The sequence below is a fragment of the Bacillus cereus group sp. MYBK14-1 genome (assembly GCF_051916885.1).
In the GTDB taxonomy this organism is placed as follows: Bacteria; Bacillota; Bacilli; order Bacillales; family Bacillaceae_G; genus Bacillus_A; species Bacillus_A cereus.
The window spans coordinates 863,156-920,826 of sequence record NZ_JBQAHM010000001.1; the positions used below are offsets into that span (position 1 = coordinate 863,156).

The window sequence follows — 57,671 nt, forward strand, 5'->3', positions numbered from 1 at the left end:
GCTTCTATTTGCTCTACTGCTAACGAAAAGACATCCTCTTGCATCTCTTCTAAATACTGAAATATATCCACACTAAATACTCCTCACTCTTTACGCACTCCAATGCGATGGACGAGACAATAATTTCGGTAATTTCGTATGTTTGTCCCCTCTAGCAGCATTAACTTGAACTTGCGTCAGAAAAATACTATTAGTAAAATCAGCCCCGCGAATATCTGCATCTCGCAAATCTGCTCCGATGAGATCTGCTCCTCTTAAATCTGCACCATTTAAGTTAGCCGCAATTAAGTAAGCTCCTCTTAAATTTGCACCTTGTAAATTTTTCTTTTTCAGATTCGCTCCCATAAGGTCTGCTCCGCGGTGAATGATTCGTTTCTTACGCGCAGTATTCATTTCCTTCCATACTAATTCGCTCGTTTCTAAAAGAAGAATGTTCACCTCTGCCCTATGCATTGGAACATTTATTTTCATTAACTCATCTGGATTTAAATTCGAAAGTCGCTCTGTCTCCTCAATTGCGGTCTCCAGCTCTTTATGAATTGGCTGTGTTGCCTTTAAAAGAATCGCTTCATTCAAATACCAAAGCATTTCATGAAGTTGATGCATAACCGGAAAAGCATCGTACATTTTTCTTGCATGCTTTGCATCTTTCCTCCAATCAATCCCTTTAAACGTACCCTGAGAAATCTTCTGCCCAGCACCGAAACATTCAAATACTGTACAACCTTTATAACCTTTTCCTCTAAGATTTTTATGTATACTACATTTAAAATCTGATTGTAAGTTGGAACATGGTTTACCACCATCTTTATTCACTGCAAAATCTACCGATGCTGCAAACGGTAATGCAACGCAACATAGACCGAAGCATTTTTCGCAGTTTGCTTTTAAATGATCGTTATGATTAGTCAAAATCTATACCCCCTGTTGTCTTTTGACTATTTCATAATATTCCAACTGTAATAAATAATCAATTTTAAAATAAACCAGCATCTTCCGTTTCAATTCATAACTTTATCATTCGATTTCCTTTCAATTGAAAAGGACTATTTCTATTTAATGAATTATAATTAAATTATAAATTTTCTAACTAAAAAGGAGACTTATTATGGCACTAGAAATGAAAACAAACTGTCAAATTTGCGATCAATCGCTCGAACAAGATTCTGAAGCATACATTTGTGTATATGAATGTACATTTTGCGCACCATGTACAGAAGAAAGGCATAACGTTTGTCCAAACTGCGGCGGCGAATTAGTACGTAGGCCGAAAAAGAAACAATAAAAAGCAAAGCGATATCGCTTTGCTTTTGTTTAGGCATCTGAAATTATATATTTAAAAACTTCACACAAACAGGCTCTGGCACAACAACATCAGATTGTAAAAGTGTTAACTTACCTGTAGATTCATCTCTTGAAAATAACACAAGATTATGTGACTTTTCATTTGTAGCAACAAGGAACTTTTCAGTAGGATCTAATACAAAGTCTCTTGGCCAATTTCCTTCTGTAGATGTATGTTCAACAAATGTAAGCTGACCTGAATTTTGATCTACGCTATAAACAGCGATACTATTATGACCACGATTACCTGCATATACAAAACAGCCGTCAGAAGAAATATGAATCGCACTTCCTTGATTATTTTCATCAAACTCTTCTGGAACAGTAGAAATATACTGTAATTCTGTAAAGGATCCTTCTGCAGGATTATAGGTTAACACAATAACCTCTGAACTAAGCTCCGTCATCACATATGCATACTTTCCATTCGGATGAAAAGTAATATGTCTTGGACCACTTCCTGGATTTACAGATAAACGATTCACTTCTGTTAATGTACTATCTTTTACTTCATACGTAATTATTTTATCTATCCCTAAATCAACGCCCACTACATATTTTTCATCAGGAGTGTACCCCGCGTAATGTGCATGTGGTTTTTCTTGTCTTTCTTTATTCGGACCTGAACCTTCATGTTCCATAATAGATGAAGCAGGATTTACAGTTCCATTTTCTTCATTTATTTCAAAAGACTCAATCGTTCCTTTATGGTAATTCGCTGTAACTACTGTATGATTTCCACTATCAACACTAATATGACAAGGAGAAGCACCTTCTACTACTTGTCTATTTTTCGCTTTTAGTTCTCCAGTATGACTATCAATGGAATACGCAGCTACACCGCCAGATTCGCCTTCCTTAACAACGGAATAGAGATATTCATTATTTCGGTTAATCGTTACATATGTAGGGTTATCCAGCTTAGCGGCAAGTGTTACATTACTAATTTTTTTTGCTTCTACATCTAGCGTAAATTTATATATTCCTTCGCTATTTTCTTTCGTGTAAGTTCCAACATATCCAATAAACTCTTTGTTATCCTTCATTTTCATAACCCTCTCTCCCTATATTTTTCGTCCATCATGCTTCTTAAAATATTTTATGTTGAAAGAGTATCCTAAAAAATCGGAGTACCTCTTTATACGTTACCATATTTTCTTGGTAAATAGCTTTTAAACCCACTTTTTTTGATACGCTGCTATACTTTCATATTCTTCTTCCAATTGACGGGACAGACGGATATAGATTGGCGTTAAATCTTTATATTTTTCCACACTTTCCATGTTTGGCTCATGATGGAAATCTGCACCTACCATTTCAGAAACTACAGATAATGTATCTATTTCACCTAAACTATATAAACCGAGGATTGCAGCTCCTAAGCAAGAGCTTTCGAAACTTTCCGGAACATATACGTCTTGATGGAAGATGTCCGCCATCATCTGTCTCCAAAGCTCCGACCTTGCAAAGCCGCCTGTCGCTTGAATTTTTTTCGGTTCGCCAATTAACTCTTTTAAAGCGAGAAGAACCGTATATAAATTATAAATTACTCCTTCTAAAACAGCACGGATAAGATGTTCTTTCTTATGATGCAATCCGAGTCCAAAGAAAGATCCTCGTGCATTTGCATTCCATAAAGGAGCTCTTTCTCCTGCTAAATACGGGTGAAACAATAAACCGTCAGATCCAGGATTCACTTTTGCTGCTATTTCAGTAAGCACTTCATATGGATCTTTTCCTAAACGCTTCGCAAGCTCAATCTCTGAAGTGCCTAATTGATCACGAGCCCATCTGAAAATCATACCACCGTTATTAACAGGTCCACCAATTACCCAATGCTCTTCAGTTAAGGCGTAACAAAAAATTCTACCTTTTGGATCTGTTACAGGACGATTTGTTACAGCACGTATCGCACCGCTTGTACCAATTGTAACAGCCACAACACCAGGATCAATTGCATTTACACCTAAATTGGATAGGACTCCATCACTCGCTCCTACTACAAAAGGCGTAGAAACAAGTACATTCATCTCTTTGGCAAGCTCTTCATCTAATCCTGTTAAACTGTGCGTTGTTGGAACAAGCTTTGAAAGCTTTTCATCTGTAATTCCCGCAACATGTAAAGCCTCGTCATCCCATTTTAAAGATTTCAAATTAAACATCCCTGTTGCTGACGCTATAGAATAATCAATTACATACTCTTTATATAACTTGTAAAAAACATATTCTTTAATAGAAATGAATTTATAACTTTTTGCGAATAACTCTGCCTGCTCATTCTGTAGCCAAACTAATTTCGAAAGTGGTGACATCGGATGAATTGGTGTCCCAGTACGAAGGTAAATTTCATGACCATTCATATCATTCTTTATTTTCTCCGCCCAGCTTGCACTTCTATTATCTGCCCAAGTAATACATCCCGTTAATGGATTCCCCTTTTCATCTACAGCAATGAGACTATGCATTGCCGAGCTAAAAGAGACACAAAGAATATCACTTGGCTGTACACTACTTGATTGTATAGTTTCTTTAATCGTATTTATTACTGCACGAAAAATTTCTTCTGGGTCTTGTTCTGCTATTTCAGGTGTAGGAGAATATAAAGGATATTCAATTCCATGACTTGCAATAACAGATCCATCAGTAGAAAATAGAACTGATTTTGTACTAGTTGTCCCAATGTCTACACCAATCATATATTTTGAGCTCACCATTTCTTCCTCCTAACAAAAAATTGTTACAGTATCCCACCATAAAAATACATTCCTTTTATCTATTGATAACGTTGTATGCCACAATTATCTAAATAGAAACATCTTTATCTTAAACAAACATATCGAGTAGTAAAACTCCTCCAAAAGCGATAAATGAAAGTAACGTTTCTAATACTGTCCATGTTTTAAATGTTTCTTTCACTGTTAAACCTAGGTATTCTTTTACCATCCAAAAACCAGCATCGTTTACGTGTGAAAACATTAATGCTCCTGCACCTGTTGCAATAACGAGTAACTCTAAGTTCACACCTGTTGTATTTTCAACGATTGGCGAAACGATACCCGCTGCTGTTGTTAAAGCGACTGTCGCTGACCCTGTTGCAATTCGAATTAATCCTGCTACTATAAATGCTAATACAATTGGGGATAGAGCTAAATGCTCAGACATTTGAGCAATAGCATTGCCTACACCACTATCGATAAGAATTTGCTTAAATCCCCCGCCGGCACCAATAATCGCAACAATTGAACCGATTGGTAATAAGCTATCTTCTGTTACCTTCTTAATAGCCTTTTTATCGATACCTTGGCGAAATCCAAGAAAATAAAACGCTGCAAAACATGCAATCAATAGTGCAATGATAGGACTACCGATTAATGTGACAGTCTTCATCAAAGTAGTAGAAAGAGGCACATAAGGAGCTGCTGCAGCTAAAACCATTAACATAACAGGTAACAATATAACTAAAAATGAAACTCCTATTCCTGGTAATTTCGTTGATTTTGTATTTACACGAATCAATTCTGGCTCATTTTCAGGAATTACACGTTTGTGAATCCATTTCGCAAATATAGGACCTGCAATAATCGCTGCAAAAAATGTAATAATGAGTGAATACATTAGTACCTTCCCAAGATTCGCTTTATAAATACCAATTGCTACAATTGCCCCTGGATGCGGAGGAACAAGGCCGTGTACGACAGATAGCCCAGCAATTGCTGGTAATGCTATCAATAAAATATTTTGTTTCGTTGTTTTATGAATTGAAATTACTAACGGTAGTAATATTAAAATACCTACTTCAAAAAACACCGGGATTCCAATAATAAAACCTGCAATTAACATAGCCCATGGTAAGTTTTTTATCCCAAAGGATTTTATAAAGAACTCTGCCACCTGCATTCCAGCACCTGACTCTGCCATCATTTTCCCTAAAATTGTACCTAATACTAAAATACCTACTAAATGCCCGAGAACACTTCCAACTCCCGTTTCATAAGCACTCACTATTTTATCCATTGGCATTCCAGACATAATTGCTAAAAACAAACTTGCAACCGTTAAACTAATAAACGCATGCCATCTCCACCACGATACCCCTAAAATAACAATTACAATTGATAATAATGTAATAATTAAAAGGTACATATTCATACTCAATCCCCCTTTATGTAAACCCTTTCATAATTACTATATAATGAAAAGAACCTATATAGTTCTTACTTGAGTAAAAGATACCTTTACATATTGCTATACGTTTAAAAGCATCTTCACATTATAATGATTTATATAAAAAGAATCTCCCTTATTAGAGATACACTATAACTCATCTCTCTAATAAGGGGATTTCTCTTTCATAATTATAATGTTATTGTGATAAACGCTTCGCGCGATCAATTTTTCCTTTTTTAAAAGTGAATGACACTTTCATCTCTGCTTTTTTCACGTAGTAAGACTACAAAATCAGGATCCAGTTTAAACGATGAAGTTACTTAGGATTTGTCCTCTCATGAAAAGCAATTTTCGGAAAGCACCTTCACTTTCATGCATTATAATTTAGGAGCTTTCGCCCAATCCGCAGCAAATTTCTCAATACCTTGGTCTGTTAATGGGTGCATAGCAAGTTGCTCGATTACTTTATAAGGGATTGTTGCAATGTGAGCACCTGCCATCGCTACACGAGTTACATGATCTGGATGTCTGACAGAAGCCGCAATAATTTGTGTATCTAATTGATGAACATCGAATAATTCAGCAATTTTAGCAACTAATAGTACACCATCTTCAGAAATATCATCTAAACGTCCTAAAAATGGAGAAACGTACGTTGCACCTGCTCGAGCAGCTAAAAGTGCTTGGTTCACAGTGAAAATAAGTGTAACGTTCGTTTTCACACCTTTTTCAGTAAGATAGCGACAAGCTTCTAATCCTGCTAGCGTCATTGGAAGTTTTATCGTGACGTTTTTATCGCCACCGTTAATTTTAATTAATTCTTCTGCTTGAGCAATCATTTCTTCAGCTGTAACAGCATCTGGCGTTACTTCTGCCGAAACAGACTCAACTTTAGGTACTGCCTGACAAATTTCTGCGATACGGTCTTCAAACTTAACGCCCTCTTTTGCTACTAAAGAAGGATTCGTTGTAACACCAGCTAAAACTCCAAGTTTATATGCTTTTTTTATGTCCTCAAGATTTGCAGTATCAATAAAAAATTTCATGATCAATTCCCTCCAGTTTTTAAACGTTGATGAGTTACATGTTTAATATGCTTATCCCGTAAAAGCCCGATTGATGTGGAATAAAGCCCCTACTTATTAAAGTTTCACTTTATTTCTTTTCTACTGCATGTCCGCCAAATTCATTACGCAGAGCTGCTACAACTTTTCCTGTAAATGTATCATTGTCTAATGAGCGGTAGCGCATTAATAGAGACATTGCGATAACAGGCGTTGCTGTTTGAAGGTCTAATGCTGTTTCTACTGTCCATTTTCCTTCACCAGAAGAATGCATAACCCCCTTAATTTCATCCAGTTTTGCATCTTTAGAAAATGCATTTTCTGTTAATTCCATTAACCAAGAACGAATGACTGAACCGTTGTTCCATACTCTTGATACTTTTTCATAATCGTAGTCAAATTCACTTTTCTCTAGAATCTCAAATCCTTCACCAATAGCAGCCATCATACCGTATTCAATTCCGTTATGAACCATTTTTAAGAAGTGACCACTACCAGCTTTTCCAGCATATAAGAATCCATTTTCTACAGCAGTATCCCGGAAGATAGGTTCAACGATGTCCCAAGCTTCTTGATCTCCTCCGATCATGTAACAAGCACCATTACGAGCGCCTTCCATTCCGCCAGAAGTTCCTGCATCCATAAAGTGAATGCCATCTTTCTTTAATTGCTCATATCGGCGGATAGACTCTTTATAATGTGAATTACCAGCTTCAATTAAAATATCTCCTTTTGATAAAAGTGGTGTAACCTCATCAATAACAGAATCAACAACAGCGTGTGGTACCATTACCCAAAGAATTCTTGGTGATTGTAATGACTGAACAAGTTCACTTAAACTAGATGTACCCGTTGCCCCGTACTCTTTCATTTCTTCTACTGCGCTCGTATTTAAATCAAATGCTACTACTTCATGTTTATGATCCATTAAATTTTTCCCTAAATTTAATCCCATTTTACCTAACCCAATTAATCCTACTTGCATAATATAATTCCTCCTCAAATCATCTTTTATTAAAAATCCATATCACTACAATCTGGAATACCTTTCAGCACTGAAATGTTAGTATGTACAGAAAGGTATTCACAGTCATAGCTTAAGAATTCAACACATTTTTTGTAATTTGAACAACATTTTCTGTCGTAAATCCAAATAGATTCATGACTTCAGCTCCAGTTCCTGAAGCTCCAAATGTTTCAATTGATAGTACTTTTCCTTCTTGTCCTACATAACGTTCCCAACCTAGAGATACACCCATTTCAAGAGATACTCGTTTCGTTATAGAAGACGGAAGAACGGATTCTTTATATTCGTTCGATTGGCGATCGAATAACTCCCAGCTCGGCATTGCAACGATGCGAACAGAAACTTGATCTTCTTCTAATTTTGCTTTCGCACTAGTAGCTAAGGATACTTCAGAACCTGTCGCAATTAAAATTACATCCGGATTTTCATTCGTTTGTGTTAATACGTAAGCTCCTTTAGAGAGATTCTCTATGTTCGCTTTCGTTTCATTAAACACCGGTAAATTTTGACGGCTCAGTACTAAAACGACTGGACCATCCGTTTGCTGTAAAGCATACGCCCAAGCACTTGCTGTTTCATTTGCATCTGACGGACGGATAACTGTTAGACCAGGAATTGCTCGAAGCGCTGCCAATTGTTCAATTGGTTCATGCGTTGGACCATCTTCTCCTACAGCAATCGAATCATGTGTAAATACGTAAGTAACAGGTAAATTTTGCAGTGCAGCCAGTCGAATCGATGGACGAAGGTAATCATTAAATACAAAGAATGTACTTACGAAAGGTTTTACTCCTCCATGGAGAGCCAGTCCATTCGCTGCCGCGCCCATTGCGTGTTCACGTACACCGAAGTATATATTTCGTCCAGCATACGATTCTACCGCGTACACAGCTTCACCTTTTATATCTGTCATAGTGGAATGAGAAAGATCTGCACTTCCACCGAAAATAGAAGGAATCGATTTCACATAATGATTAATAGCTTCCCCACTTGCAACACGAGTGGAAATCGTTTTTTCAATATCAAAGGATAGAATGTCTTTCGCTTCAATTAAAACCTCACCTGTAATCGCTTTTTCTAATTCATCTGCTAGTGCAGGGTTCGACTCTCTGTATGAATTGAACTGCTCATTCCAGTCATTTTCTTTTTCAATACCTTTTTGTTTTAGTTCATTAAAATGAGCTGTTACTTCTTCAGGCACAAAGAAGTCTTCCTCATAGTGCCAACCATACACTTGTTTTGTCGCTGTCGCTTCTTCTACTCCAAGCGGATTACCATGTGCTTTGTTCGTTCCAGCAACTTTTGGACTTCCATAACCTATAATGGTTCTAATTTCTATAAGAGTAGGTTGATCCGTATTTTCTTTCGCTAATGTAATGGCTTTTGTAATAGCATCGACATCGTTTCCATCTTCAACTCTTACATATTGCCAATGTACAGATTCTGCCCTTTTCTGAATATCTTCAGAGAAAGCAATGCCTAATTCACCATCAAGTGAAATTTCATTTGAATCATACAGTACAATTAACTTGCCAAGTTTCATATGTCCTGCCATTGACATCGCTTCATAAGCGACACCCTCCATTAAGTCACCATCTCCGACTAAAGCATACGTATTGTGATCTATAATAGAGTGACCATCCTTATTAAACTTCGCTGCTAAATGAGCTTCTGCCATTGCCATTCCGACAGCATTAGCAATCCCTTGTCCTAACGGGCCTGTAGTCGCTTCAACTCCAGGAGTATGACCAAACTCAGGATGTCCTGGTGTTTTACTATTTAACTTTCTGAAGTTTTTCAAGTCATCAATTGAAACGTCATATCCAGCTAAATGAAGTAGGCTATATAACAGACTAGATCCATGTCCCGCCGATAAAACGAAACGATCACGGTTAAACCATTCTGGGTGATTAGGATTGTAATTTAAATGATTCGCCCATAATGCATAAGCCATTGGTGCTGCTCCCATCGGAAGACCTGGATGACCTGAGTTTGCCGCATTAATAGCATCAATCGATAACGTACGAAGTGTATTCACTGCTAATTGATTTATGTTTTGTGTCATAGTAATCGTCCCCCTAAATGCTTTCATGAAAGAAAGTACTTATTTTTCCGTCTCTTGATCTAACCACCATTTAAATCCACTTTCTTGCAACAGTTCATTAGACGCTTCTGGACCATATGAACCAGACTCATATTCATGAAGCGGTAATAAGTTTTCCTCGAACGCTTCAAGAATTGGTTGTACCCATTCCCATGACAATTCAACTTCTCTCCAATGTGCAAAGAATGTAGCGTCTCCACTCACCGCATCATGAATGAGTCTTTCATACGCTTCAGGTACTCCCACATCCACTTGCTCGCAAGTAAAGTTAATACGCATCGGTTCAATCTCTCCATTTTTCAATGGATTTTTACTATTTAACTGTAATGAAACATTCTCACCTGGGCTAATTTCAATTATTAATAAGTTAGGTGCTGCATTTGGATTATTATCTTGATATTGCTGTTTTAACGTATTTTTAAACTCGATTACAATACGAGTGGACTTTTCTTTCATTCGTTTTCCTGTTCGTATATAGAAGGGAACGCCAGTCCAAAATGGATTATCGATCCACAAACGAGCAGCAACAAATGTGTCTATGTTAGAAGAAGGATTTACTCCTGGCTCCTCTTTATACGCTACAACTTGCCCGCCTTTTATCTCTCCTGAAGAGTATTGACCTCGAATGATATGGCTTTGAACGTCTTCTTTTTTCACTTTACGAAGCGTCTCCATTACCTTTCGTTTTTCCTCTCGAATTTCACATGCATTAACCTTTTCCGGCAGATTCATAGCAGTCATCATTAATATTTGTAACATATGATTTTGAACCATATCTCGAATGGCTCCTGCATGATCATAATATCCGGCTCTTTCTTCAACCCCAACTGTTTCACTAGCTGTAATTTGTACATTTGCTATATGTTCTTTGTTCCAAATCGATTGGAGAACAGGATTTGCAAATTCTAGTGCTTCAAGGTTTTGAATCATCGGTTTACCTAAATAGTGATCAATACGGTATATCTCGTCTTCTTCAAACGTGCGACTAAGCTTATCATTAAGCTCACGAGCAGATGTAAGGTCGTGCCCAAACGGTTTCTCAATCATCAGGCGTTTCCATCCATCTGTTTTATCAAGTCCGCTTTCCTTAATATTTAAAGCAATCGTCTCGAAAAATTCAGGAGCAACTGAAAGATAGAACATTCTATTACCTTTTATATGTAGTTCCTCTTCCCTTTCACGAACGACTTGTAATAACCTCTCATAGTCTTCCGGTTTACTCACATCTAATGGACAATAGCGAAAATTATCTAAAAAACCTTCGAGTTCCGGAGTACCTTCTTCCCTCTGACGAGAAAACGTCTCTATTGATTCTTTTATTCTTTCTTGAAAATCTTCATGAGATACTTGACGTCTTCCAAGCCCGATAACAGATATCTGCTTTGGAAGCTTTTGATCTCTATATAAGTTATATAGCGCGGGGTAAATTTTGCGTTTCGCTAAGTCCCCTGTCGCTCCAAATAAAACAAAGGTCATTGATTCCAATTTCAGTCCCCCTCTTGTTGTATAATCCTCGTCAATATACTAAAAATGAATTGTACAGAAGCTCATACTCTTATACTTCCTGTTTTTATAAAAAACAAAGAGTTATCTAATTCCAATTCTTTTTATACCTTTCGCTCTCTCATTGTCCCCAATATTAATAGTGGCAATTCAAAGCATTTCTACTGCAACTTACTTATTTATAGAACTTAACGAAATATTTTATATCTAATTACTTTTAGTAATTAAGTAATCTTATGTCTAATATATTAACCACATAAATTATTATCGTCAATAAAAATGTCTTGAATTAAATACTATTTATTTCATAATACTTTTCTAAGTGTATTCCTAGTTACCATTCATTTTCAAAGATAATGATCAATATAATAAATATCAGTTTCATCGAAATCTTCAATTAATTTTCCGTTAAACTCGCGAGCAGACGTTACATTATAATCAAAAGGCTTCTCTATAATAAGACGGTTTAATCCTTTTGTAGCCCACAATCCACTCTCTTTAATATTTAAAGCAATCACATCAAATACTTCTGGTATAACAGATAGATAAAACATACGGTTTTCAGGAATGTTTAATTCTGTTTCACGCTTTTTTACAAGGCTCAGTAAATCTTGATAGCCCACTATATTCGCTGTATCTAATTGACAATAACGAAATGTGCTAATAAATTCTTCTACTCCTGATTCGTCATCAGAAGATATTCTAGAAAATGTAGCAAGGGATTGTTCTACCTTTGTTTGAAATTCCAAATCTGACATTGCCCTTCTGCCAATACCGATAATCGAAATAGATTGTGGTATATTTTGATTACTAAATAGTTTATATAAAGCAGGGTAAATTTTGCGTTTCGCTAAATCCCCTGTCGCTCCGAATAAAGTGAAACTTTAATCAGCCCTCACCAATCGGGCTTTTACGAGCAGCCCAACTCCCACCTAACTTCTTTGCTTTCGCTGAATTTTGAGGCGGGGGTCTTACTGCCTGTTAATGCGGGATAAACGTAATGAATAAATCATGCTGCAAAAATAACATCTACCCTTTCTTCAAAAAGCTTTACAGTAGTTTTTAGAAGTACGTTACATTATTTCATTTCATGCACTTTCCTCTTCTTTATATAAAATTCTCACTAACCAAATTCAAAATATTATACTTATTTTTCGTACTTTGCTATGCTATAACCACAAACAGGAGGTATAAACTATGAAAGCACAAATTATCCATTCTTTTGGGGATTCATCTGTATTTCAATTAGAAGAAGTTTCAAAACCAAAACTTTTACCAGGTCATGTTCTAATCGATGTAAAAGCAACAAGTGTAAATCCAATCGATACAAAAATGCGTAGTGGTGCCGTTTCAGCAGTCGCTCCTGAGTTTCCAGCTATATTACACGGCGATGTAGCTGGTATTGTTATTGAAGTAGGAGAAGGTGTTTCGAAATTTAAATGTGGGGATGAAGTATACGGATGTGCCGGAGGTTTTAAAGAAACTGGAGGTGCACTTGCAGAATTTATGCTTGCTGATGCGCGATTAATTGCTCACAAACCTAAAAATTTAACAATGGAAGAAGCAGCTGCTCTACCATTAGTGGCAATTACAGCTTGGGAATCTTTATTTGATCGTGCAAATATTAAACCTGGTCAAAATGTTCTCATTCATGGAGCTACTGGTGGCGTAGGACACGTAGCCATTCAACTAGCTAAATGGGCAGGTGCTAAAGTTTTTACAACCGCTTCTCAGCAAAGCAAAATAGAAATAGCCCATCGTTTAGGAGCCGATATAGCTATTAATTATAAAGAAGAATCTGTTCAAGAATATGTACAAAAACATACGAACGGAAACGGATTTGAAGTTATATTTGATACAGTAGGCGGCAAGAATCTTGATCATTCTTTTGAAGCTGCCGCAGTTAATGGAACTGTCGTAACAATTGCAGCTCGTTCAACCCATGACCTCTCTCCTTTACACGCAAAAGGACTTACTCTGCACGTTACTTTTATGGCGTTAAAAATATTACATACCGATAAACGTGACGCTTGCGGGGAAATTTTGACTAAACTAACTCAAATAGTAGAAGAAGGAAAACTTCGTCCATTGCTAGATTCGAAAACTTTCACGTTTGATGAAGTTGCACAAGCACACAAGTATTTGGAGTCGAATAATGCAATAGGTAAAATAGTGTTGAAAAATGTTTGGTAACTATAACTAGATAATATACATAATAATTCATGCTGTTTAGCTTATTAAGCGTAATGCGTAGATTAATTGTACAAATGTCAAACAAGGCGATCAAAAATGATCGCCTTGTTCTTTTTAAAAATATAATAGTATTTTTCCGATTTCATCAATAGCATAGTCCTATCCCGAAAAAGAGCGAATAACTCTACTATAACTAAATCGTATTATTACATTTGAATATTACTTATGAAATTTCACACGTTCTTCAAGCGGTTGGAATTCTTTTTCACCTGGAGTAGCAGTTGGATTACCAAATGGCATTTGTGCAATTAGTTTCCAATTAGCAGGGACATTCCATTCTTGTTTTACCTCATCGTCAATTAATGGATTATAATGTTGTAAAGATGCCCCTAATCCCTCTGCTTCTAAACCTGTCCACACGACTAATTGGTGCATACCTGATGCTTGGTGTGACCAAATTGGGAAGTTTTCAGCATATGCAGCAAATTTTTCTTGAAGCGATTTAACGATAGCCTCATCTTCAAAGAATAGTACTGTTCCATAACCAGCTTTAAAAGAATCCATTTTTTGTTGCGTTCCTGAGAAATCTCCATCTCCAACTACTTTTCTTAATGTTTCAGTTGTAATATCCCATAATTTATCATGAGCTTCACCAAATAATACAACTAATCGCGCAGTTTGAGAATTGAAAGCTGATGGAGTATATTTCACAGCAAACTCCACGATTTCTTTAATTTTTTCATCCGATACTTGTACCTCTTTGTTAATTCCATAGTAAGTACGTCTTTCTTTCAGTGCAGTATAGAAATCTTTTGTCATAATTCATTTCCTCCTAAGTTTTAATATTCTTCAAAAGGATACATCTCAAAGATAATATGCGTTTAAATGAGTTCATTTTTGAATCATTGAACTTCCTAACACCCATTGCCAGTCATTCTAAATCTAAACACATCACTTCCTTCAATTTCCCTAAAAAAGACTTATAACATCATTCATAAAATCTAGTGATCATTCGGTACTATTTTACCCATTCTCTATTCATGTATCCTGCGTGTTTCATATTTACACAAACATGAAAATAAACTTAAATTGATAGTTAAAAAGCCAGGTAGCATGAATAATGCATTACCTGGCTTTTTACATTTTAAATTTAACTAAATATTACTAATGAACTGTAGTAGAAACCATACTGGTCACTTATTTAATAATTAACATCTCATAAGGATTTACATATTAGTAATTGCTTATAATACTCCATTATCTAATATGAAAGTATAAAAATACTTTCATTACTGATTTAACTGATTTTTCACCGCTCTTATAACCAATTCATGATCTTCTTCTGGTGGTAATCCTGAAACTGTTATCATTCCAATAACCCCTACGTTTTTTATTCTGATAGGAAAGCATCCACCAAACGCAGCATATTCCGAAGTATCTAAAAGATATTTTTCATTATATGAAATTCCAGTTATTTCACTTTGTATCTGCATATAATACGAGCTACGATCATGCAGGGAAACGACTCGTTTTTTACGCTCAATCCATTTCGTATTTTCCTCATTTGTCCCTGTCATCTTGAAATGAAATAATTGCACACCATTTTTCGTTATATCAACAGCAATCAATTTCCCTTCTTGCTTCGCTGTTTCAACGATAAATAAACCTAGTTGCAAGGCATCTTCATTTGTAAAAGAGGAAAATTGAAGTGTTTCCTCCTCTTTTAAAATTTGTTTACTTATTTCATTCAAATTTGAAGTACTCATATCTTTAACCTCCATAATTGTTTTATGCCACACCGACATTTTTTCGAAATTATTAGGCCATATAGTACAACCTTTCAATCAATCTGATTCCAAATAAACTGCTGTAACATCGTTGGTAACTAGTACCGTAAAGCTTGTTTTCTTCTTACTGATGCTATTATGAATGATATTCAAAGTTATAAAAAGTACTATTCTACTTATCCCTATCTTACAGAGACTATTATGAAATATATTTAACATCTTAAAAATGTATGTACTAAAGAATAATATTTTTAATCACTAACTTTTTTGATCAATCGTTATAATCCAATTTCATCAAAATTTTTATCAATTATTACACTATCCAACAATAGGAGGAAACATAGATGGATGAACATATATCCAAAAGCTAAAAAGCAATTGAGTCCCTTGAGGGAATAGTTATAATTCACTACTTATAGAAATAGACATACAAAAACGCCATCCTTTCCTATAATTCTAAAGAAAGAATAGCGTATTCTTTTCAAAAATGAGTTCTTTTATTGAGAAACTTTGATTCTATATCATACATAAAAGGGCAACCATTGCTAAAACAGCTGGAAGTCCTTGTTTCACAATAATTGATTTATTAGATGTGAAACCTCCGAAAATAGCTGCTACCACCACACAAATCACAAAAAATAATTGGACCATATAACCAATTGGATTGAGTCCAAGTACAAGTCCCCAAATGAGACCAGCCGCTAAAAATCCATTATATAAACCTTGGTTTGCAAACATAATGGCTACGTTTCGATCTCCTTCTAAATGCTTCGGTAATTTGAAAACACGTTTCGCTACTTTTGAATCAATAAAAAACATTTCAAGGATCATGATAAACAAATGTTCTAATGCTACGATCCCGACTAAAATAGCTACGATTATTTCCACACTATTCTGCCCCCTACACTCTCTATTCTTTAATATTCCCTACATTTTTTTGCATCTGTAATAGAACATGAATAAGTATTTTGCGTTCTTCTCCACTGATATTTACGAACATTCCCTTCATGAAACGTTCCTTTTCTTTCTTGTCAAAACATTAATTGATATATCAATTATTGATACATCAATTAATATACATCTCTCTTTTTATTTTTGCAAGTTTTTTTGCTCAATTGGTTTTATTTTGTTCCAGCAACTTTAAACCAATTCAAAACATCAGTTCGCATTTCTAGAAATCATAATTACTTTAAGTTCATTCTGACAATCATATTTAACTAAATATATAAAAGAATTAAGTTATATCTCCATCAATTTATAAAAATTAATTTTTTTCTAAAAACAGATACTTTACGTTTTTTATAGTAATAAAAATCATTTTTTTGTTTCAGAGGCAATCCATTTTGTTAGCCTGATGTGCATAAGATAGCACCCATATGGAGAACCAATTATCTTTCAAGAAAACGGCTTGAAATCTGGATTTGGTACAAGAGTTGCCTACTTCCGTGATCCAGATGGTACTAATTTAGAGCTAATTGCTCCAAAAGGTCCATTTAGACGTGAATAATAAATTAATACCGAAACAGCCACCTTATCTGAAAGGTGGCTGTTTGTTAATAGATTGAATAAAAAGGACAAACTCTCCAACTTGAGAAGTTTGTCCAAAAATAGATATTTCATATTCCACTACTTTGACACTAAAATCAACAATAGTGAATTAGAATAATGACTTAATACTTGCTAAAACTGTAAGTACACCTACAATAATAACAAATACGTTGCTCATTTTCCCTTTGTATTTAGCTAGTACTGGCACTTTTTGAATCGCATACATCGGTAATAGACATAAGATAGCAGCAACTAAAGGACCGCTTAGAGAATCAATAAGTCCAAGAATACTTGGATTTGTATAAGCAACAAACCAGCATGATAATACAACAAAAGTAAGAATTATTGTCTTAATTGTTTTTTCTTCAATATCTTTTCCACGTGATTTACCAAACTTAATAATCATGTCACGCATTACTTCAAATGCTCCTATATAATGGCCTAGGAAAGACTTTGTAATAGCCACAAAAGCAATAATTGGAGCTGCAATAGTGATTACAGGCGAATTAAGCTCATTAGCAAGATATGAAAGAATTGATAAGTTTTGTTCTTTTGCCATTTTTATATCATCTGGAGTCAAGCTCAATGCGCTACTCCAAACGAAGAACATAACAACAGCGAATGTCATGATATAACAAACCTTTTGTATTTGCGCACATTTAGCATCAGTGGCTTCGATTCCATACGTAGCTCTCTGTTTCACAACAAATGATGAAATCATAGGTGAATGATTAAATGAGAATACGATGATTGGTAGAATCATCAATATCGTCCCAAAATAGCCTGTTCCTGTTGAAGCAGTTGAAACAGCTGAAAAACTAAGCATTGACGTATTCCACTGTGGAATTAAAGATATTGCGATAAACAGTAGAGAAACTATGAAAGGATACACTAACATACTCATTACCTTTACAGTAATATCTTGACCAAAATTCAGTATAGCGATAAGACCAAGAACTAATACAAGTGATAAAATAGCTCTTGGAGGTTCTGGCATGTGCAATTGATGCACGATAAAACTACTTGCAGTGTTTGTAAGCGCAACCGAATACATTAGTACGATTGTATAAATTGAACCGAAATATACGATGTTAAAAATGATACTCGCTTTATTTCCGAAATACTCTCTAATTGTACCTGTGATCCCCTCATCAGCAGAATTAGAAGCGTATATCATTTTAGCAAGTGCCCTATGTGAGTAGTACATAACTGGATATGCAAGCAATGTAATTAGTAGTAAAGATAATAAACCACCTGAACCTGCATTAATCGGTAAAAAGAGCACCCCTGCTCCAATTGCAGTTCCAAATAGACTGAGTGCCCATGTAGTATCCTGCTTATGCCACTTTTTCGGATCTGCATATTGCTCATTTTTTAGTGCGGTATTTTCAGCTTGAACTTCTATTTTCTTTGCAGTATTCCCGTTCATATAATAACTCCCCCTTGTATCTATTCCTGCATCTCTCTTTGCACCTAACAAATATTCCCTTTTCGGAAAATGAATTCCTTACAAGTTGCCCCACATTGTATGTCCTTCATCATAATGAATCCAAATTGAAACATTCGCTAATTAGCGTCCTAATATAATTGTTAGCGTTCACAAAAAAGTTTACTCGTAATATCCGCTCTTTATATAAAGAACCCTTAAGAGAACAATATAGAATAGACTTCATAAATACGTTGCAACATTTCTAATAACAGTGTATTACTTTAATGGTTTCTCTTTTTTACTTTTAACAGTAATTTTAGCTAAACCGGCCTCTCTTCATTTGCGAGGCATTTCTTTCTCAATTCTATACATTACTTTCATAACTTCGGTAGCACTGATGATATTGCTCACACAAGCCACTGAAGCACATTACATACATTTCGCCTCTAATCACACACCTTTCTTACTAATAATCGCATTTTTTATATTTTCTCCAGAGATAATAAAATTTCTCTCGACGCCCTCATTATAACGTGTATATTTATAAAATTAATATTTTTATATTTTCAGAAATATTAAAGAGGAATAATTTTATATGGATAATATTTTACAGTTAGCATGTAGCCATTGTTTTTATCGCTTAAAGCTGAATTAGTTAGTAAAAAAATACAATAATACATTGTTTTTCTAGGTGACTTATTATAAAAATACTTATATCCCCTTTTATCAAAAAATTTTATTTTAAACATAAAAGATATTCTAATAAATAATTAATGTAGGTAAAAAGAAAAAAATCCCAAAATACAAAAACCAAATTTTAGGATATATATTATTAATATTGAATTCATATACAATTTAAAAAGCTACACTGAGCAAAAAACAAAAAAGCTGCCCCATATGGACAGCTCATTTACATAATTATCGTTATCAGGAATACACAAACAAATCACTTCAATATCATCTTAATTGTAGTTTGTTCGGCTCTTCTTCAGGGATATCTCTATATTAGTAATGAATCGTTTTTACATCATTTCCTTTTATGCGAAAAGTAATTGTGTCCCATAAGGCGGATTGTGTTCACCCTCAAAAGTTTAAATTTTAAAATCCCTCATTAACTAGCTCTTTTATCGAGTTTAATTTTGAAGAAAGCTCGATAAACCATTCTTCATCCCCTGTTAATAATGCAAGATCTATAAGATAAAGGATTTGTTCCTTATTTATTACCTTTGATTCAGGGAGTTTGTTAACGTGTTTACTAAAGAGTAAAATCGCTTCGTTTATTGTGTACTGGCCGTCACGTTTCACAATACTAACTGTAACTATATCCTCTACATCATCAAGTGATACAATATAACCAACTATTAATTCACCTTCATTTGATATTCCACGAACCCAATCTCCTACTTTTAAAACATGATTATTATTTGACATCATACCGTTTCACCTTCCTATAAATATTTTTTGTGACGATAAAAAAGATATAAAAACAAATTATACTGTAATATTTTTCATTACATTTAAGTGTTAAGAACTCACGGCTATATAATAATTAAGCCGCTTAACGCTCTTGATTGATAAGGTCAACAACTTCTTTCATTGTATAATTCTTTAAGTATTCACCTAGATGCTCTTCAGCACCTAAGAAAATAGCGAAAAGAACTTTTCGCATGTTCGAACCTACAACACACTGATTGTTTGATTCTGGACACTTCGGCTGCAAAGCACCTTCAGAGGTTATCTGATAAATATGCCAAAGATTAATTTCATCTAAATCGCGAGCGAAAATAAAACCGCCACCAGTCCCCTCTTTCGATTGTATAAACTTATGTTTTTTTAACAAACTTAGTACTTTGCGAATGCGTACTGGATGAACACCTGCACTTTCTGAAATAGCATTACTTGTTGACATCCGGTCTGGCTGTAAAGCTAAATAAGTTAAACTGTGTATGGCCAAGGTAAAGTCGCTGTTCATGATTTTCCTCCTACGATTAAAAATATTGTTTCTCATATATTAACATACTGTAGCCATAAATATTACAGATTGGTTAGAACGTTAAAACATGTGGAATGCTTCTTGCCATAAAAAATTAATTCCCTTATATTCTATCCCGTCCCACCTATATCTGATAACTTCATTTAGCTTTTTAAGTTAAAAAGAAAATTAAACACTCCACTGTTTCTTCACTTGTTCTTCTGCCAACTGTTCAATTTTTGTCCAAATCGTATCTTTACTTACAATAACATTTGTTTGATAATTTCTATCTTTATAATTAACTGTAACACATACTTCAATCATCTTCTGCTTCCTCCTTTCAAGAAAATTTCTTATTTATATTTAATACCTGAAAAATTTTGAATTTAGTTATAATCTCTAGCATATAACTTCATTTTTTTAAATAATTAAGTTTAAAAACCCCACTGTTTCTTCACTTGTTCTTCTGCCAACTGTTCAATTTTTGTCCAAATCGTATCTTTGTTCACAATGACATTTGTTTGATAGTTTCTATCTTTATAATTAACTGTAACGCATACTTCTATCACCTTCAGTTTCCTCCTTTCAAAAAATTTCTCTTTCATACTATTACTTATTAATTAGCCAACTTTTGCAGTTCAATGTTTAAAAATGTTCGGACACTACGTGGTAAAAATTTGCGAATTTCTTTTTCGTTAAAACCAATTTGCAATCTTTTTTCGTCCAGCATAATCGGGCGACGCAACATTAGTGGATGCTCAATTATTAATGTATAAAATTCATTTAGCGAGAGCTCATCAATATTTATATTTAAGTCCTGAAAAGTTTTGGATCTAGTTGAAATAATTTCAGTAGCCCCCTCTTCAGTTAAACGAAGAATCGATTTAAGCTCATCAACTGTCATAGAATTTGATACGATGTTTTTTTCAATATAATCAATTTGATGCTCTTCAAGCCATGCTTTCGCTTTTCGGCATGAAGCACAGCTTGCTGTTGTATATAGAATTACCATATTTAACTCACTCCTTTAATGTTATTAAACGTACATTTTAAATATCGCTTATTGAAATGTATTAAAAAAAATTACAGTTTAGAATCAAATTCACATAATGTTAATTATTCAGCAATGTTTCATTTATCTCTATTATTCATGCTACATTTTACAGACGTTAACAACTCACTTTTAAAAATCTTACTGTAATTTTAAACTTTACAGTTCAATTAATCAACTGTTAAGTCTTGGATTAATTTTAATAACACAACAAATTATTCTCATGTAAAATTCCCCATAGCATGATGGCTCCTTCAAAGCACATTTCACGCATTTCTTGCTTACAAGTGCTATTATGGATTATATTCATCCTAATAAAAAGTACGTACTTTAAAGTGTTATAGGTACTAAAAAGTAACATATGCATTTTCAAGTGCCGTTCTGCTTATTTCTCTCTTACATCGGTTATTATGACCGATATTTAGCACAATAAATAGTACGCACTTTAAAGTGTTATAGGTACTAAAAAGAAATAATTTTAGTATTGCAACGGATGTAGGCTCACAACTGTAATCTAAATTCATCAAAGGAGTTTTTTTTATGAAGACATACAATATTCCTGTAGAAGCGACTTTAGAAGTTATTGGCGGAAAGTGGAAAGTTGTTATCCTTTGTCATTTAAAAAAAGGAACAAAAAGAACGAGTGAATTAAAACGTTTAATGCCTGGTATTACGCAAAAAATGTTAACGCAACAATTACGTGAACTAGAAGAAGATGGTGTAATCCAAAGGAAAGTATATGACCAAGTACCACCAAAAGTAGAGTATTCTTTAACGGATTACGGTTCGTCTTTAGGAGCTATACTCGATTCCCTCTGTTCCTGGGGAGAAGTTCATCTTGAAAAAACCGGGAACACATCCATGCTGATTACAGCAGATGAATCATAACTGTAGAAGACATAAAATAGGTTGAGACAATGCTTGCCTCAACCTATTTTATGTCTCTTTATAATTTTTTTGCCGTAATGACTGTTTCAAACTCAAAGGTTTCCGGTAGATGATCTGCATAAGAATATTCAAAAGTTCGTCCATCCGTTAAGTAAGCTACTTGCTCAACTCGCATTAGGAAATCCTGATTTGTTAAGTTCATAAACTGCTTTTCCCTATCATCTGGGCGAATCCCTTTAACCCTGACAACAGATGTCCCTACTTCAAGACCAAGTTTATTTTGAATATGTGAGTATATCGACTCCTCTAAAACAGAAGCTTCAACACCTGGGATAACCGAAATTGGCATCCATGTATGCTCCATAATCGTCGGAATGCTGTGAATGATGCGGAGGCGAATGATTTTATAGACGAAATCACCAATTGAAACTCCCAATTTCTCAGCAACTACTTCATCAGCACCTACAATCGCAAACTCGATAATTTTACTTTCTACCTCACTACCGTAAACAGCTTTCGTACCTGTTAAAGTTTGAATCATTCGTGCCTTTTCCTGCTGATGCCAATCTTGTACCACTGTTCCACTTCCGCGCCGACGGATAATGTAGCCGTCTCTTACTAATAGATCCAGCGCTTTTTTAATCGTAAGTGCTGAAACATCGAATTCTTCAGCAAGGACGGAGCTACTCGGAATTTTTTCGTTGATTTTATATTCACCGTCTAAAATTTGCTGTTTAATCTTTTGATAAATGCCGAGGTATTTTACTTGTGTTGATCCGCTTGCCATTTCCATACCTCCTTTATACTGCAAACTCTCTTCTATTCATTCAAATGTAAAGCCTCAAGTTTGTAAACTGAAGGTGATGGGGCAGCAAATCCGTTTTCCAAGATTTCAATATTCGTTACTGCTTCTTCATCTTTCACAAGTTTTGGTGCACCATTTACAATTGTGTCATACGCTGCATCATAGAAACGACCGTAATCACCAAGCGGCGTTTTAATTTGTTTTTCAATCCAGTCACCATTTGCATTACGATACTTAGCAATTCCATAATACATCGGCGAATCTTCACCAAATCCTGCACTCTCAGGCATAATACCCGCTTTCAAATCATTTTCCTGCTGATCTTCACCGTATTTAATAAATGAGCCATTTGTTCCATGAACGATAAAGCGTGGATAATCTTTTGCTACGATATGGTTCGTTTTCAGCTTAATCTTCAACTGATTTCCATAATGTAGACCAACATCGAAATAGTTATCAACCGCACCTTCCACTTCATTATTACGAATATCGTATGTCACTGTATTTGGACGGCCGAATAGTGAAATCATGCGGTCCATCGTATGAATACCTAAACTGTAAAATGAACCTTCTTCTTTTGGAGCTTCATGAGTGATTGAACCAGGACGGAAATAATCAATATGTGATTCAATCTCAATAATATCACCAAGGAATCCTTGTTCAACTACTTGCTTTACAGCTAAAAAATCACCATCAAAACGACGGTTTTGATAAGGCATAACGATTACACCTTTCTCTCGTCCTAAAGCTAATAATTCTTTCGCATGTACTACTGTATCGCAAAATGGTTTTTCAACGATAACTGATTTTCCGGCTAGTATAACTTTTTTTGCTAATTCATAATGCGTATGTGCTGGCGTACAGATCGTCACGACTTGAATTTCTTTGTCATTCAACAATTCGTCCAAATCAGTAGTGAAGTAAACACCTCTTTCCTCATATGGAGCCGCTAATTCTTCATTTATTTGACGTACAAAAATCGTTTTTACTTTTATATTATTACGTGTCTTTAGATAAGGTAGGTGATAACGGTTAGCTGATTTTCCAAATCCAATAAAGCCCATTGTTAATGTCATGTTCTTCAACTTCCTTGCTCATAAATTTTCGTTTCTACATTTATTATATATTTTTTCTTTAAAAGTATATAGTTTTAATTTTAAAATTATATACTAAAAAGTCGAGATAGAAATCATTTTCTGATTCCCATCTCGACTTTACGTTATGGACTTATATCCTATCATCATTTTATTTATACTCAATGACTTGAGAGCTACTTGGTTACATGCTCTTATTCATACATATACGAACGTGTCATCGGAATTGTATCATTAATCCCTTTTGTAAATACAAATTGATGTAAATCAATATTACCTGTAAAGAACGAAGCTGCACATGCATTTAAATATAAACGCCACATGCGGATAAATCGCTCATCTTTCGTTTTACGAACTTCCTCTAGTACGTTTTCAAAATTTCGAGCCCAATGTTGTAATGTTTTTCCGTAATGTCTACGTAAGCTTTCTACATCCACAATAAAAAATTGTTCGTTTGTCATGTTCGTGATTAATTCGTTCACAGCAGGAACATACCCACCAGGGAATATATATTTTTCAATCCAACCATTCGTAGCACCACCATTAGCCGGAGAAGTAATGCAATGCAGCAGAGAAATCCCGCCATCATTTAATAATTTGTTAACTGTTTCAAAGTATTGCGTAATGTTGTCTTTTCCTACATGTTCGATCATACCTACACTAACAATTTTATCAAATTTATGATTCTTAATATCGCGGTAATCAAGTAAAGATACTTCAACTAAATCCGTAAGTCCCTCTTGTTTAATTCGCTCAGAAGTCTTAGCATATTGTTCCTCACTTAACGTTACTCCCATCGCTTTCACACCGTACTGTTTAGCGGCAGCTGTAATGAGTTCACCCCACCCACAACCGATGTCTAATAGCGTATCACCTTTTTGAAGGTTCAACTTTTTCAAAATATGATTCACTTTATTATGCTGCGCTGTCGTTAAAGAATCTTGCTCATTTTGGAAATATGCACAAGAATATGTCATTGTTTCATCAAGCCATAATTTATAGAAATCGTTCCCAATATCATAATGATGAGCAATATCATCTTTATTTTTTTGTTTTGAGAAATTCCATTTACTTTTGAAATATTGCAACTTACTATCACCTAAAAAGCTATCCTGCCTTTTATAAATAGATTGAATTGCTTTTTCAAGGTTACCCTCTATTTCAAGATCCCCATTCATATATGCTTCACCGAATGCAATAGAAGGATCCTTAGCGATTTCTTTTTTTGAAAGTGGCTTATGGAATGTTATGTGAAATTGAGGTTCCCCTTCGCCATATTGGATTGTTTCTCCATTCCAAAGTGTAATTTGAACTGGATCTGAAAACAGATTTTTGAGTATTTTTTTATAAAAAAGTTCTTCAACCATAAAAACATCTCCTACTAAAAAATTGAACAAAAAACTATACTAGTTAATAAGTCTTTTTGAACATAGCTTAAAATCGTTATTGTACTGACTTCTTGCTACGAGTGTCATTATAAAACGGTTATATTATGAAGCATAGTACGTACTTTAAAGTGATGTAGGCACTTTTAAGTACCCATGACTGAAACAGGTCCTCAAAAATTTTACTTTTCATCATAACAACTTTCTAAAGTTTTAAAACGAAAAACACCACCTCGTCATTAGGTGGTGTTTTCAATATTACATATAGAGATTTCACTTAACTTCTGTGTTTTTTCTATCTATGCATCGTTCTCCCCATACGGTCAATTGATTTAATACATTTTGCAAAGACCACCCATAATCAGTTAAGGAGTATTCTACTCGGGGTGGAATTTCTTTATAGATTTCACGTGTAATCACACCATCATCTTCTAGCTCACGTAATTGTTGCGTCAACATTCTAACAGAAATTTCAGGAATTAGACGCTGCAACTCGCTCGTTCGCTTTGTTCCTTTCGTTAAGTGACATAAAATGACGACTTTCCACTTTCCCCCGATAATTTCTAAAGTTGCTTCTATCGGTATATTGTATTGTTTCACACGATCTCCCTCCTTTTTTCTAAATTTCTTCTCTATTGTTGCGTAAAAACAAATAATTTTCTATACGGCACATTTTAGTTCCTACAGCACAAAAAAGTACCTATATTACAAAAAAGTAATTATGCTGCGTAAAAATCTCCCTCTATACAAAAAGAAAAAACGAACGTATTCTCGTTCGTTTTTTCTTTCTTTATTCAGCTGCTGTTATAAGCATAGATGTGTTCCCATTCTTTTCAAGATGAACTTCTCCCCAGTTACAAAGAGTATCGAGTATAGAATCTAAAGAATGACCGTAATCAGTTAAAGAGTACTCTACTTTTGGTGGCACTTGGTTATACACTTTTCTCTCGATTACACCATCTTCTTCTAATTCACGTAATTGTTGCGTTAACATCTTTTGTGTAATACCAGACATTAATTGTTTTAATTCGCACGTTCTCTTTTTGTCTTTCTTTAAATGACAAAGGATAACTACTTTCCACTTTCCACCGATAACCTCTAAAGTTGCCTCTACAGGAATATTGTATGTTTTCATATAAAAATCTCCTTTAATAATTTTATAAGACAAATAAGCTAAAATATTTAAATATTACTTTTAAGTATCTATAGCACCTTAAAGTACGTACTTTTTACCCTGTTAAACATGTTTCATAATAGCATACGTAAACAGCAGATGAGTAGTACGGCACCAAAAAGTACCTGTATTACTTTTTAGTATCTATATCACTTTAAAGTACGTACTTTTCATTATGTAAAATACATTTCATAATAGCATTTGTAAGAGTTGAGTGAGTCATGCAGTGTTAGAAATTACCTGTTAGTACCTTTACTTTAAAGTGAGTATTTTTCTCATACATTTTGTCAGACGATAAAATGACATGTTTTCATTTTCACATCCATTCACAATGAATAAATATTTTGCAAATACATTTTAGGAGGATATCTATAATGAGTAAATTACTAAAAGAAAAAATCGGGTTTGGTACAGCACCACTAGGAAATATGTACCGTAATATCCCAGAGGAAGAAGCAATCGCTACAGTGGATGCTGCTTGGGAGAATGGCGTTCGTTACTTTGATACAGCTCCACTTTATGGATCTGGCTTAGCGGAGATTCGTCTTGGTGAAGCACTATCAAAAAGAAATCGTGATGATTACTTTTTAAGTACGAAAGTAGGTCGAACTATTTCGGATGAATTAGAAGATCCATCTGCACGTGATTTAGGTGAAAAAGGCGGGCTTTTCGAATTTGGTCGCAAAAATAAAATGATCAATGACTATAGCGCAGATGCAACACTTCGTTCTATCGAGCAAAGTTTGAAACGTTTAAAAACAGATCGTCTAGACTTTGTTTTCATTCATGATTTAGCACAAGACTTTTATGGTGATGCGTGGATTTCACAATTTGAAATTGCTCGAACAGGAGCATTCCGTGCGCTAACACGTTTACGTGAAGAAGGAGTCATTAAAGGCTGGGGGCTTGGAGTAAACAAAGTAGAATCAATTGAACTTATGCTTGATTTAGAAGAAGCGAAACCAAATATATCCTTATTAGCTGGTCGCTATTCATTATTAGACCACGAACGTGCATTGCAACGAGTAATGCCTGCAGCTGTAAAGCATAATATGGATATTGTTGTTGGTGGCCCATATAGCTCAGGTATTCTTGCTGGAGGCGCTCACTTCGAATATCAAAAAGCATCGCCAGAAATTATTGCAAAGGTTGAGAAAATCAAAGCTCTTGCAGATCGTTACGAAATCAGCATCAAAGCTGCTGCATTACAATTTTCACTAGCAAATCCAGCAGTTGCTGCCGTTGTTCCTGGTGCAAGTAAACCGGAACGAATTGCAGAAGACCAAAACGCCTTAAATACAGTAATTCCAGCAGCATTCTGGGAAGAAATGCGCGAACAAAAACTAGTAGCACCTAATGCACCACTACCAATCAACGTAAAATAATAATGAAACTTTAATCCGTGAGAGCATCCCCCACTGATTATTTACCCGTAAATACCGGGATGAAAAGGAGCGTAATGAATATGGCACATACTACTACATCTATGGAAATTTTCGGTTCACCTGAACAAGTATGGCAATTAATCGGAGGTTTCAACTCCCTTCCAGACTGGTTACCTTATATACCTAGCAGTAAATTAACTGAAGGCGGTCGTGTACGTCATCTAGCTAATCCGGATGGGGATACAATTATAGAACGATTAGAAGTATTCAATGATAAAGAGCGCTACTACACGTATTCAATCATGAATGCACCATTCCCAGTCACTAATTATCTATCTACAATCCAGGTGAAAGAAGGTACTGAAAGTAACACATCGTTAGTAGAGTGGTCTGGTACATTCACTCCTGTTGAGGTTAGTGATGAAGAGGCAATTAATCTGTTTCATGGTATTTACAGCGATGGACTGAAAGCATTACAGCAAGCATTTCTAGATTAATTCATGTAATTGATTGAGACGAAAAAGTAAATTAACAGTCAAATATTCGATTTTTTTAGTTAAATTCATTATGAAAGATAAACAAATACAAATTTCATGCCTGCTTGTTATTGACAAGAAATAAAAAATACTACCTCCAAATGGAAGGTAGTATTTTTTTATTAATCAGGAAAAACAATTAATCCCTCTTCTTTTTCCTCCTGTTTTAAATCTTCTTCTGGGAAGGTTACAGTTGAATTTTTATCACCTGTTCTTTTTGTTTCTTCACCTGGAAATACGAAAGTTGAATTTTCTTTTCCTTCATTTTTTTCTACGTTATCTGGAAATACCATAGGATCATTGGTAGTCAAATCACTATGAAATCCAAGGTTAGACAAAATCGCTTTTAAATCTGGTAAAACACCTATTTTATCAGATGATGGGTTATTAGACTTTGTGCCTGTATTAGGATTACTTAAAATTGCTCTCAATTCTTTTGGTGTATATGCCTTACCTAAATGTTCTTTAGCAATCCCTTGAATCGATACAGCAGCCCCAGCAATTATAGGCGAAGCGCTAGAAGTACCACGGAAATTAGAAGTATAACGATTAATTATGTTCTGATCTGTAACTTTTTGTCCTTTACTATTTTGATTTTGATATGTATCTAATGTATCAACATACTCTCCCCAACCATATACATCAATTCTACTACCATAGTTAGAGAAAGCTAAACGTTTATGAGGAACTCTTGCAGTAGATGCTCCAACTATAATAGCTCCTGAATCTTTAAAGTCTGGACTATTTCGATTTAAAATCTGCTTACCATTACGGTCTTTAAATTCATCTAAATCAATCCCACCATTACCAGCTGCTTCTACAATAATAATGCCTTTATCTGTACCTTTGCGAATTGCGTTAAATATACTCGGGTATACTTCTACTGGTAAAGGGTCATCTCCATATCCATCATATTTAAAGGATTCTTCTATTAATAAAACATCTCCAGCCTGTAAAGAATCTACGGCACTTAAAATAGCATCTCTTACATCGATTCTCCCATTATCTCGGATCACTGAAATTACTTTTGCCTTTGCTTTTGGTGCAATCCCAATGTTCCCAATCCCATTGTCAGCTGCCGAAACAACACCTAGAACTGAAGTACCGTGAGAAAGATCATTACTCATTTTTCCAGACATAAATTCAATATTTTGACCGACTAAATCTTCATGATTTAATAACCAGCCTTCTTCCAAATCTACAAAAGTTGCTCCCTGGCCATTTCCTCCTTTAATTCCCCAAGCATAAGGAGCATTAATTCCTAAAGGTGCCTCTTCAAGATATCCCTGTCTTGAAAATCTAGGTTCATCATAAGGATTGACTGATAATACAGGCAATCTCGAGCCAGTTGTTGTGTTTATACTCTTATTAGAACGAACTTGTATTTTACTAGAATCGTCATTAGCAGCATATACTGTATTTGTTACAAATGTCGTACCTACCCCAGCAAAAGTTGTAATTGCAAGTGATGATATTAACATACCTTTAAATTTTTTCATTTTTCCACCTCTAGTTTTCTATTAGAAATAACATATTTAATAATGTGTATGAACTGAAAAGTATTTTATCTTATTATAAAAATTAATAGATTTTATAGCTTTTTGATTTACATAAAACTCCCTTCATTCTTGTAATTCAATGTGGACATTTCAAAATAACAAACTTACTGTAACTATTATAGTTACACCATTATTAATTTTCAACTACGAAATATAAATTTTTAAAAATAAATTTATATTACTTTAAAACAGCACTAGCCTTTTACCCACATAAAGTGAAACTTTAATCAGGTTTTTTTTGTTCATCCCCCACTGATTATTAGCCCTCACCAATCGGGCATTTACGGGCAGTTAATGCGGGATAAAAATGCAAAATATCTGTCCAAATTACAGCAATCAATAAGTTTATGGACTACGAAAGAAATACGAAAAAGCAAAGCGATATCGCTTTGCTTTTTTTATAAAATCCCTTTTAACTTTTCACCAATTAACTTCGCTAGATACTCATAACCTTCTGGACCAAAGTGTAATCCATCTTTTTCATCATTTTCTACAAACCTTTTATAATTCAGTTCTTGAATCATTTCAGCATACAAATTTAGAAAATAGCTTCCTGTTTCTTTCGCCACTTTCTCCACCACGTCTGCATACTGACAGAGCACTTCATTTGTTCTATTATGCTGCCTCTCTTCATCAACTGGCGCAGGGCTAATAAGCAGCACTTTACCTGACGAAATATGGTTCACAATCTTCTCTAAGTTTTCTTTATATGCTTGTAATGACACTTGAGAAAAAGAAACTGCATCATTCGTACCAAGAAAAACTGTTACGAAATCTGGTTTATATAATATTACATCTTCTTCAATCCTATTTAACGCATCGAATGTATTATCACCTGGAACACCTGCATTCACTACTTTCCAGTTCGGAAACATCTCTTGCAAACGTGGTGTTAATCTCGGAATTCCATCAAAAAATGTTTCATCAGCTGTAATACTATCTCCAAAACATACTAACGTTTTCATTAAGCTACTCTCCTTTTACGTATGAAACAACTTTCCTTCTATTGCTTTTATATATCTGTCAGCAGAACGTTCAACTGCCTCATTTGCATTTTCTTTTACTACTCGATGAAAAGCGTTGTATAAACGATTAAACTGTAACGGCTTCACTCGATTCACCATTTCTTCCACTTTCCTCGCTGGTAGTGGAATTAAGTTTGGATAGCTGTACATGAAGCTTACCCACCGCTCATCTGCTACAACTTGAATAATATCACCTGTTAACAAAATCCCTTTTCCATCATTACCTTCTTCCCAATGCAATACAGAACCACCACTAAAATGTCCTCCAAGACGATGTACAGTAATCCCATCAGCTAATTGTAAAGACTCACCAGACCAATAAATAATACGACTACTCGGACGCATCACCCACTCTTTATCATCTTCATGTATATAAATTGGTACATCAAATGTCTCTGCCCATTCTACTTGCGTTGAATAATAATGAGGATGAGACAATGCAATCGCATCTAATCCGCCAAGCTCTTTTATTTTCGTAATTGTCGTTTCATCTAAATACGTAATACAGTCCCACAGTAAACGATATGACTCTGTTTTCACTACAAATGCCGTTTGACCGATCGCAAATCCTGGTTTTGTCGTAATACTATAAAGTCCATTTTCCTCTTTAATTATTTCATTTTTATATGTATCATCTGTTTGCAAATTTTCTAAAGTCGTCCAAGACTGCCCTTTCGGATTCACATACTGCCTTTCTTCATCACAAATATGACAACTCACTGGTTCTTCTACACTCGCTGCATACTGCACGCCACACGTTGTACAAACGAAATTTTTCATCATAATTCCCCCTATCCCTAAATTTTTATTAAGCTGCTTTTTATGTTCAATTAATAAACTTATAAAAGTAAGTAAATAGACAAATGTAACCGATAATGGAATTACAGTAAATCCTTTTTCGCTTCTACAACATTCATCTCACCATCTCCCCTAAAAATATTTGTACTATAAAGTCACCTCAACCTCACCCATCCAATAACGCCAAGCTGCTAAATAATCTTCTAAATCTTTCGGGTGGTGCCGTAAACATGTATCTATACGCAAATATAATCCTATGACTATCTCTTCATATAAATCACGGTCATTTTTATGAAATACACATTGTTTCATCGCATAACCAATCGTTTCTTTTGTTAAATCTTCCGGAGTTGAACAGAACGCATAAATTAAATCATATATAGGATCTCCTAACACTGGTAAAGGATCAATTACACCGTGCAGTTTATTCTCTTGAAATATAAAATTATGAAATCCAAGATCACCATGCAATAAAAATGGCTGATTTATTCCAGTCCCCCTACTTGGACTATTTGCTAACTTAAAAACCGTTCTATACGCTTCCTCACTTATGTAACGTCTTACATTTTCATGAGCTTCCATCACATTTGTCGTTAAAAATTCATTCCAAGATTGAACTAGGTTTTCTTTCCATCCCCAGCCATCAATCTCTGTAGCTACTTCATACTTATTGATAACTTCCTTTACAAGTTTACAAAGAACGCTCCGTTTATGGCCTAGTTTGCAAAAAGTTGTGCCCTCAAGGAATGAGTAAACAATATAGCGATTTAAAGGTTCCTTATAAAAAAGCTTTGGAAATAATTCATCCTTTTTATAAAACTGAAGAAAATAAGCTTCTTCACGTATGACATCCGATTCATTCAACTTTACAACGTATTGTTCATCTAACAAATATATAGTACTTGTTGTTCCCCCGTTTAACACTTTTACACTATTTGGATAATGTGAAATCACTTTCTCCTTAACTAGTTGTGCAGTGATTATTGAAATATCCATTCTCTCACCCTTTAACTCCGAATATTCCCTTAATTCAAAAGACAACTTTACTATTATTTGACAAACATAAGGGAATTCTTCCTAAAAATCTTAATATAACAAAAGATAATTTTATCTCATTGCAACTGCGTCTTTCAATATTCCATCATATAGTTCATTCCATTGATGGTAATGCGATGTAATTTCTTCACTCCAAATGTTCTTCATTTAATCTAGTAATTTCTATTGAATTATCTCTTTCTTTTAACTTATGAGCCAAACTTTCTACACCAAACACTTCTGTAAACGTATGACTGCCTACAATTAAATTAATCCCTTTAAATTTCGCATGTTGCACTGTATATAATGTTTTTTCACCTGTTATGTACGTGTCACACCCTTTTTCTAATGCACGTTCAATCAAATTTGTATTGTTTCCTGCACCGGTTAAAATCGCAATCCGTTTTACTGGTTTATCGTGATTTCTCCAGCTCTTCACTTTCTCTTCCATTCTTTCTTCAAGTTTTCCAACTAAGTTTGAAAAAGGAATCGCTTCTTTATATTCTCCTATTCCCGGTAGTTCTTCTTCCTCATACGTGGAATATTCCAGTATTGTATCTATCCCAATTCCGTTAAATAACGATGTACATGTGCCAAACTTTACAAAATCTAACGGCAAATGAACCCAAAAATGATTCATTTCATATTGCTTCAATTTCTCAATACAAGCCTCTTCCATACCAAATAAAAAACTCCACGGCGCATGATGTGTAACTATCATATCGACTCCATTTCTATACGCTTCTTCAATAGTTTCTAACGTTAAATTTGTTGTGTAACCGATTTTGTGAAATTCATCTTTACTTATATGAGTAAAACCATATTCATCATCGCCGTATTTATGAAGATGCTCTCCAAATAGTGATGTTATATGTTCGTTAAACTGCTTTATATTCATTTTATTTCTCCTTTCATTTACTTTTATATTTCAAAAATAAGGAAATACTAAATAAAAACGTTACATACATATAGGAGGACACCATGAAACCTGAATTTTTAAAAGCTGTACATGATGCCATTGGAAACGTCGAACATATTCATATAGAAGAAAGCGGTGCTGACAGCTTACTTATCCATCATGATGATGCACAGCAATTACAACAAGTCGCTAAAACGCTAGAAAATAACAATTTTCGCTCTGCTTTAAGAACAACTGGAGATGCTTCGTATATTGAAGTATTGAACAGATAGTGAAAGTCCGGATGTATGCCGGGCTTTCTTTTTTTATATTGAAACTTCAAACTCTTTCACATACACCGCTGTTCCAGCAATATCTATTTGTAACTTTTCGTTTTCTATCCCTTTCGTTACATAAACAGTTACACGGCCATCTTTATTTATTTCCTGTCCTTGCTCAACGATTAAACCCAATTCATGTTCAAAATCTTTCTCTAAATACTCCGCATAATACGCTCCCATTACACCTGAAGCTGTTCCTGTCACTGGATCTTCAATCGTCCCAGCATAAGCTGACGAGAAATGACGGCCATGCATTTGTGCTAGTTCATCATAAGTTTCTAGACAAATTGGGTGAATAGAAGCATTAGGTATTTCTTTTAATACCGATGGAAATGCAGCATTATTAGGTTTCATTCTCTCACACGCATCTAGATTTTTAATCGGCACAATTACAGTCCAGTTTCCTGTACTTCCATATACTATCGGTAAACTTACATCTAAATCATTTACTTCTAAACCAATACTATGAGCTAATTCTTCTTTTGAACCTGTAAATTCTTTAAACTGAGGTGCTGTCTGCCTCATTTTAATAAAGGTTTCTCCATTTTCATTTACACCTATTTGTATCGGTAAAATCCCTGCCTTCGTTTCAATCGTAAGGTTACTTTTCTCTTCTAATAAACCTTTTTCGCGCAAGGCATATATCGTCCCTACTGTCCCATGACCACATAAATCCATTTCAAAACCAGGTGTAAAATAGCGCATTCTTATATCTCCTACTTCTGAGGAAAGAACAAAAGTTGTTTCGTTATATCCAACTTTTTCAGCAATAATTTGCATTTCCTCTTCCGTTAATCCATCTGCTTCTAATACAATACCTGCTGGATTTCCCTTATTTGGTTTATTCGTAAATGCGTCATAATGAAATACGTTTATAGTCTTCATTTTCTTTTCCCCTTATTTGTCCATTTCTTTATTTTTATAATCAATAAGAAAATTGATCTAACCAACTTTCATAATCATCATTTTGGAACGGACGGATCATCAGTCTCTCTGTCTCTACCTGTAATAGCGGCAGCTTCATTTATATCTCTTCCCTCAATTGTTTTTCGAATATTCTTTATTATCTTACACAAAATACAAAATCTAGTAAATCATTATGTTTTTGATACATAAAAACCCAGTCATGCCTTATACATAACTGGGTTCTCCATCGTTTTATAATTTTCTATTTCACAAGAACTACATCTCGTAATTCCCTCTTCAACACTTTTCCTAAAGCGTTTTTCGGTAACTCGTCTATGAATACTACTTCTGGTATTTTATAACTTGCTAACTTCTCCTTACAATACTGAATAATACTTTCTTCTGTTAATGTTGTTTCGCCATCCTTCACAATGTAAGCTCTTGGAACCTCTCCCCAAAAGTCATCTGGAACTCCAACTACTGCAACTTCTAAAACACCTTGTATTTCATGAATAACATCTTCTACTTGATCTGGATATACGTTGTCACCACCGCGTATAATAACGTCTTTATATCTTCCCATAATATGCAGGAATCCATCATCATCTATCATGCCAGCATCGCCCATGTTAAACCAGTTATCTTTTACTACCTTCTTTGTCGCCTTTTCATTATTCCAATACCCTTTAAACATGTATGGACTTTTCACATGAATCTCTCCAACTTCATTTGTTGTTAGTTCATGTCCTGTTTCCGGATGAACAATTTTCACCTCTACATTTTTCAAGGTCTTTCCTACAGAAGACATCTTTTCTTTTCCCATCATTGGATGCCATGAGGTTACAACCCAACCTTCTGTACTACCATAACCTTGCACCATATATATTCCTTTTTCCATATATTTTTGAATGAGTGTTTCTGGCACTTTTGTACCACCGCTTTGTGCTACTTTAAAGGTTGAAATATTACGTTCTTTTTTATTTAATTCATCAAGCATGTAACTATAAACAGCAGGGAACGCAAGCATCGTAGTAATTTTCTCTTCTTCAATCTTATCCCAAATAATAGCAGGATTCGAATCAGCTAAGAAAATCATCGTAACGCCATGATAAATACAATTTAAAATAGAAAGCACGCCACTCATATGGAACAATGGATGCACAGATAAAAAGCGTTCACCTGCTGGGATTTCTCTTTGTCCCGCAATTTCAGCAAAATAGTGATGTAAGTTTTTATGTCCAATTACACATGCTTTCGCCTGTCCAGTCGTTCCTGAAGTAAATAAGTAAATGGCGTCGTCTTCTTCATGAACTTCTACGTTCGGTTCTGTCGTTGACTGTTTTTGCAGCTCTAATTCAAATGAACCAAAACCTTCTTTTGTCGTTTGAATTACATAAGGAATTTCTTTAACAGCATCAACATTTAATAACACTTCACTAAATTCTTCATCAATAACTAACACTTTTAATTTCGCTTCTTTTACAATTGTTTCTAATTCGTATACAGTAAGCTGATGATTTAGCGGAATAAATACCGCTCCAATTTTTAAACTTGCCATCATAACGCTTGGAAATGGGTGATTATTTTTGCATAGTATTCCTATACGATCTCCTCTTTGCACACCATTATGTAACAAATAATGTGCAAGCTGATTTACTCGTTCATTATATTGCTGAAACGAATATCTTTTCTTCCCTCCTACAAGCGCTTCCAAATTTGGTGACTGCATTGCTCTCTTTTGTAATAATTGTCGCATCGTTCTCAAGTAAAACTCCCCTTTATATATGTTAGGTTTTTTATTTTACCAGATTAACTATTAATTTACTAAAGATTACACTTAGTGAATATAAGAAAAATATAAAATAGCCATTTACTTCACAAGTAAATGGCTATTTTTCATTATATATTAGAATACTTCTTGTTCATTACATATTGCACATACTCAGGTGCACTTTTATCAATCTCTTCATCACTTAGTTTATATTCTGCACCATATAAATAAAAGGAAGGTATAAATTCCATACCTGTATATAGGCATGTAGCTTGGAATGGTTTCGTCAACTCATCCATTGTAATCCCACTATTTTCATAGTCTTTTTCTAATCCACCTATAGAAATAGCTACACCAAATTCTTTCCCCTTCACTTTATCTCCTTGTGATCCGTACGCAAATCCATATGTTAATACATCATCGAACCATTTTTTTAATAATGGTGGTGTGCTGTACCAGTAAAGCGGAAATTGAAATATATATCTGTCATGTTCTACTAATAACTTTTGCTCTTCTTCAATATTAAACTCCCAATTTGGTGCCACCTTATATAATTCATGCACCGTAATTTCATCTGAATGTTTCTCAAGTTCTTCTATCCATCTTTTATTAATTTTTGATTTTTCAATATGAGGGTGTGCTACAATTACAAGTGTTCTCATCATTTTCCAGCCCCTTTATAAATTAATCAATCCTTTACGTATTAGTATGAATGAGTTACATATAATTGAAAAGTACGTACTTTCAGGTACTATAGGAACCTTGAAGTACCTTTGGAGGTGTTATATGAATCAAAATGATAATTGCCCAATTGCAACAACACTCGATGTAATCGGTGGAAAATGGAAAGTTCATATTTTATGTATTTTGTCGGATGGAAAAATGCGAACAAATGAAATTAAACGAGAAATCCCAAACATTACACAAAAGGTTCTTACACAACAACTTCGGCAACTTGAAGCTGATGGGATTATCTATCGTACCGTATATCAAGAAGTACCACCAAAGGTTGAGTACACACTAAGTGAATACGGAAAATCTTTAATGCAAATAATGGATAATCTGTTTGAATGGGGAAAAGATCATCAAATTAAAAGATTACATGACTAAAAAAGCAATATATACTTTGTTTCATCCTCTACGTTCATATTTTTTGTTTTTATAAAGTTTATTTTCATTGTTTTTTAGCTAACTTGTTTTCTTAGATTGATGGACGTGACCCCACATCCATCAATCTAAAAAGATACAATTAGAAAAATGAGATTTCTATAAAGTTTCGCATATAAACACTACTTCCGCCTCATTAAGCGCTCGCTCTACTTTTTCTAATCTCAATTGTACGTAAGCTATAAAGAAGCACCCCTAAACCGAGAATTTTTTCATTATTAGACGCATTAGAACCTAAGGTAATAGTAGGTACATTTAAACCCATAAACCTTTCACTCCATTCTATAGGCATATAAAAAGATACTCCTTAAAAATAAAAAACGCTATTCTCTCTGTAAAATCATAGAAAAGAATAGCGTTTTTTATTTTGAAATAGAAGTCATTATTTAAACTAAACATGCTAATATTGATTTTGTGCGATTGTCAGTTACCTCATAATAAATTTCTAATCCTTTCCGAGTACCTGTAACCATTTTAGCAGCTTTTAGTTTAGATAAATGTTGACTAATTGTACTTTGAGGCATTTGTAAATCCCCATACATTGTTGTTACATTAGTAGGACCTTTTGCAAGCATTATTTTTACTAAAGATAGACGAACTGGATGCGCCAATACCTTTAACACCTCAGCGATTTCTTGAAACATTTCTTTTTTTTCTTTCATCTTATTTCTCCCCTTTTATATACATATTTATGTTATCCATATATATAATTCGAAGGTATATGCGTTTTTGTGTCCGTCATTTTAAAAAAATATAAAAAAACTTTTGTCCGAAACTAAAGGATTAGCTTAACATACTGTCTCACTATTCATAATGAATAGGAATCTCGTTATAGAAGCAGCAGTTTTTATGCTACAACTCTACATTCAACTAACTAAAACTAATGAAAAAAAGAGCAGATAGTCCGCTCTTTTATGATGCCTCCTTATGTTCCGTGGAATGTTTAACACTCCCCAGTCTCTTTAGTTTATTCCACCCTACCGCTACTCCTCGAAGCGATGAGAATATAGATTTAATGACAACATAAGTCATAAATTGACGATAAATAAAACGTTGTAAAATTAACCATGCCAATGGTTTTGGGTTCTCTTCCTCTAATTTAAATGCGAACAGAGAAGCGAGAAGATCCATTAAAAAGAATACAAAATAAAATCCTAAAACTTTTAGCGGATTACTACTAAATAGTCCTATAATCATTAATATATCTGCAAAAGGAGCAATGAATTGCAGAACATATTGGAATAACCACATGTTAGGCAGTGCAATAAACCCTAATGTTTTATGTTTAGAATTACACAACGCTTTTCGATGTTTCCAAAGACATTGAAGTGTACCATATGACCAACGATATCGCTGTTTAATGAGACTTTTCACATCCTCAGGTGATTCCGTAAAAGCATGCGCTTTTTCTTCATATACAATTCTATGCCCTTGACGTAAAAATGTAATAGTAAGATCCGTATCTTCTGCTAATGTATCTTCGCTTAAATATCCAGATTCAACTACATTCTTCTTGCGCCACGCCCCAATAGCTCCTGGAACGACTGTAATACAATTTAACTCATCAAAAGCTCTACGTTCTAAATTAAACCCTGTAATATACTCAACATGTTGCCAAGTAGTTAACAAATTCCGTCTATTCCCCACTTTGACATTACCTGAAACTGCAGCTACATTCTGATCTTCAAAGTGTCTAACCATTAAAGAAATAGCGTCTTGCGCAATAATAGTATCCGCATCTAAAGTGACAATGATTTCTCCTCGCGATTGTTGAAACCCTAGGTTCATTGCCGATGATTTCCCGCCATTTTCTTTCTGAATGAAACGAACTTTAGGGTGTTTATAAAATGTTTCTTTCATTACTTTTGACGTACCATCTGTCGATCCGTCATCCACAACAATAACTTCAAATTCTCTATAATTACTATTCAAAATTGAGTGAATCGTCTTGGCTATCACCTTTTCTTCATTATATGCCGCTATGACAACACTAACAAAAGGTTGATAAGACGAATTAATATAGCGAGATAACGTTTTTCTTTTCTGCTTCCATGCAAAATAAATTAAGAATAAAAATCGAAAAATCCCTAATCCAATAGCAATATAAAAAATAGTAGTTAATATATGTTTAAAGTATCCCGCTCCTGAAAAGACAGCTTTATTGTAAAGTAAATATTGCTTCCCCTCAGAAGAAACAGGAGGCATAATTTCATCTCGTTCTTTATTCATTAAATCTGAAATTGTTACAAAACTATATCCATGCTTTTTTAGGTCTTTAATAATGATTGGGAGCGCCTCTACTGTATGTGTACGATTCCCTCCCGCATCATGGAGAAGAATAATATTTCCCTCTCCCTTATAAATGGGATTAAGAGCACGCTTTACTAATTCATTTGTTGATGGTGTTGCCCAGTCTTCGGGATCAACTTTTTCCGCTACCATTGTATAGTTCATATTTTGTGCACGTAAAATAGGCAATATTTCATTTGATGAATCCGGGTTAGCATCCGCTTCATATGGCGGTCTAAATAAAACCGTAGAATGTCCAGTTACTTCCTGAATTAAACGTTGCGTCGTATTAAGTTCTACTTTCGTTCGTAGTAAAGACGTATCAGCTATGTTAGGATGCTTGAAAGTATGATTGCCAATTTCATGCCCTTCATCGTATATTCTTTTTACAATACTAGTATTTAGTTGTGCGTTTTCACCAAGTACAAAAAAAGCAGCTTTTATTTGATTCTCTTTTAATATATCTAAAATTTCTGGCGTATATTTCGGGTCTGGTCCATCATCAAATGTTAATACTACTTGTTTCCCATTTGGTTTTCCATATCGTTGCACTTCATATGCAGATGGTAAGGATTGATATACTTCATCTGTAAGGTAACCATCTTTGCCTACTTTAAAATCTCTCAATCCATTTTTTCTTTCATTCTCAATCTGTAAAATTTCACCTTGTCCAGAATAATTTACTTCATCTAAACTATTGATTTTATGTAATACATTAGGATTTTTTTGTGCCTCAATCGGATTTTTTAAAACTTTCCATATTGTAGGGTCTTCTGCTCCTAGTCTCCATAACGCAAATCCCTTTGCATTATTGTCCATTGCGATTTTCACTTGATTATAAAGAGTTACACCGTCTAAGAACCAAGCAGTATGTTCTTTCCCTTCTGTTTTATACCTAAAATAAGGGTTTCCACTCATTTTATCCCATTGAATTTTCATATTTGAATCATGAGCCATTGCCATAACTTCTGAGAAAGTTAAAGACTTCGCAGCTTCTTTACTATTTACTTGCCAATCATATCCATAGTTACCGAAAGCAACTATAAGCTTATTAGACGGAATATTCAGTTCTTTCAATGTATGTTGGAACCATTTATTTGAAGCAATTGGTCCTGGTTCCCCGGCTCCATAGTGCTCATCGTACATCATTACAATCATTCGATCTATTATTTTTGCTAACGCACTATAATCAAAAGCCTTATCATTAGCTGGAACATCTTGTGTAACGAGCAAATCATGTTGATGAAATTCCGTAGTAAGTTCTTTCATAAAATTTGTTAAGTTTTCTCTATCACTTTCAGGTACGGCCTCAAAGTCAATATTAATTCCTGAAAAATGATTCTTTTTAACTTGGCTTACTAAATCATTAATAAACTTTGTCTTTACATCATTTGAGGAATTCAGTAACTTATGAATTAGCCCACTATCAGGACCAGAAGCTTCCTCAGTATAGTTAGTAAGCAAAGGCATAATCTTCACTTGATTTTTTTCTGCCAACTTTACTATCTCAGGTTTGATCTCACTTCTAATCGTTAAATCTGCTTTTAAATGATACCACTCTGGTACTAACGTAGTTAAGGAATCGATATTTTCTTTTAAAGAAGCGGTACTATTTTCATCCCAGTTTACATAAAAACCATACACTTCTTTAGGTTGTTTACTATCCTTCGGCGGATTCACCAAATTTTCATTATCCTTCGTTCCGGTATTTGGGTTAAATTCTTCCTTCTTTAAATGCTGATCACTAAGTTTTTGATTAATTGGTACAAGTTTAGTATCTTGTTGTACAGCGGTATTCATATTTGGAATTTCTGGTGTTGAAAAAATACTTTGAAAGAAAAAATAAAATACAACACCTACACTAACTATTGAGATACATAGAAACGAAATAAAGGCTATGTTTCTCCTTCCTTTCGGATCATAAAAAACAGGTTTTTCTTTATCTTTCTCTTGTTGAATGTTTTTCTCCATTATATTTTTCACATACTCCTTCTTAATAGAACTATAAAATAATAAAGTGCAACTTTAATCAGCCCTCACCAATTGGGCATTTACAAGCAGCCCAACTCCCACCTAACTTCTTTGCTCCAGCCAAATTTTGAGATGGGAGTTTTACTGCCCACAATAGCGAGAGAAATCCTTTTAGCTTTGAAATGAATCTCTCACTTCCATATTCTATTGATTCTTCTTTTCATTCCCTTGCTGGTGGCCTCTATTTTCTTGTTGAGACCCCCTACCGTTGTTCCCTTGCTCGTTTCCGTCATTTTCTTTCTGGGATCCTCTTCCATTGTTCCCTTGCTGATTCCCATTATTTCCTTGTTGAGGATCTCTTCCATTGTTCCCTTGCTGATTCCCATTATTTTCTTGTTGAGACCCTCTTCCGTTGTTCCCTTGTCCGTTTCCGTTATTTCCCTGTTGAGATCCTCTTCCGTTGTTCCCTTGCCCATTTCCATTATTCCCTTGTTGTGATCCTCTTCCGTTGTTCCCTTGCCCATTTCCATTATTCCCTTGTTGTGATCCTCTTCCGTTGTTCCCTTGCCCATTTCCATTATTTCCTTGTTGTGATTCTCTTCCGTTGTTCCCTTGCTGATTCCCATTATTTCCTTGTTGAGATTCTCTACTGTTATTCTCCTGTTGATTCCCTCTATTTTCTTGCTGAGATCCTCTTCCATTGTTTTCTTTTATTTGCTTCGATGGCTGTCCCTCTGTTTTCTTTTGTTCTTTCTGCTCTTGCTTTTCATATTTTTTTTCTTTTACAGGAGACAAATCCAGTGATGCATCAGGAGATAACTCCGGTTGTGATTGCACCTCTTCTTCGTTTTCCACCGGATTAGACGGGGTGGCAGGGGGCGTAAGTGATTTGTTCTTCTCATTCTCTTGCTTTATATAGACACCTGTGCCAATTCCAGCTTTTCTAGCATTCTCTCGTACTTGCATTGTGCTACTTTGATATTCAACTGTAATATGTTTTAGCTCATATTCTTTCTTTAATTCTTTCATTGCCTTTTCCAAAAGTGGTTCTAGTGCCTTGTCCTTTGCAACAGCTGTTAGCATAACTTGCTTATCTTTCGTTAAATACTTATCCTCTTGACTTTGCTTTATAATAGTACGTATTACTTCTTGCAATTGTTTATTTTCCCAATGCTTCAATTCTTTTAAAATACGCCTTCCATCATCATTACAAGCCTGCAAATCTATAACACGAAAATCCTTTGTTACGCTCACCTCTAAACTTGGATTTATATCAACTGAGACGTAAGCAAATACTTTTTCTTCTGGTTGGTTGTAGAAAAACAGCACTGCAAATAGAAAACAAGCAACAAGTATTGATGCAGGTTTTAAAAAGGAAGGGATCGAAAAATACGATGCTTTTTGTTCTTGCTCATCAAATGAGATTTCCTCCCCGATCATGCAAGAATCCCCTTTTCTTTTACACGTAATAAACTCTCCATTTGGTGTTAAAACAACTACGCTATGCTTTTTTATATCCATCACAATTCCTTTATTCATCATGCTTTTCCCCTCTTATGTAATCCAGAATATATGTATAGTTGTTTGCAAAAATAATACACATTGCAATAATGTATTTTCTATGTCGTTCCAACGTTTTACGACTTACCCTAACACGCGGTTCAATATGTTTAAGCGGTAACTTTTTCTTTCGGAACAGCTCTTCCATCATTTCCTCTTCTTTTATAATAATTTTTACAATTTCTATTAAGTGCTCACGCGTATCACGATGCTTAGGAGATTCTTTAGCAAGCTCTGAGAATGTGATTTTAAACTCAGCTAGCACACTTTGAAAATGAAGAATTTCCTCCTTACGGTTACTATTTTCCATCTCTTTCATATACTCCGTAAGCGACACTTGCATTTCTAACATTTCCTCTTGCTCATCTTCTTTTAAAAAGACAAAGTTATGTTTAGACTCCTTACGTATATAGTCAATTACATCTCTTTTTATAAGAAGATCAGCAAACGCTAAAAAGGATTTTCCTTTTGTATAGGAATACTGTTCAATTGCTTCGTTAAATGCAAACAATCCAATGCTATATTCATCATCCTGTTCTGTAATATATCGGCGGCAGACAGATGAGATTGATTTTCTAATAAAAGGCTGATACTGTACGATAAACGCTTCTTTATCTTCTTCGTTGTTTTGTATGTTACATACGATATCTTCTATTTTCGGTTTTCTTAAGATCTTCATTACTAAACTCAACACTTGTAATCTCCCAGCCTCCTTCAAATAGCAAAATGGCCACTACACAAGTGACCATTTAACCAGATTTTCTTGGTACTTTTCTTCGGTCTTGTTTTCTTGCTGTTAGTTATATTTTTAGAGTCTAACGTTTTCTTAATGATTTTTCCTTTTCTCTCGGCACTACAGTTAGGTTTGTATTTTTATCTACTTTCTTATTTTCTACCGTTCGTTTTGCTTATTCTTTTTCTATTTTATCTGCAATCCTTGAATAACTCTCCTCTATACCATTGGTAATTTCATCCTTTTATTTTGGATGCCCACCTAATCTAGTAATTTTATTAATGCTTCTATATTCTTTCATAGTCATTTTTCTTCTATTTATTTTCTTCACTATACATATTCGGAGGAATACATAGTTTTATGGGGGTCAAAAAATATTTTTATAAAAAAATACATATTTATTTCAAAAATAAAAACCACCAATTTGAAAAAGGATAATCAAATTGGTGGTTTTCTTATAATATCTATTAAATTAAGTTGGATTCTCATTATATCTAAAAAAGTACTAGCTATCCTCTTCTGATTTTCTCCATTTTTATCTTTCTTGGTTATCATAATATGTCTTATCTGCGTATTTTCTATCATTTCCTTTTAGATAAGCTAAAATTACTTTTGGATTTTTAAGTAAAGTCCAGTCTCCATATGTATCAAATCTTCTGCATGAAGTTATCATTCCATTTTTAATAGTACCGAATTTCTTATTATTTTTCTTTCCCCACTCTTTTAAACGTTTAGCGAAATCTGCATCTTCTGCCATAAGCATGTTTTCATTAAATCCGTTGATTGCCATAAAGTCTTTTCTATAGCACCAAAAAATCCCTACAGATATAGCTCCGTACTTAAAAAGTAAGGGGATTATGATTAACATTGCGGAGAGAAATATTCCTAAAGATATTCTTTCAAACTTACCATTCACCCCACCACCAATGTATGTACCTGAAGCTAAATATTTATCTACATTAAACAACATAGACTCTGTCATTATGGTATCAGCGTCTATAGTAACGATTATTTCTCCACTAGCTATTTTAGCCCCTGCATTTCGAATTTTAGATAAGTTTTTATCGTTATTTTTCAATGTAACACAATTATAAGATTTTGCTATTTCCTCTGTTTTATCTGTACAACGATTTAAAACAACTATAACTTCCGTTTGCTCTTTATATGCCTCTGATGCCTTTGCAATTGAATCTAAACATTTTCTAATGTACTTTTCTTCATTATGCGCAGGAATTATAATAGAAAACTTCACATCTTTTTTCAAATTAACTCCTGAAGATTCGTTTGTCTCAGTCATAATATTCCCCCCTTATTTTATAAGGTAAATATCTACTATACATAAATTATATTAATATTTATTAGGTTATATTATAGAAACTGACGGTAAAGAGGCTCTTACTGTCGACGTTCAAAAGCAAGACGTACAGCAAGCCCCGTTAAAACACTTGCCATAAGCCAACGCTGTACTCGTAGCCACGTCGGGCGTGTGCCAAACCATTTTGCAATTTTACTTGCTGTACATACAATTACAAGGTTAACCATAAAGCTAACAGTGATTTGCGTAAGCCCCAAAACTGCACCTTGAAAAAGCAACGATCCCTTCTCTGGATCTTCAAATTGAGGTAGAAGTGATACATACAAAATAGCAATCTTTGGATTCAGAAGATTCGTCATGAGTCCCCTCAGAAATAATTTCCTTGGTGGCTCATTAGAAATCATACGAGGTTCCATAATAGATGTAGCACCCGGTTTAATCGAATTCCAGGCGAGCCAGAGCAAGTAAGCAGCACCTGCCCACTTTACTGCTTCATATACAGCGGGAACAGCAACGAATAGAACTGTAAGTCCAAACATAGTTGCGATTATATAGATTACAAATCCGAGCATGATGCCCAATAAAGAAATAAATCCCGCCATACGTCCTTGCGTAATGGAACGGGAAATGAGGTAAATCATATTAGGCCCAGGTGAACAAACCATGCTAAGCGAAACAATTGCAAAAGCTACCAATGTACTCAAGCTGACCATAAACCTTCCCCCTTTATTTTACATAAAATTTCCTATTGTACATTTTATCATGATTGAGGAGAGAAAAGATTAATATAAAACGATGCAGCTAAGTAATATTATCGGATCGAATGTATTGTAATCACATACTTCTCATTCTCTTAAGTAAGGATCTAAGAGTACCCTATCCATAGAGCTACTAAAACCACTACAAATAAAGCAAAACAACATGTGGTATTTCGAATCCATTTTTGTATATCACCAAAATACCTTTCTATAAATATAGCGTTGGTAGTAAGCATAAGAAATAAAACAAAGAAAGGCAGCGAGGTATAGGTCCATTTTTATCTTCATGGCTGGAATTATACCCCTTACCAAACTTCTAAATAAAATGTATAGCTAAGTAGTTACCTTTTTTTCAAAAAAATTCTGATTATTTCTTTTTCACTTCTTCTACAAATTCCCATGTCTCTCCGTTATCTTTTGATTGATAAAGTGCACTACTATCGCCATTGTAGTCTCCATCTGCCCCTTGTCCAACTAACATATTAAAAACCCCATCTTTCTCATATGGCATACTAGGTGAATCAAAAGGACTTATTGTGGACTGTGTATGATCTAATTTCACTTCATGCGGCGGATATTCTACCTTTTTAAAAGATACTCCCCCATCATCTGTGCGATATAACTCTCCTTCATTACCAGAAGGCCTAATTGCTCCTAAAAACCCAAGTTTATCATTTATAAAAGTGATTCCTGATACACTACCAATCCCCCCATTAAATGGGTCTGGATTGATAACCTCCCATGTTTTCCCTTCATCACTAGTCTTGCTTAATGAATAAAAGGCGCTCCCTAATGCTTTATCTGTCATATTTAGTTTATAACCAACTTCTTTCGATAGGAAAAACTGTTCTTTTTCATTCTTTAAATCTTGTTGTTTCTTCTCTTTAAGCATATCTTCTTTTGGAGGCGTCTTTGATTTACTCCAACTTGCGTCACTTATTAAATTATATCTAGCAGGGACTAGCTCTTGCTCTTTTCCAGGGACAAATATAGATACAGTATATCCAATGATATCAGAAGCTGCTTTTTTAAGACTCTGTCCCTTACCATCCTCAGTAATATTAATAATTCCCTCTGTATTGGATCCCCAATTTCTTTTTCCATAATAAATCAACCCATACTTACTTTCATTCCATTTTCTAACCGTTTGCTTAACTGGAATCGCCTTAACCGTTTCAATTAAAGGTTCTACTAATTTATCATCATTATAATCAGGCTTTGCGTATCCGTCTCGTATTATAGTAATATCTTCTGACTTCTTCTTATTATAAGAGATTAAATAAGTTTCTTCTTTCCCATCATCATTTTTCCCATAAACAAATGTATCAAACGCTGTGATTGTTCCATCTGAATGAAATGTAAGATCAAAATCAGTTGCCATATACAATTTCTTTGGCAAAGGATATTTTTTATTTATATCTTCAAAAATACCTTCTACTCCAGACTTATATATATTATTATGTTTAAGTTTAACTGACCTTTCATGTTTTAACTTTTCTATAAACCATGCCAATTTACCATTGTAATTTATTGCACTTTTATAAATCTGCATCCCATAAAATGATGTAATTGCAACAATAATGATAATAGAAATGGATCTCCATGCTATTGAATTTGTTAATTTTTTAGATTCATATTCTCTATTTTTTATCACCCGCATTGTAGTAAATGTAGTTATGGATATAAAAAGTACTATACATAATAACAAAATGTAAATATTATAATTCATTCTTCCGTACTTACAGTATAAGGCCAACTCATAACAAAAAATTCCGTATACAATTATTAGTATTGGATTTGTTACTAATGACAGAAGTATCCTTTTTGTATTTTCTCTAAATATAGAAACCACCCCTAATTACATGAATTACTGATATTAAGTATACTTTATTGTAAAGTAACAAAAAAGCTATTTAATCTTGCCGCAAAAAATACAATAGACATCTTTCTATTAAAGCCGTTTACAAATCTAGTTGTTTCATAGACAATGGATTTTTGAGTGAATACTAAAGTTGCTTCATTTATATGAATTACAAATCCAAGCATGATGCTTAATAAAAAAATAAATCCTGTCATACGCCCCTGTGTAATGGAACGAGAAATAAGATAAATCAAAATAGGCCCAGGTGAACAAACCATACTAAGTAAAACAAGCGCAAAAGCTAGCAAAGTACTCAGGCTCACCATAAACCTTCCTTCTTTATCTTACATAAAATTTCCTATTGTACATTTTATCATGATTGAGGAGAGAAAAGATTAATATAAACCGATGCAGCTAAGTAATAGTATCGGATCAAATGTAGTGTAATCACATATTTCTCATTCTCTTAAGTAAGGACTAAAAATAACCTATCCATAGAGCTACTAAAACCACTACAAATAAAGCAAAGCAACATGTAATATTTCGAATCCACTTTTGTATATCACCAAAATACCTTTCTATAAATATAGCGTTGATAGTAAGCATAAGAAATAAAACAATGTAAGTAAAAGATCCCAATTTATCGTTAAATTTTTCATTAGTAAATGTACTTACATGAAGGAATAGAAAAACAAACGTTACTATGAATAGCTCAAATAATCTTTTTTTATTCAATCTGCCACCACCTTACAGCAATTCCCTTTTATTCCATTTTATCAGAACATACTGTGTAGCAGTATATGAATATTATATTCATTTCAAAAAGGCCAACAATACAAGATCGTTAGCCTCTACTTTCTATATTCGCACCTTTTATCACTTTACTTCCTAACAACCGGAATCCACATTTCACCAAATACTAAGCCATTTCTCTGTCCCATCTCAACCGTTGTATTCGGTCCACCAACGTAGGCAAAATCCTTTGCTTCTGGTAAAGCTTGACCGAAGGCGATGCCAGTAAGCTTATTACTTAGCTCTTTAGCCGTTTTGTCTTCCCCTTTCACTACTAAGTATTCTCCCCTCGGAAACTGAATCACTCTAGATTCTTCTTCTATTTGTGCTTCTGTCATGACACCCGCATAATACATCATTTTGTTATTCACCGCTTCGCTCACGGAAAAAATGTATTCATTTGTAGCTAAAGCTTTTAAAGTGTCCAGCCTTCCATCTTCTTTAACAGCCGACCAAAAGTCTTCCTTTTCTTTATTTATTCCAGCAAAGTCTGTGTATTCACTCTTAATTTCAGTTCCAATACCTAACACAATAAAGCTATCTTTTTCTTCTATAGAATAATTTTTCATATTCAAAACCTGCCTCTTTTTTTATTAATCAAACGATTTATCTTTTCATCTGATACGTTTATAATACCTTTAAACCATGTCAAAAAATGATACTGTTTAGGAGACTAAAATGAAAAAAGTTGAACGGATTAATACAATTATGCGGTATATCAACAACCGCTCTCACTTTACAATTTCTGAAATTATACAAGAATTTAACATATCACGGTCGACAGCTATTAGAGACATTAGAGAAATTGAAGCTATGGGAATGCCACTTGTCGCTGAAGTTGGGAGGACCGGGGGATATTTTGTTATGCACAACTCTATCCTGCCCGTTGTTCGCTTTACTGATAATGAAGTGAAAGCTCTTTTTATTGCCTTTATGGCTACAAGGAATCAACAACTTCCCTACCTAAAGAGTCGTCAATCTTTAGCCGAAAAACTACTAGGACTCATCTCAGAAACCCAGCAAGATGATCTCGTTCTTTTAAATCAACTCTTGCTTTTCCAAGGGACTAACCCTCATAATCCCGATCTACTTGAGCTTTCTGATCTCCCCCATCCTATGTTAGAAAAACTCATTCAAATCCTTCTTTTGGATAACCATTTATTGATTACTATGAAAGAAGATGAAGAAATCAAGTCTTATCCAATTTATCTATTGCACCTTTATCAAGAAAAAAGCCATTGGATCATTGAAGGGTTTGACTTAAAAAAAGAAAAGAAGATGATGTTTCCTGTCGATGATCTCATTAATATCGAACCATACACGACGAACAAAAGGCTAAATAAGAAAAAGATTTTAGAAAAACTAAGTAAGAAGGACGAAGCAATTAACCTTGTATTTGAACTTGGTCCGACAGCAATTGCCCAGTTCAAAAAATACCATCCTTTAAAAATTTCAATATCTTATACTAATCCTTACCAATCCACAGCCATTTTACAAACTTTTATCAATGTTAACAATCCCGATGAAATGACGGAAATAATAAATTGGCTGCTTTTTCTAGGGAAGGATATTAAAATCAAAGAAATTCCCGATGAAGTATTAGCAGATTTACAAAAACGAGTGTGCTTATACATTCCATAAGCAGTGAGCCTCAAATATTAAGCTTTATGGACAATTATTCTATTTTTAAATACCATTTCATTTACTACAATGAGAGCATGATAAATAATAAAAGCACGGAAAATCTCCCGTGCTTTTCTAAATATATATTATTCCTGAAGGTTTCGTTTATCTCGTTTCTTACCCTAACTGACGTTTAAATGCTTTACTGGCGAAAAAGTAAGAAATAATCATTATACCTACGCACCAAGCGAGCGCAATCCAAATATCGTTTCCAACAGTTCCTTCATATAAAAGAGCACGAATCGCATTCACGATTGAAGTTACAGGCTGATTCTCTGCAAACGCACGAACAATTTTTGGCATCGTTTCGGTAGGCACAAAGGCCGAACTAATAAATGGAAGAAAAACTAGCGGGTACGAGTAAGCAGTCGCCCCTTCCATAGACCTCGCTTTCAATCCTGGAATGATAGCTAGCCATGTTAGCGCCAGCGTAAACATCCCAAGTATCCCAGCTACCGCGAGCCAATCTAGAATATTAGCACTGGAACGGAAACCCATTAAGAGTGCAACAAGAATAACCACCACGATAGTAAGTACATTAGCAACCAGAGAGGTTAGAACGTGAGCCCACAATATCGATGAGCGCTTAATAGGCATCGTAATGAAACGTGCCATCAGCCCACTCTTTACATCCGTAAAGAGTCGCACGGAAGTGTAAGCTACACCGGATGCGATAGCCATTAGCAAAATTCCCGGCAATAAATAATTAACGTAGTTTTCCGTTCCAGTTTTTATTGCGCCGCCAAACACGTAGACAAATAATAGCATCATCATAATCGGTGTAATCGCTACTGTAATAATTGTATCCGGACTGCGCATAATGTTACGCATTAAACGACCTAGTAATACACCTGTTTTACTTTTCATTTACATCTCCTCCTTTTTGCCAATGATCGCAAGGAATATTTCTTCCAATGTCGGTTGCTTCTCGATATACTCCACTTTTGCTGGCGGGAACATCTCTTTTAGTTCAGCAAGAGTACCTGTCGTAATAATTTTTCCGCCATGCAAAATAGCGATACGGTCTGCCAGTTGTTCTGCTTCCTCCAAGTACTGAGTCGTAAGCAAAATAGTTGTACCGCTACCAGCAAGTTCCTTGACTGTATCCCACACTTCGATTCGCGCTTCAGGATCAAGTCCAGTCGTTGGTTCGTCAAGAAAAATAACTGCTGGCGCCCCAATCAAACTCATCGCGATATCAAGCCGGCGCTTCATCCCGCCTGAATACTGATCTGCCCTTTGGTTTGCCGCATCAGTCAGACTAAATCTTGCAAGTAGATTGTCAGCAACTTGAGCGGGATTGGAAACACCACGTAATTTGGCGATCATTATCAAGTTTTCCCTCCCAGTCAGCATACCGTCTAAAGCTGCGAACTGCCCTGTCAAACTGATACTTTGACGAACATGATCTGATTGACTCTGTACATCAAATCCACAAATACTTACTTCACCGCTATCTTGCTTCATTAGTGTCGAAAGGATGTTGACCGTTGTCGTCTTTCCCGCTCCATTTGAGCCTAGCAGCGCGAAAATTTCTCCACGCTGCACCTCAAAATCTACCCCTTTTAAAACTTCCTTGTCTTTAAAGGATTTTTTCAAGCCTTTTACAGAAATCGCTGCATGACTCATACTTTTTTCCTCCCTATAAAAATGTTTTGCGAAGACTATTTATTTACCTCTATCTATTTAGTATCACCGATATTCTGTATTACTTAGTACCGAGTTAAAAATATAACTGAATAGCTATGATGGCAATTCATATGTGTAACCAGCTAATCAGTCGGTACTAATTATTCCATTTATTTTTTTCTCAATTTCTTCATAATACTTTCATTCAAATCTTCACGATACTTGGAGACGTAAGTTTTAGCATTTGCCACTAGTTCGTCAGCAAAGGAAGCCACGTCATCCCCAGTAATGTCAAGCACTTGTCTTCCTTCCGCTGCACCCGCTTCGAACAAATCGATTAATTCATACTGTATGTGTAACATATCCATCCCGTTACCCGCTGAAAAATTCCACATGTAGTTTTGAATTTTCTTAAATACAAATTGGTAGTCCTCTGGCAGAGCCTCAACTCGTGCCATCATCATTTTGTACTCTTTTTTATCACCAATTAACTTTTTGAACATTTCTAACATCTTATTTTCCTCCTTTTTTATAAAACCGAACAAGAAATTTCCAAAGTATCGGCCGGAACATTTTATCTTATGAACCTATTTTGACTTCAAGACGTTAATTTTTGACGATACAAAATCCCATTTTTCCCAAAACAATTCAAGCTCCTGGCGGCCTTCTTCATTTAATGAATAAAACTTACGAGGCGGTCCCATATCTGATGGTTTCTTTTCAATATTCACAAGCTTTTTCTTCTCTAATCGTACGAGGATGGTATACACCGTACCTTCCACAACTTCGGTAAACCCAAGATCATTCAGGTGGCGGGTAATCTCATAGCCATACGTTTCACGGCGACTAATGATTTCCAGTACACACCCTTCCAGTGAACCTTTCAGCATTTCAGTTAAATTTTCCATGTCCTGATCCTCCTTTACCCCCTATTCTGTCTGACTTATATTCAGTATCACAGAGTACTAAGGCGAATTTTTTACTGAACAGTTTTTGTGAATCTGAACTATTCAGTATCACTTATTACATCTACATTGTATGACTAAGTAGTTGTGGATGTCAACTTTATTTTCAAAAAAATTAAAAATCCGCTTTACCCTAATCGGATACAGCCTACTTTTTTTATTGTAAGGACCATCACACTAGCAAAACAGAACTGATTCAAAGTGTAATTTAAATCAGCTCTGTTTTATTGTTTTTATACCGATATATCTTGTTTTTTCACGATACAAATTGTTTCTCACTACCATTCCCATTGCATATAAAGCATAAAGGCAAGTGCGGTCAGAGAAAATTTCCAGAGATTATCCGTACATGATACGAGCCCCTAAAATACAATTCTGTTAGAAATCTGTTCTCTATATTCTCTTTTATTTTATTTCTGATAGTTGATTAGCAACACTATCTAAAAATTTTTCTACCTTTTCTTTTGATGTATCCGGCGCATGATAACCGATCGTAAATGTAAGCCTTCCATTATAAGAGCTTGCTCCCATTGAAAAGAATGGTGCATACATAATAGGTGATGCCATATACCCGTCCTCAGCTTGAATTTGACCAAACTGAATAGGTTCCTCAGCAATCACTCCCAAATTTGTCAGTAATGGCAACGCCATCCCCATCTGTACAGCCTGTTCATATTGCTGATTATACATTTCCTTCACTGTAGATAGCTTCATTTCTGCCAGTAACTCCATTCCTGCTGCTGAAGAAAGACCTGGATTTTGAGACTTTATTTTATCCATTGATTGTTTAACTCGAACAAGAGTCTGCTTAAATGTTTCATCGTCTTCCATTTTAATCACTGGCATTTCCATACCGGATAAGTTGCAAATAGCACCAGTTGTATTATTAGGCAGATATCGACGTAAATCAATTGTCAAACCAATCATTTTTTCTGCAGTGCGAGGTTCTGCATACACAGTGAAATGTGATAAAACTCGGAAGTAAGCAGTCATGATTACATCATTCAAGGTAACCTGTTGTGCTTTTGTCCATTGGGTTAAACGTAGAGTTTGCTTATGGCTCAATCGCCGTACGGACATTTGGGGAAATTTATTTTTGTTAGGTTGAGATGGAAAAGACCATAACGATGCCTGTTGTTCTTGGTTAGGACGATACGCACTTTTTATGTCCGATATTCCAGCGTATTTGAATACATGTGATTGATCTCGACAACTCTCATTTCCCTCATCAAATTCCTTTATAATTTGCTTCTTAGACCGTCCCAATGAAAGGTGAGTATATATTGTTCCAAGCAATTTTATATATTCCTTGACTCCTGCACCATCTGAACATAGATGAGACAATTTCACAACTAACATATCTATTGTAGTGCCCCGTAATAATTTCGTTTGAACCATAGGCCCCTGAATACGATCACCAGGTTCCTTAATAAAATCTATTGCCATTATTTCAAGTTCTTGATTATTTCCTTCTGCAAAAAAGCAAATAGATGAGTTAGTGTCAGATGAATGTTCCTCCCAGTAAGGAATATCATTTTCTACAAACCGGCTGTTCAAAACTGGTTGCAATTGCAACGTTATCCTTACTGATTCTTCAAGTATTTCCTTGGATATACCTACAGGAAAATAAAGAACTGCATTAATTTGTTGATCTGCAGAATAAAGACCTAATACATAATTCATTCGATCTTGTGGTGTTACTGAATACTTTCTTTTCTCCATAATTCCGTCCCCCTTTAGGACTTTTTGTATAACCCTATTTTCCATATGCTTGTAATTTTTCTAGTCATTTTTCTTCAAGAGCTAATAACGCTTATTTTTCGAATTTTTAACAAAATCATCTTCTCCGTATTGGTTTCATTCTTTTTACAGGTGATATATTCATTATTTTATTGTTATCAACACTGCCTAACCTTACAATAAAACCAAACGAAAATAAATTAAGTTTACATATACATAAACATTTTATTATAACGTCTATAAATTATCAATACAGCAAATAAATCATTTTTATGTCTGTCAATAAAAAACAATATATTCAAGGTCCACTTCATAATAAAAGATTGATGTGCATGTAAATGTACCCATATCACTTTCAAAATAAGAATGAGAATTTTTTCAACAAAAATAAGATGCAGTTATTGATTTTACAGTAAAAAAAGCCCCTCCATTTTGAAAATGCGCAATCAAAATGAGTAGGGCTATTTCCAATTTAAATTTTATAAAAGAATGATTATCATAAATAATATTTTACTTTTTAGTCTACCTTATTATTTTCAATCCATTTTCCTAATAAATGAATGGATTTTATTCCTATAATTTGAGGTGGTATCGTTGGTTTTTAAAAATAGAAAGCTTATTTTCAAATCAAATGAAAAAGAGGTAAAATTATAGATATTCATGTAGAAATTTCGTTTTGGGGATACTTAAAATCTTAAGGTGATGGGCATGTGGTGTTATACTTTAAAAGCTCTATAAATTTTATAGATATAGCGATTTTCTTTATTAATAATCATTTGTATGTGTGTTTACTCACACACATACAAATGATTTATAAAGCCACAATTAAGTGAAAACATCTTTTCCGTTACGATAACATCATAGCCATGTCTTCTGCTGCATTTGTAATTAGTTTTAAACCAAATGTTTCTTGTAATACATCAAGCACGCCAGGTGAAATAAATTCAGGAGCCTTTGGACCGATGCGAATATCTTGAATCCCAAGACTAAATAGCCCTAGTAAAATGGCAACCGCTTTTTGTTCAAACCATGATAGCACAATACTTACTGGCAATTCATTCACTTCACATTGGAAAGCATCAGCTAATGCAGCTGCTATTTTCACTGTAGAAATGGAATTATTACATTGTCCTAAGTCGATGTAGCGCGGAATCTCGGTACCAGGTACAACACCGTAATCCACATCATTAAAGCGGAATTTCCCGCAAGAAGTTGTTAAAATAACCGTTTCTGGCGGAAGTGACGTTGCTAATTCACGATAATATTCTCCGCCTTTTCCCGGTGCATCACAACCGGCGATAACAAAGAAACGCTTTATCTTCCCCTCTTTTACTGCATCAATAATTTCTGGAGCTAATGATAATACTGTATTATGATGAAACCCTGTCACTAACTGTTCATCCGACTCCATATGTACTTCTGGAAGTTCTAGTGCTTTTTGAATCAATGGTGTAAAATCATCATTTTCAATTTTTTGTACACCTTCTAAACCTGCAATATCATATGAAAAGAATCGATCAGAGTATGATCCTTTAATTGGCATAACACAGTTCGTTGTCGCTAATATGGCACCAGTAAATTTTTCAAAAAGGCGTCTTTGATCATACCATGCCTTGCCGATGTTTCCTTTTAAATGTTTATATTTTTTCAGCTGCGGATATCCGTGTGCTGGTAGCATTTCAGAATGTGTATAAATATTAATGTCTTTTCCTTCTGTTTGCTTTAATAGTTCTTCTAGTGCAAATAAATTATGGCCCGTAACTACAATTGCTTTACCTTCTACACGATTTTGTGTAATTTGTACAGGCTCTGGCACACCAAAATGATTCGTATGTGCCTCATCCAATAACTCCATCACCCGTAAAGCTGATTTCCCAACTTTCATAGCCATATCAATATGCTCTTGTTCGTTAAAGTTAGAATTTGTTAATGTCATATATAAAGCTTCTTGTGTTGTAGCATCTACAAATCCATCCGTATACCCTAGCTGAGCAGCATGTGTGCGATAAGCTGCAATTCCTTTTAGCCCAAACACAATCGTATCTTGTAAACTCGCAATCGTTTCATTCTTGCCACAAACACCCATTACTTTACATCCGCCTGTTGGCGTTTGTTCACATTGATAACAAAACATATCATCCCACCCTCTCCCAATCATTCATTACACCTTAAGCATAATACCCATTGAAAAAAAGTGATGTGATATCAATCACAATAATATATAAAGATTTGTGACAGTTCATATTGTTGACATAATATTTTTATTGACACTAAAAAATAAGCATTAGTGTGCACACATCTTTCGATACTTTTAAATAGCTAATTAATTTGGAGAAATATATAAAACGAAAAAAATTTTGAGTCCCATGTACAAATAGTTGCAATTCATCACATATGAAAATAGACATACAAATACGCT

54 protein-coding genes and 7 pseudogenes (1 of these 61 cut by a window edge) are annotated in these 57,671 nt (G+C 34.6%); 9 read left to right on the plus strand and 52 right to left on the minus strand.

Annotated elements, in window-relative coordinates; translation table 11 throughout:
• Both ACTFR3_RS04405 and ACTFR3_RS04410 read right to left on the minus strand, forming a co-directional pair.
• Positions 1–71 carry the 5' portion of a hypothetical protein gene (locus tag ACTFR3_RS04405; RefSeq protein ID WP_440044204.1) on the minus strand. 466 nt of this gene lie to the left of the window's left edge, so the window shows 71 of its 537 coding nt (coding positions 1–71); the start codon lies at positions 69–71; the stop codon falls past the left edge of the window.
• A gap of 19 nt (positions 72–90) precedes the next feature.
• On the minus strand, positions 91–912 hold the full coding sequence (locus tag ACTFR3_RS04410; protein ID WP_000181430.1) for a pentapeptide repeat-containing protein: 822 nt from the start codon (positions 910–912) through the stop codon (positions 91–93).
• 196 nt (positions 913–1,108) lie between these two features.
• On the opposite strand from ACTFR3_RS04410, the gene ACTFR3_RS04415 reads away from it, so the two are divergent.
• Entirely contained in the window at positions 1,109–1,285 is a 177-nt protein-coding gene (locus ACTFR3_RS04415; protein WP_001162789.1) for a DUF1272 domain-containing protein, read from the plus strand.
• A 43-nt stretch (positions 1,286–1,328) separates the two neighbouring features.
• Here ACTFR3_RS04415 and ACTFR3_RS04420 read toward each other — a convergent pair whose 3' ends face one another.
• The 8 genes and pseudogenes from ACTFR3_RS04420 to ACTFR3_RS04455 all read right to left on the minus strand — a co-directional run.
• Positions 1,329–2,396: a lactonase family protein gene (locus ACTFR3_RS04420; RefSeq protein ID WP_439962368.1), complete on the minus strand. Its 1,068-nt coding sequence runs from the start codon at positions 2,394–2,396 to the stop codon at positions 1,329–1,331.
• Between the two features lie 120 nt (positions 2,397–2,516).
• Complete coding sequence (gene gntK / locus ACTFR3_RS04425) at positions 2,517–4,058, minus strand: gluconokinase (protein WP_440044205.1); 1,542 nt, start codon at positions 4,056–4,058, stop codon at positions 2,517–2,519.
• Between the two features lie 109 nt (positions 4,059–4,167).
• Positions 4,168–5,493, minus strand: a complete 1,326-nt coding sequence (gene gntP, locus ACTFR3_RS04430) for a gluconate permease GntP (RefSeq protein ID WP_001057602.1) — start codon at positions 5,491–5,493, stop codon at positions 4,168–4,170.
• 395 nt (positions 5,494–5,888) lie between these two features.
• Positions 5,889–6,557, minus strand: a complete 669-nt coding sequence (gene fsa / locus ACTFR3_RS04435; RefSeq protein ID WP_000667692.1) for a fructose-6-phosphate aldolase — start codon at positions 6,555–6,557, stop codon at positions 5,889–5,891.
• 109 nt (positions 6,558–6,666) lie between these two features.
• Entirely contained in the window at positions 6,667–7,560 is an 894-nt protein-coding gene (gnd, locus tag ACTFR3_RS04440) for a phosphogluconate dehydrogenase (NAD(+)-dependent, decarboxylating) (protein WP_001195925.1), read from the minus strand.
• A 112-nt stretch (positions 7,561–7,672) separates the two neighbouring features.
• Positions 7,673–9,667 carry a transketolase gene (gene tkt / locus ACTFR3_RS04445; RefSeq protein WP_088020577.1) on the minus strand — a complete coding sequence of 665 codons (1,995 nt, stop codon included), beginning with the start codon at positions 9,665–9,667 and terminating at the stop codon, positions 7,673–7,675.
• A gap of 39 nt (positions 9,668–9,706) precedes the next feature.
• Positions 9,707–11,191 carry a glucose-6-phosphate dehydrogenase gene (zwf, locus tag ACTFR3_RS04450; RefSeq protein WP_078994354.1) on the minus strand — a complete coding sequence of 495 codons (1,485 nt, stop codon included), beginning with the start codon at positions 11,189–11,191 and terminating at the stop codon, positions 9,707–9,709.
• A gap of 365 nt (positions 11,192–11,556) precedes the next feature.
• Positions 11,557–12,072: pseudogene (locus ACTFR3_RS04455) on the minus strand (glucose-6-phosphate dehydrogenase); the annotation flags it as partial.
• Between the two features lie 334 nt (positions 12,073–12,406).
• Here ACTFR3_RS04455 and ACTFR3_RS04460 point away from each other — a divergent pair.
• Positions 12,407–13,402, plus strand: a complete 996-nt coding sequence (locus ACTFR3_RS04460; RefSeq protein ID WP_063548088.1) for a zinc-dependent alcohol dehydrogenase family protein — start codon at positions 12,407–12,409, stop codon at positions 13,400–13,402.
• A 219-nt stretch (positions 13,403–13,621) separates the two neighbouring features.
• Here the strand turns inward: ACTFR3_RS04460 and ACTFR3_RS04465 are convergent, their stop codons facing one another.
• From ACTFR3_RS04465 to ACTFR3_RS04475, 3 genes are all read right to left on the minus strand, one after another.
• Positions 13,622–14,221: a nitroreductase family protein gene (locus tag ACTFR3_RS04465; protein ID WP_000158939.1), complete on the minus strand. Its 600-nt coding sequence runs from the start codon at positions 14,219–14,221 to the stop codon at positions 13,622–13,624.
• Positions 14,222–14,691: 470 nt separating this feature from the next.
• Positions 14,692–15,207: a heme-degrading domain-containing protein gene (locus ACTFR3_RS04470; protein ID WP_140157131.1), complete on the minus strand. Its 516-nt coding sequence runs from the start codon at positions 15,205–15,207 to the stop codon at positions 14,692–14,694.
• Positions 15,208–15,705: 498 nt separating this feature from the next.
• On the minus strand, positions 15,706–16,077 hold the full coding sequence (locus ACTFR3_RS04475; protein ID WP_063548092.1) for a DUF1304 domain-containing protein: 372 nt from the start codon (positions 16,075–16,077) through the stop codon (positions 15,706–15,708).
• 484 nt (positions 16,078–16,561) lie between these two features.
• On the opposite strand from ACTFR3_RS04475, the pseudogene ACTFR3_RS04480 reads away from it, so the two are divergent.
• Positions 16,562–16,696 (plus strand): annotated as a pseudogene (locus tag ACTFR3_RS04480) (VOC family protein); the annotation flags it as partial.
• Positions 16,697–16,846: 150 nt separating this feature from the next.
• Here the strand turns inward: ACTFR3_RS04480 and ACTFR3_RS04485 are convergent.
• The 7 genes and pseudogenes from ACTFR3_RS04485 to spxA all read right to left on the minus strand — a co-directional run bounded on the left by ACTFR3_RS04485 (position 16,847) and on the right by spxA (position 21,150).
• Complete coding sequence (locus ACTFR3_RS04485; RefSeq protein ID WP_001014168.1) at positions 16,847–18,166, minus strand: aromatic amino acid transport family protein; 1,320 nt, start codon at positions 18,164–18,166, stop codon at positions 16,847–16,849.
• A 1,005-nt stretch (positions 18,167–19,171) separates the two neighbouring features.
• Positions 19,172–19,257: pseudogene (locus ACTFR3_RS04490) on the minus strand (DUF3888 domain-containing protein); the annotation flags it as partial.
• Positions 19,258–19,264: 7 nt separating this feature from the next.
• Positions 19,265–19,600 carry an IDEAL domain-containing protein gene (locus ACTFR3_RS04495; protein ID WP_000987462.1) on the minus strand — a complete coding sequence of 112 codons (336 nt, stop codon included), beginning with the start codon at positions 19,598–19,600 and terminating at the stop codon, positions 19,265–19,267.
• 124 nt (positions 19,601–19,724) lie between these two features.
• Complete coding sequence (saiR, locus tag ACTFR3_RS04500; RefSeq protein ID WP_001083465.1) at positions 19,725–20,138, minus strand: Rrf2-family transcriptional regulator SaiR; 414 nt, start codon at positions 20,136–20,138, stop codon at positions 19,725–19,727.
• A gap of 189 nt (positions 20,139–20,327) precedes the next feature.
• Positions 20,328–20,462 (minus strand): BA3454 family stress response protein, encoded by a 135-nt coding sequence (locus ACTFR3_RS04505; protein ID WP_000573516.1) that lies wholly within the window; start codon positions 20,460–20,462, stop codon positions 20,328–20,330.
• A gap of 110 nt (positions 20,463–20,572) precedes the next feature.
• Positions 20,573–20,707: a BA3454 family stress response protein gene (locus ACTFR3_RS04510; RefSeq protein WP_000573515.1), complete on the minus strand. Its 135-nt coding sequence runs from the start codon at positions 20,705–20,707 to the stop codon at positions 20,573–20,575.
• 47 nt (positions 20,708–20,754) lie between these two features.
• Positions 20,755–21,150 carry a transcriptional regulator SpxA gene (spxA, locus tag ACTFR3_RS04515; RefSeq protein ID WP_440044207.1) on the minus strand — a complete coding sequence of 132 codons (396 nt, stop codon included), beginning with the start codon at positions 21,148–21,150 and terminating at the stop codon, positions 20,755–20,757.
• Positions 21,151–21,729: 579 nt separating this feature from the next.
• Between spxA and ACTFR3_RS04520 the strand changes: the two genes are divergently transcribed.
• Complete coding sequence (locus ACTFR3_RS04520) at positions 21,730–22,077, plus strand: winged helix-turn-helix transcriptional regulator (protein WP_000860832.1); 348 nt, start codon at positions 21,730–21,732, stop codon at positions 22,075–22,077.
• 48 nt (positions 22,078–22,125) lie between these two features.
• Here ACTFR3_RS04520 and ACTFR3_RS04525 read toward each other — a convergent pair.
• The 5 genes and pseudogenes from ACTFR3_RS04525 to ACTFR3_RS04545 form a co-directional block, all read right to left on the minus strand.
• Positions 22,126–22,864 (minus strand): annotated as a pseudogene (locus tag ACTFR3_RS04525) (GntR family transcriptional regulator).
• Between the two features lie 32 nt (positions 22,865–22,896).
• Positions 22,897–23,958: an oxidoreductase gene (locus ACTFR3_RS04530; protein WP_439962363.1), complete on the minus strand. Its 1,062-nt coding sequence runs from the start codon at positions 23,956–23,958 to the stop codon at positions 22,897–22,899.
• Between the two features lie 212 nt (positions 23,959–24,170).
• Positions 24,171–25,343, minus strand: coding sequence for a cyclopropane-fatty-acyl-phospholipid synthase (locus tag ACTFR3_RS04535; RefSeq protein ID WP_000229037.1), 1,173 nt, complete (start codon positions 25,341–25,343; stop codon positions 24,171–24,173).
• A 291-nt stretch (positions 25,344–25,634) separates the two neighbouring features.
• On the minus strand, positions 25,635–25,961 hold the full coding sequence (locus tag ACTFR3_RS04540; RefSeq protein ID WP_000816335.1) for a winged helix-turn-helix transcriptional regulator: 327 nt from the start codon (positions 25,959–25,961) through the stop codon (positions 25,635–25,637).
• 190 nt (positions 25,962–26,151) lie between these two features.
• Entirely contained in the window at positions 26,152–26,496 is a 345-nt protein-coding gene (locus tag ACTFR3_RS04545) for a winged helix-turn-helix transcriptional regulator (protein ID WP_000860822.1), read from the minus strand.
• 413 nt (positions 26,497–26,909) lie between these two features.
• Here ACTFR3_RS04545 and ACTFR3_RS04550 point away from each other — a divergent pair, with 413 nt between their 5' ends.
• Complete coding sequence (locus ACTFR3_RS04550) at positions 26,910–27,920, plus strand: aldo/keto reductase (RefSeq protein WP_440044209.1); 1,011 nt, start codon at positions 26,910–26,912, stop codon at positions 27,918–27,920.
• An 80-nt stretch (positions 27,921–28,000) separates the two neighbouring features.
• Positions 28,001–28,417 (plus strand): SRPBCC family protein, encoded by a 417-nt coding sequence (locus tag ACTFR3_RS04555; RefSeq protein ID WP_000951521.1) that lies wholly within the window; start codon positions 28,001–28,003, stop codon positions 28,415–28,417.
• A gap of 161 nt (positions 28,418–28,578) precedes the next feature.
• Here ACTFR3_RS04555 and ACTFR3_RS04560 read toward each other — a convergent pair whose 3' ends face one another.
• The 5 genes from ACTFR3_RS04560 to ACTFR3_RS04580 form a co-directional block, all read right to left on the minus strand.
• Entirely contained in the window at positions 28,579–29,955 is a 1,377-nt protein-coding gene (locus tag ACTFR3_RS04560; protein ID WP_000713609.1) for a S8 family peptidase, read from the minus strand.
• Between the two features lie 458 nt (positions 29,956–30,413).
• Positions 30,414–30,980 carry an SGNH/GDSL hydrolase family protein gene (locus ACTFR3_RS04565; RefSeq protein WP_016124973.1) on the minus strand — a complete coding sequence of 189 codons (567 nt, stop codon included), beginning with the start codon at positions 30,978–30,980 and terminating at the stop codon, positions 30,414–30,416.
• A 15-nt stretch (positions 30,981–30,995) separates the two neighbouring features.
• Positions 30,996–31,823, minus strand: coding sequence for an MBL fold metallo-hydrolase (locus tag ACTFR3_RS04570; RefSeq protein ID WP_086404019.1), 828 nt, complete (start codon positions 31,821–31,823; stop codon positions 30,996–30,998).
• Between the two features lie 162 nt (positions 31,824–31,985).
• Entirely contained in the window at positions 31,986–32,834 is an 849-nt protein-coding gene (locus tag ACTFR3_RS04575; RefSeq protein ID WP_002204735.1) for a phosphotransferase, read from the minus strand.
• 187 nt (positions 32,835–33,021) lie between these two features.
• Positions 33,022–33,771, minus strand: coding sequence for a Nif3-like dinuclear metal center hexameric protein (locus ACTFR3_RS04580; protein WP_001022442.1), 750 nt, complete (start codon positions 33,769–33,771; stop codon positions 33,022–33,024).
• Positions 33,772–33,854: 83 nt separating this feature from the next.
• Here ACTFR3_RS04580 and ACTFR3_RS04585 point away from each other — a divergent pair, with 83 nt between their 5' ends.
• The gene (locus tag ACTFR3_RS04585; protein ID WP_000801653.1) at positions 33,855–34,064 is read left to right on the plus strand and encodes a hypothetical protein; all 210 of its coding nucleotides are present in this window, start codon (positions 33,855–33,857) and stop codon (positions 34,062–34,064) included.
• A gap of 33 nt (positions 34,065–34,097) precedes the next feature.
• Here the strand turns inward: ACTFR3_RS04585 and ACTFR3_RS04590 are convergent, their stop codons facing one another.
• From ACTFR3_RS04590 to ACTFR3_RS04605, 4 genes and pseudogenes are all read right to left on the minus strand, one after another.
• A complete protein-coding gene (locus tag ACTFR3_RS04590; RefSeq protein ID WP_071741105.1) occupies positions 34,098–34,997 on the minus strand; it encodes a PhzF family phenazine biosynthesis isomerase in 900 nt (299 codons plus the stop codon).
• 46 nt (positions 34,998–35,043) lie between these two features.
• Positions 35,044–35,136 (minus strand): annotated as a pseudogene (locus ACTFR3_RS04595) (GNAT family N-acetyltransferase); the annotation flags it as partial.
• A 144-nt stretch (positions 35,137–35,280) separates the two neighbouring features.
• The gene (locus tag ACTFR3_RS04600) at positions 35,281–36,774 is read right to left on the minus strand and encodes a class I adenylate-forming enzyme family protein (RefSeq protein WP_440044249.1); all 1,494 of its coding nucleotides are present in this window, start codon (positions 36,772–36,774) and stop codon (positions 35,281–35,283) included.
• A gap of 143 nt (positions 36,775–36,917) precedes the next feature.
• On the minus strand, positions 36,918–37,451 hold the full coding sequence (locus ACTFR3_RS04605) for an NAD(P)H-dependent oxidoreductase (RefSeq protein ID WP_025921899.1): 534 nt from the start codon (positions 37,449–37,451) through the stop codon (positions 36,918–36,920).
• Between the two features lie 124 nt (positions 37,452–37,575).
• Here ACTFR3_RS04605 and ACTFR3_RS04610 point away from each other — a divergent pair, with 124 nt between their 5' ends.
• Positions 37,576–37,899 (plus strand): winged helix-turn-helix transcriptional regulator, encoded by a 324-nt coding sequence (locus ACTFR3_RS04610; protein WP_001072981.1) that lies wholly within the window; start codon positions 37,576–37,578, stop codon positions 37,897–37,899.
• Positions 37,900–38,092: 193 nt separating this feature from the next.
• On the opposite strand, the gene ACTFR3_RS04615 is transcribed toward ACTFR3_RS04610, so the two are convergent.
• The 12 genes and pseudogenes from ACTFR3_RS04615 to ACTFR3_RS04670 all read right to left on the minus strand — a co-directional run bounded on the left by ACTFR3_RS04615 (position 38,093) and on the right by ACTFR3_RS04670 (position 49,804).
• Positions 38,093–38,248, minus strand: coding sequence for a hypothetical protein (locus ACTFR3_RS04615; RefSeq protein ID WP_001121201.1), 156 nt, complete (start codon positions 38,246–38,248; stop codon positions 38,093–38,095).
• A gap of 94 nt (positions 38,249–38,342) precedes the next feature.
• Positions 38,343–38,618: an ArsR/SmtB family transcription factor gene (locus tag ACTFR3_RS04620; RefSeq protein WP_000660066.1), complete on the minus strand. Its 276-nt coding sequence runs from the start codon at positions 38,616–38,618 to the stop codon at positions 38,343–38,345.
• A gap of 250 nt (positions 38,619–38,868) precedes the next feature.
• Positions 38,869–42,216 (minus strand): glycosyltransferase, encoded by a 3,348-nt coding sequence (locus ACTFR3_RS04625; RefSeq protein ID WP_075678100.1) that lies wholly within the window; start codon positions 42,214–42,216, stop codon positions 38,869–38,871.
• Between the two features lie 204 nt (positions 42,217–42,420).
• Entirely contained in the window at positions 42,421–43,758 is a 1,338-nt protein-coding gene (locus ACTFR3_RS04630; RefSeq protein WP_322369062.1) for an anti-sigma factor domain-containing protein, read from the minus strand.
• Complete coding sequence (gene sigI, locus ACTFR3_RS04635; protein ID WP_002082432.1) at positions 43,748–44,470, minus strand: RNA polymerase sigma factor SigI; 723 nt, start codon at positions 44,468–44,470, stop codon at positions 43,748–43,750. Before sigI ends, ACTFR3_RS04630 begins: the two co-directional genes overlap by 11 nt.
• Positions 44,471–45,044: 574 nt before the next feature.
• The gene (locus ACTFR3_RS04640; RefSeq protein ID WP_000141007.1) at positions 45,045–45,806 is read right to left on the minus strand and encodes a glycosyltransferase; all 762 of its coding nucleotides are present in this window, start codon (positions 45,804–45,806) and stop codon (positions 45,045–45,047) included.
• A gap of 98 nt (positions 45,807–45,904) precedes the next feature.
• Positions 45,905–46,537 (minus strand): LysE family translocator, encoded by a 633-nt coding sequence (locus ACTFR3_RS04645; RefSeq protein ID WP_000254114.1) that lies wholly within the window; start codon positions 46,535–46,537, stop codon positions 45,905–45,907.
• Positions 46,538–46,689: 152 nt separating this feature from the next.
• Positions 46,690–46,845: pseudogene (locus tag ACTFR3_RS04650) on the minus strand (DUF3963 domain-containing protein); the annotation flags it as partial.
• Between the two features lie 104 nt (positions 46,846–46,949).
• Positions 46,950–48,434 carry a WD40/YVTN/BNR-like repeat-containing protein gene (locus ACTFR3_RS04655; RefSeq protein WP_074048016.1) on the minus strand — a complete coding sequence of 495 codons (1,485 nt, stop codon included), beginning with the start codon at positions 48,432–48,434 and terminating at the stop codon, positions 46,950–46,952.
• A gap of 169 nt (positions 48,435–48,603) precedes the next feature.
• Positions 48,604–48,769: pseudogene (locus ACTFR3_RS04660) on the minus strand (LysE family translocator); the annotation flags it as partial.
• Between the two features lie 151 nt (positions 48,770–48,920).
• Positions 48,921–49,178: a DUF3963 domain-containing protein gene (locus tag ACTFR3_RS04665; protein WP_001036214.1), complete on the minus strand. Its 258-nt coding sequence runs from the start codon at positions 49,176–49,178 to the stop codon at positions 48,921–48,923.
• A gap of 146 nt (positions 49,179–49,324) precedes the next feature.
• On the minus strand, positions 49,325–49,804 hold the full coding sequence (locus ACTFR3_RS04670) for a GyrI-like domain-containing protein (protein WP_002041563.1): 480 nt from the start codon (positions 49,802–49,804) through the stop codon (positions 49,325–49,327).
• Positions 49,805–49,913: 109 nt separating this feature from the next.
• On the opposite strand from ACTFR3_RS04670, the gene ACTFR3_RS04675 reads away from it, so the two are divergent.
• On the plus strand, positions 49,914–50,876 hold the full coding sequence (locus ACTFR3_RS04675; RefSeq protein ID WP_063225552.1) for a helix-turn-helix transcriptional regulator: 963 nt from the start codon (positions 49,914–49,916) through the stop codon (positions 50,874–50,876).
• Between the two features lie 159 nt (positions 50,877–51,035).
• Here ACTFR3_RS04675 and ACTFR3_RS04680 read toward each other — a convergent pair whose 3' ends face one another.
• The 6 genes from ACTFR3_RS04680 to hcp form a co-directional block, all read right to left on the minus strand.
• Positions 51,036–51,785: an ABC transporter permease gene (locus ACTFR3_RS04680; protein WP_000837815.1), complete on the minus strand. Its 750-nt coding sequence runs from the start codon at positions 51,783–51,785 to the stop codon at positions 51,036–51,038.
• Positions 51,786–52,547: an ABC transporter ATP-binding protein gene (locus ACTFR3_RS04685; protein ID WP_000017473.1), complete on the minus strand. Its 762-nt coding sequence runs from the start codon at positions 52,545–52,547 to the stop codon at positions 51,786–51,788.
• A gap of 170 nt (positions 52,548–52,717) precedes the next feature.
• Positions 52,718–53,059, minus strand: coding sequence for a DUF1048 domain-containing protein (locus tag ACTFR3_RS04690; RefSeq protein ID WP_000891986.1), 342 nt, complete (start codon positions 53,057–53,059; stop codon positions 52,718–52,720).
• A gap of 75 nt (positions 53,060–53,134) precedes the next feature.
• Complete coding sequence (locus ACTFR3_RS04695; protein ID WP_000429487.1) at positions 53,135–53,455, minus strand: PadR family transcriptional regulator; 321 nt, start codon at positions 53,453–53,455, stop codon at positions 53,135–53,137.
• A gap of 462 nt (positions 53,456–53,917) precedes the next feature.
• Positions 53,918–55,234: a condensation domain-containing protein gene (locus ACTFR3_RS04700; protein ID WP_000415478.1), complete on the minus strand. Its 1,317-nt coding sequence runs from the start codon at positions 55,232–55,234 to the stop codon at positions 53,918–53,920.
• Between the two features lie 865 nt (positions 55,235–56,099).
• Entirely contained in the window at positions 56,100–57,386 is a 1,287-nt protein-coding gene (hcp, locus tag ACTFR3_RS04705; RefSeq protein ID WP_265938725.1) for a hydroxylamine reductase, read from the minus strand.
• Positions 57,387–57,671 lie beyond the last annotated feature (285 nt).

Bases quoted from the DNA above. Each gene is read 5' to 3' on its own strand.
- ACTFR3_RS04415 (WP_001162789.1), top strand. From the start codon at position 1,109: ATGGCACTAGAAATGAAAACAAACTGTCAAATTTGCGATCAATCGCTC.
- ACTFR3_RS04420 (WP_439962368.1), bottom strand. From the start codon at position 2,396: ATGAAAATGAAGGATAACAAAGAGTTTATTGGATATGTTGGAACTTAC.
- gntK (WP_440044205.1), bottom strand. From the start codon at position 4,058: ATGGTGAGCTCAAAATATATGATTGGTGTAGACATTGGGACAACTAGT.
- gntP (WP_001057602.1), bottom strand. From the start codon at position 5,493: ATGAATATGTACCTTTTAATTATTACATTATTATCAATTGTAATTGTT.
- fsa (WP_000667692.1), bottom strand. From the start codon at position 6,557: ATGAAATTTTTTATTGATACTGCAAATCTTGAGGACATAAAAAAAGCA.
- gnd (WP_001195925.1), bottom strand. From the start codon at position 7,560: ATGCAAGTAGGATTAATTGGGTTAGGTAAAATGGGATTAAATTTAGGG.
- tkt (WP_088020577.1), bottom strand. From the start codon at position 9,667: ATGACACAAAACATAAATCAATTAGCAGTGAATACACTTCGTACGTTA.
- ACTFR3_RS04460 (WP_063548088.1), top strand. From the start codon at position 12,407: ATGAAAGCACAAATTATCCATTCTTTTGGGGATTCATCTGTATTTCAA.
- ACTFR3_RS04465 (WP_000158939.1), bottom strand. From the start codon at position 14,221: ATGACAAAAGATTTCTATACTGCACTGAAAGAAAGACGTACTTACTAT.
- ACTFR3_RS04470 (WP_140157131.1), bottom strand. From the start codon at position 15,207: ATGTCGGTGTGGCATAAAACAATTATGGAGGTTAAAGATATGAGTACT.
- ACTFR3_RS04485 (WP_001014168.1), bottom strand. From the start codon at position 18,166: ATGAACGGGAATACTGCAAAGAAAATAGAAGTTCAAGCTGAAAATACC.
- ACTFR3_RS04495 (WP_000987462.1), bottom strand. From the start codon at position 19,600: ATGATGTCAAATAATAATCATGTTTTAAAAGTAGGAGATTGGGTTCGT.
- saiR (WP_001083465.1), bottom strand. From the start codon at position 20,138: ATGAACAGCGACTTTACCTTGGCCATACACAGTTTAACTTATTTAGCT.
- ACTFR3_RS04505 (WP_000573516.1), bottom strand. From the start codon at position 20,462: ATGATTGAAGTATGTGTTACAGTTAATTATAAAGATAGAAATTATCAA.
- spxA (WP_440044207.1), bottom strand. From the start codon at position 21,150: ATGGTAATTCTATATACAACAGCAAGCTGTGCTTCATGCCGAAAAGCG.
- ACTFR3_RS04520 (WP_000860832.1), top strand. From the start codon at position 21,730: ATGAAGACATACAATATTCCTGTAGAAGCGACTTTAGAAGTTATTGGC.
- ACTFR3_RS04530 (WP_439962363.1), bottom strand. From the start codon at position 23,958: ATGACATTAACAATGGGCTTTATTGGATTTGGAAAATCAGCTAACCGT.
- ACTFR3_RS04535 (WP_000229037.1), bottom strand. From the start codon at position 25,343: ATGGTTGAAGAACTTTTTTATAAAAAAATACTCAAAAATCTGTTTTCA.
- ACTFR3_RS04545 (WP_000860822.1), bottom strand. From the start codon at position 26,496: ATGAAAACATACAATATTCCTGTAGAGGCAACTTTAGAGGTTATCGGT.
- ACTFR3_RS04550 (WP_440044209.1), top strand. From the start codon at position 26,910: ATGAGTAAATTACTAAAAGAAAAAATCGGGTTTGGTACAGCACCACTA.
- ACTFR3_RS04555 (WP_000951521.1), top strand. From the start codon at position 28,001: ATGGCACATACTACTACATCTATGGAAATTTTCGGTTCACCTGAACAA.
- ACTFR3_RS04560 (WP_000713609.1), bottom strand. From the start codon at position 29,955: ATGAAAAAATTTAAAGGTATGTTAATATCATCACTTGCAATTACAACT.
- ACTFR3_RS04565 (WP_016124973.1), bottom strand. From the start codon at position 30,980: ATGAAAACGTTAGTATGTTTTGGAGATAGTATTACAGCTGATGAAACA.
- ACTFR3_RS04570 (WP_086404019.1), bottom strand. From the start codon at position 31,823: ATGATGAAAAATTTCGTTTGTACAACGTGTGGCGTGCAGTATGCAGCG.
- ACTFR3_RS04575 (WP_002204735.1), bottom strand. From the start codon at position 32,834: ATGGATATTTCAATAATCACTGCACAACTAGTTAAGGAGAAAGTGATT.
- ACTFR3_RS04580 (WP_001022442.1), bottom strand. From the start codon at position 33,771: ATGAATATAAAGCAGTTTAACGAACATATAACATCACTATTTGGAGAG.
- ACTFR3_RS04585 (WP_000801653.1), top strand. From the start codon at position 33,855: ATGAAACCTGAATTTTTAAAAGCTGTACATGATGCCATTGGAAACGTC.
- ACTFR3_RS04590 (WP_071741105.1), bottom strand. From the start codon at position 34,997: ATGAAGACTATAAACGTATTTCATTATGACGCATTTACGAATAAACCA.
- ACTFR3_RS04600 (WP_440044249.1), bottom strand. From the start codon at position 36,774: ATGCGACAATTATTACAAAAGAGAGCAATGCAGTCACCAAATTTGGAA.
- ACTFR3_RS04605 (WP_025921899.1), bottom strand. From the start codon at position 37,451: ATGAGAACACTTGTAATTGTAGCACACCCTCATATTGAAAAATCAAAA.
- ACTFR3_RS04610 (WP_001072981.1), top strand. From the start codon at position 37,576: ATGAATCAAAATGATAATTGCCCAATTGCAACAACACTCGATGTAATC.
- ACTFR3_RS04615 (WP_001121201.1), bottom strand. From the start codon at position 38,248: ATGCCTATAGAATGGAGTGAAAGGTTTATGGGTTTAAATGTACCTACT.
- ACTFR3_RS04620 (WP_000660066.1), bottom strand. From the start codon at position 38,618: ATGAAAGAAAAAAAAGAAATGTTTCAAGAAATCGCTGAGGTGTTAAAG.
- ACTFR3_RS04625 (WP_075678100.1), bottom strand. From the start codon at position 42,216: ATGGAGAAAAACATTCAACAAGAGAAAGATAAAGAAAAACCTGTTTTT.
- ACTFR3_RS04630 (WP_322369062.1), bottom strand. From the start codon at position 43,758: ATGATGAATAAAGGAATTGTGATGGATATAAAAAAGCATAGCGTAGTT.
- ACTFR3_RS04640 (WP_000141007.1), bottom strand. From the start codon at position 45,806: ATGACTGAGACAAACGAATCTTCAGGAGTTAATTTGAAAAAAGATGTG.
- ACTFR3_RS04645 (WP_000254114.1), bottom strand. From the start codon at position 46,537: ATGGTCAGCTTGAGTACATTGGTAGCTTTTGCAATTGTTTCGCTTAGC.
- ACTFR3_RS04670 (WP_002041563.1), bottom strand. From the start codon at position 49,804: ATGAAAAATTATTCTATAGAAGAAAAAGATAGCTTTATTGTGTTAGGT.
- ACTFR3_RS04675 (WP_063225552.1), top strand. From the start codon at position 49,914: ATGAAAAAAGTTGAACGGATTAATACAATTATGCGGTATATCAACAAC.
- ACTFR3_RS04680 (WP_000837815.1), bottom strand. From the start codon at position 51,785: ATGAAAAGTAAAACAGGTGTATTACTAGGTCGTTTAATGCGTAACATT.
- ACTFR3_RS04685 (WP_000017473.1), bottom strand. From the start codon at position 52,547: ATGAGTCATGCAGCGATTTCTGTAAAAGGCTTGAAAAAATCCTTTAAA.
- ACTFR3_RS04690 (WP_000891986.1), bottom strand. From the start codon at position 53,059: ATGTTAGAAATGTTCAAAAAGTTAATTGGTGATAAAAAAGAGTACAAA.
- ACTFR3_RS04695 (WP_000429487.1), bottom strand. From the start codon at position 53,455: ATGGAAAATTTAACTGAAATGCTGAAAGGTTCACTGGAAGGGTGTGTA.
- ACTFR3_RS04700 (WP_000415478.1), bottom strand. From the start codon at position 55,234: ATGGAGAAAAGAAAGTATTCAGTAACACCACAAGATCGAATGAATTAT.
- hcp (WP_265938725.1), bottom strand. From the start codon at position 57,386: ATGTTTTGTTATCAATGTGAACAAACGCCAACAGGCGGATGTAAAGTA.